General features: G+C 71.0%; 62 protein-coding genes, 1 pseudogene and 1 riboswitch (1 of these 64 cut by a window edge). Of the genes and pseudogenes, 30 read left to right on the forward strand and 33 right to left on the reverse strand.

The annotated features are described in order from the left end of the window. Positions 1-165: 165 nt before the first annotated feature. Both WH85_RS27065 and WH85_RS49055 read right to left on the reverse strand, forming a co-directional pair. Entirely contained in the window at positions 166-1,044 is an 879-nt protein-coding gene (locus WH85_RS27065) for a helix-turn-helix domain-containing protein (RefSeq protein WP_045744843.1), read from the reverse strand. 14 nt (positions 1,045-1,058) lie between these two features. Beyond that, positions 1,059-1,307: a hypothetical protein gene (locus tag WH85_RS49055; RefSeq protein WP_211275457.1), complete on the reverse strand. Its 249-nt coding sequence runs from the start codon at positions 1,305-1,307 to the stop codon at positions 1,059-1,061. A gap of 229 nt (positions 1,308-1,536) precedes the next feature. On the opposite strand from WH85_RS49055, the gene WH85_RS27070 reads away from it, so the two are divergent. Further along, complete coding sequence (locus tag WH85_RS27070) at positions 1,537-1,719, forward strand: hypothetical protein (protein ID WP_157411230.1); 183 nt, start codon at positions 1,537-1,539, stop codon at positions 1,717-1,719. Between the two features lie 68 nt (positions 1,720-1,787). Here the strand turns inward: WH85_RS27070 and WH85_RS27075 are convergent, their stop codons facing one another. Then, positions 1,788-2,327: a YbhB/YbcL family Raf kinase inhibitor-like protein gene (locus tag WH85_RS27075; RefSeq protein WP_045744845.1), complete on the reverse strand. Its 540-nt coding sequence runs from the start codon at positions 2,325-2,327 to the stop codon at positions 1,788-1,790. A gap of 82 nt (positions 2,328-2,409) precedes the next feature. Here WH85_RS27075 and WH85_RS27080 point away from each other — a divergent pair, with 82 nt between their 5' ends. Continuing rightward, positions 2,410-3,057: a GntR family transcriptional regulator gene (locus WH85_RS27080; RefSeq protein WP_045744846.1), complete on the forward strand. Its 648-nt coding sequence runs from the start codon at positions 2,410-2,412 to the stop codon at positions 3,055-3,057. 3 nt (positions 3,058-3,060) lie between these two features. Here the strand turns inward: WH85_RS27080 and WH85_RS27085 are convergent, their stop codons facing one another. Continuing rightward, positions 3,061-4,524 (reverse strand): GGDEF domain-containing protein, encoded by a 1,464-nt coding sequence (locus WH85_RS27085; protein WP_052720830.1) that lies wholly within the window; start codon positions 4,522-4,524, stop codon positions 3,061-3,063. Between the two features lie 18 nt (positions 4,525-4,542). After that, complete coding sequence (gene aztA, locus WH85_RS27090) at positions 4,543-5,211, reverse strand: zinc ABC transporter ATP-binding protein AztA (RefSeq protein ID WP_245674114.1); 669 nt, start codon at positions 5,209-5,211, stop codon at positions 4,543-4,545. 50 nt (positions 5,212-5,261) lie between these two features. Between aztA and aztB the strand changes: the two genes are divergently transcribed. The 4 genes from aztB (at position 5,262) to aztD (ending at position 9,440) form a co-directional block, all read left to right on the forward strand. After that, positions 5,262-6,122: a zinc ABC transporter permease AztB gene (aztB, locus tag WH85_RS27095; RefSeq protein WP_045744847.1), complete on the forward strand. Its 861-nt coding sequence runs from the start codon at positions 5,262-5,264 to the stop codon at positions 6,120-6,122. Next, entirely contained in the window at positions 6,119-7,297 is a 1,179-nt protein-coding gene (locus WH85_RS27100) for a WD40 repeat domain-containing protein (protein ID WP_045744848.1), read from the forward strand. The genes aztB and WH85_RS27100 overlap by 4 nt, the downstream gene beginning before the upstream one ends. Next, positions 7,294-8,202, forward strand: coding sequence for a zinc ABC transporter substrate-binding protein AztC (aztC, locus tag WH85_RS27105; RefSeq protein ID WP_052720831.1), 909 nt, complete (start codon positions 7,294-7,296; stop codon positions 8,200-8,202). The genes WH85_RS27100 and aztC overlap by 4 nt, the downstream gene beginning before the upstream one ends. A gap of 80 nt (positions 8,203-8,282) precedes the next feature. Then, positions 8,283-9,440, forward strand: a complete 1,158-nt coding sequence (aztD, locus tag WH85_RS27110; protein ID WP_157411231.1) for a zinc metallochaperone AztD — start codon at positions 8,283-8,285, stop codon at positions 9,438-9,440. A 258-nt stretch (positions 9,441-9,698) separates the two neighbouring features. On the opposite strand, the gene WH85_RS27115 is transcribed toward aztD, so the two are convergent. Together WH85_RS27115 and WH85_RS27120 are read right to left on the reverse strand one after the other, a co-directional pair. Next, a complete protein-coding gene (locus WH85_RS27115; RefSeq protein ID WP_045744850.1) occupies positions 9,699-10,274 on the reverse strand; it encodes an RICIN domain-containing protein in 576 nt (191 codons plus the stop codon). A gap of 501 nt (positions 10,275-10,775) precedes the next feature. After that, complete coding sequence (locus WH85_RS27120) at positions 10,776-12,236, reverse strand: SMI1/KNR4 family protein (protein ID WP_045744851.1); 1,461 nt, start codon at positions 12,234-12,236, stop codon at positions 10,776-10,778. A 246-nt stretch (positions 12,237-12,482) separates the two neighbouring features. On the opposite strand from WH85_RS27120, the gene WH85_RS27125 reads away from it, so the two are divergent. The 7 genes from WH85_RS27125 to WH85_RS27155 are packed head-to-tail and all read left to right on the forward strand — an operon-like array spanning position 12,483 to position 18,668. After that, positions 12,483-13,427 carry an ABC transporter substrate-binding protein gene (locus WH85_RS27125; protein WP_052720832.1) on the forward strand — a complete coding sequence of 315 codons (945 nt, stop codon included), beginning with the start codon at positions 12,483-12,485 and terminating at the stop codon, positions 13,425-13,427. Continuing rightward, positions 13,428-14,417: a FecCD family ABC transporter permease gene (locus WH85_RS27130; RefSeq protein WP_045744853.1), complete on the forward strand. Its 990-nt coding sequence runs from the start codon at positions 13,428-13,430 to the stop codon at positions 14,415-14,417. Next, complete coding sequence (locus tag WH85_RS27135; RefSeq protein WP_045744854.1) at positions 14,414-15,430, forward strand: FecCD family ABC transporter permease; 1,017 nt, start codon at positions 14,414-14,416, stop codon at positions 15,428-15,430. Before WH85_RS27130 ends, WH85_RS27135 begins: the two co-directional genes overlap by 4 nt. Beyond that, a complete protein-coding gene (locus WH85_RS27140; RefSeq protein ID WP_045744855.1) occupies positions 15,430-16,233 on the forward strand; it encodes an ABC transporter ATP-binding protein in 804 nt (267 codons plus the stop codon). Before WH85_RS27135 ends, WH85_RS27140 begins: the two co-directional genes overlap by 1 nt. Before the next feature lie 30 nt (positions 16,234-16,263). Beyond that, positions 16,264-16,986: a GntR family transcriptional regulator gene (locus WH85_RS27145; protein ID WP_045744856.1), complete on the forward strand. Its 723-nt coding sequence runs from the start codon at positions 16,264-16,266 to the stop codon at positions 16,984-16,986. A 9-nt stretch (positions 16,987-16,995) separates the two neighbouring features. Further along, positions 16,996-18,198, forward strand: coding sequence for an ABC transporter substrate-binding protein (locus WH85_RS27150; RefSeq protein ID WP_045744857.1), 1,203 nt, complete (start codon positions 16,996-16,998; stop codon positions 18,196-18,198). A gap of 8 nt (positions 18,199-18,206) precedes the next feature. Next, positions 18,207-18,668, forward strand: coding sequence for a hypothetical protein (locus WH85_RS27155; protein WP_245674115.1), 462 nt, complete (start codon positions 18,207-18,209; stop codon positions 18,666-18,668). Between the two features lie 106 nt (positions 18,669-18,774). On the opposite strand, the gene WH85_RS27160 is transcribed toward WH85_RS27155, so the two are convergent. From WH85_RS27160 to WH85_RS27190, 7 genes are all read right to left on the reverse strand, one after another. After that, positions 18,775-19,173 carry a DnaJ family domain-containing protein gene (locus tag WH85_RS27160; protein ID WP_045744858.1) on the reverse strand — a complete coding sequence of 133 codons (399 nt, stop codon included), beginning with the start codon at positions 19,171-19,173 and terminating at the stop codon, positions 18,775-18,777. A gap of 42 nt (positions 19,174-19,215) precedes the next feature. Next, a complete protein-coding gene (locus tag WH85_RS27165; protein WP_045744859.1) occupies positions 19,216-19,773 on the reverse strand; it encodes a hypothetical protein in 558 nt (185 codons plus the stop codon). Further along, complete coding sequence (locus WH85_RS27170) at positions 19,770-20,615, reverse strand: carbohydrate ABC transporter permease (protein WP_045744860.1); 846 nt, start codon at positions 20,613-20,615, stop codon at positions 19,770-19,772. Before WH85_RS27170 ends, WH85_RS27165 begins: the two co-directional genes overlap by 4 nt. After that, positions 20,612-21,517 carry a carbohydrate ABC transporter permease gene (locus WH85_RS27175; protein ID WP_045744861.1) on the reverse strand — a complete coding sequence of 302 codons (906 nt, stop codon included), beginning with the start codon at positions 21,515-21,517 and terminating at the stop codon, positions 20,612-20,614. Before WH85_RS27175 ends, WH85_RS27170 begins: the two co-directional genes overlap by 4 nt. Further along, a complete protein-coding gene (locus WH85_RS27180; protein ID WP_045744913.1) occupies positions 21,514-22,791 on the reverse strand; it encodes an ABC transporter substrate-binding protein in 1,278 nt (425 codons plus the stop codon). The genes WH85_RS27175 and WH85_RS27180 overlap by 4 nt, the downstream gene beginning before the upstream one ends. A 77-nt stretch (positions 22,792-22,868) precedes the next feature. Next, positions 22,869-23,867 carry a LacI family DNA-binding transcriptional regulator gene (locus WH85_RS27185; protein WP_045744914.1) on the reverse strand — a complete coding sequence of 333 codons (999 nt, stop codon included), beginning with the start codon at positions 23,865-23,867 and terminating at the stop codon, positions 22,869-22,871. Positions 23,868-23,872: 5 nt separating this feature from the next. Continuing rightward, positions 23,873-24,820, reverse strand: coding sequence for a glycoside hydrolase family protein (locus tag WH85_RS27190; protein ID WP_211275458.1), 948 nt, complete (start codon positions 24,818-24,820; stop codon positions 23,873-23,875). Between the two features lie 245 nt (positions 24,821-25,065). Between WH85_RS27190 and WH85_RS27195 the strand changes: the two genes are divergently transcribed. Beyond that, positions 25,066-25,518 carry a hypothetical protein gene (locus WH85_RS27195; protein WP_045744862.1) on the forward strand — a complete coding sequence of 151 codons (453 nt, stop codon included), beginning with the start codon at positions 25,066-25,068 and terminating at the stop codon, positions 25,516-25,518. Positions 25,519-25,594: 76 nt separating this feature from the next. Next, positions 25,595-26,410 (forward strand): hypothetical protein, encoded by an 816-nt coding sequence (locus tag WH85_RS27200; RefSeq protein ID WP_045744863.1) that lies wholly within the window; start codon positions 25,595-25,597, stop codon positions 26,408-26,410. Here the strand turns inward: WH85_RS27200 and WH85_RS27205 are convergent. Continuing rightward, positions 26,376-27,107, reverse strand: a complete 732-nt coding sequence (locus WH85_RS27205) for a S16 family serine protease (protein WP_045744864.1) — start codon at positions 27,105-27,107, stop codon at positions 26,376-26,378. The genes WH85_RS27200 and WH85_RS27205 overlap by 35 nt on opposite strands. Before the next feature lie 218 nt (positions 27,108-27,325). Here WH85_RS27205 and WH85_RS27210 point away from each other — a divergent pair, with 218 nt between their 5' ends. Further along, entirely contained in the window at positions 27,326-30,031 is a 2,706-nt protein-coding gene (locus tag WH85_RS27210; RefSeq protein ID WP_045744865.1) for a toll/interleukin-1 receptor domain-containing protein, read from the forward strand. Here WH85_RS27210 and WH85_RS52395 read toward each other — a convergent pair. Continuing rightward, positions 29,994-30,566 carry an NAD(P)-binding domain-containing protein gene (locus tag WH85_RS52395; protein ID WP_211275459.1) on the reverse strand — a complete coding sequence of 191 codons (573 nt, stop codon included), beginning with the start codon at positions 30,564-30,566 and terminating at the stop codon, positions 29,994-29,996. The two genes, WH85_RS27210 and WH85_RS52395, sit on opposite strands and share 38 nt — an antisense overlap. Between WH85_RS52395 and WH85_RS47445 the strand changes: the two genes are divergently transcribed. Further along, positions 30,477-30,770, forward strand: a complete 294-nt coding sequence (locus WH85_RS47445) for an SbtR family transcriptional regulator (RefSeq protein WP_052720835.1) — start codon at positions 30,477-30,479, stop codon at positions 30,768-30,770. The two genes, WH85_RS52395 and WH85_RS47445, sit on opposite strands and share 90 nt — an antisense overlap. On the opposite strand, the gene WH85_RS27225 is transcribed toward WH85_RS47445, so the two are convergent. The 3 genes from WH85_RS27225 to WH85_RS27235 all read right to left on the reverse strand — a co-directional run bounded on the left by WH85_RS27225 (position 30,756) and on the right by WH85_RS27235 (position 34,885). Next, positions 30,756-31,283 carry a P-loop nucleotide/nucleoside kinase family protein gene (locus tag WH85_RS27225; RefSeq protein WP_045744866.1) on the reverse strand — a complete coding sequence of 176 codons (528 nt, stop codon included), beginning with the start codon at positions 31,281-31,283 and terminating at the stop codon, positions 30,756-30,758. The genes WH85_RS47445 and WH85_RS27225 overlap by 15 nt on opposite strands. A 150-nt stretch (positions 31,284-31,433) precedes the next feature. Continuing rightward, positions 31,434-32,876 carry a hypothetical protein gene (locus WH85_RS27230; RefSeq protein ID WP_157411233.1) on the reverse strand — a complete coding sequence of 481 codons (1,443 nt, stop codon included), beginning with the start codon at positions 32,874-32,876 and terminating at the stop codon, positions 31,434-31,436. 35 nt (positions 32,877-32,911) lie between these two features. Further along, complete coding sequence (locus WH85_RS27235) at positions 32,912-34,885, reverse strand: ATP-binding protein (protein ID WP_045744868.1); 1,974 nt, start codon at positions 34,883-34,885, stop codon at positions 32,912-32,914. 76 nt (positions 34,886-34,961) lie between these two features. Here WH85_RS27235 and WH85_RS27240 point away from each other — a divergent pair, with 76 nt between their 5' ends. Beyond that, positions 34,962-35,828 carry a cyclase family protein gene (locus tag WH85_RS27240; RefSeq protein ID WP_045744869.1) on the forward strand — a complete coding sequence of 289 codons (867 nt, stop codon included), beginning with the start codon at positions 34,962-34,964 and terminating at the stop codon, positions 35,826-35,828. A 24-nt stretch (positions 35,829-35,852) separates the two neighbouring features. Beyond that, entirely contained in the window at positions 35,853-36,089 is a 237-nt protein-coding gene (locus WH85_RS27245) for a hypothetical protein (RefSeq protein WP_052720836.1), read from the forward strand. Between the two features lie 235 nt (positions 36,090-36,324). On the opposite strand, the gene WH85_RS27250 is transcribed toward WH85_RS27245, so the two are convergent. The 4 genes from WH85_RS27250 to WH85_RS27265 all read right to left on the reverse strand — a co-directional run bounded on the left by WH85_RS27250 (position 36,325) and on the right by WH85_RS27265 (position 39,521). Beyond that, complete coding sequence (locus tag WH85_RS27250) at positions 36,325-37,188, reverse strand: AraC family transcriptional regulator (RefSeq protein ID WP_045744870.1); 864 nt, start codon at positions 37,186-37,188, stop codon at positions 36,325-36,327. 23 nt (positions 37,189-37,211) lie between these two features. Beyond that, positions 37,212-38,123 carry an MBL fold metallo-hydrolase gene (locus tag WH85_RS27255; RefSeq protein ID WP_045744871.1) on the reverse strand — a complete coding sequence of 304 codons (912 nt, stop codon included), beginning with the start codon at positions 38,121-38,123 and terminating at the stop codon, positions 37,212-37,214. A gap of 194 nt (positions 38,124-38,317) precedes the next feature. Next, positions 38,318-38,836, reverse strand: coding sequence for a hypothetical protein (locus tag WH85_RS27260; RefSeq protein ID WP_052720837.1), 519 nt, complete (start codon positions 38,834-38,836; stop codon positions 38,318-38,320). Between the two features lie 73 nt (positions 38,837-38,909). Next, positions 38,910-39,521 (reverse strand): TetR/AcrR family transcriptional regulator, encoded by a 612-nt coding sequence (locus WH85_RS27265; RefSeq protein ID WP_045744872.1) that lies wholly within the window; start codon positions 39,519-39,521, stop codon positions 38,910-38,912. Between the two features lie 171 nt (positions 39,522-39,692). Between WH85_RS27265 and WH85_RS27270 the strand changes: the two genes are divergently transcribed. Beyond that, a complete protein-coding gene (locus WH85_RS27270; RefSeq protein WP_045744873.1) occupies positions 39,693-40,460 on the forward strand; it encodes an NADPH-dependent F420 reductase in 768 nt (255 codons plus the stop codon). 260 nt (positions 40,461-40,720) lie between these two features. Here the strand turns inward: WH85_RS27270 and WH85_RS27275 are convergent, their stop codons facing one another. After that, complete coding sequence (locus tag WH85_RS27275; protein ID WP_045744874.1) at positions 40,721-41,104, reverse strand: RidA family protein; 384 nt, start codon at positions 41,102-41,104, stop codon at positions 40,721-40,723. 5 nt (positions 41,105-41,109) lie between these two features. After that, positions 41,110-41,676 (reverse strand): hypothetical protein, encoded by a 567-nt coding sequence (locus WH85_RS27280; protein WP_157411234.1) that lies wholly within the window; start codon positions 41,674-41,676, stop codon positions 41,110-41,112. A gap of 108 nt (positions 41,677-41,784) precedes the next feature. Here WH85_RS27280 and WH85_RS27285 point away from each other — a divergent pair, with 108 nt between their 5' ends. Then, positions 41,785-42,777 (forward strand): methyltransferase, encoded by a 993-nt coding sequence (locus WH85_RS27285; RefSeq protein WP_045744876.1) that lies wholly within the window; start codon positions 41,785-41,787, stop codon positions 42,775-42,777. A 3-nt stretch (positions 42,778-42,780) separates the two neighbouring features. Here WH85_RS27285 and WH85_RS27290 read toward each other — a convergent pair whose 3' ends face one another. Next, positions 42,781-43,626: an NmrA family NAD(P)-binding protein gene (locus WH85_RS27290; RefSeq protein ID WP_045744877.1), complete on the reverse strand. Its 846-nt coding sequence runs from the start codon at positions 43,624-43,626 to the stop codon at positions 42,781-42,783. A gap of 88 nt (positions 43,627-43,714) precedes the next feature. On the opposite strand from WH85_RS27290, the gene WH85_RS27295 reads away from it, so the two are divergent. The 3 genes from WH85_RS27295 (at position 43,715) to WH85_RS27305 (ending at position 45,054) form a co-directional block, all read left to right on the forward strand. Continuing rightward, positions 43,715-44,431 (forward strand): TetR/AcrR family transcriptional regulator, encoded by a 717-nt coding sequence (locus WH85_RS27295; RefSeq protein ID WP_045744878.1) that lies wholly within the window; start codon positions 43,715-43,717, stop codon positions 44,429-44,431. A 61-nt stretch (positions 44,432-44,492) separates the two neighbouring features. Further along, positions 44,493-44,801 (forward strand): STAS domain-containing protein, encoded by a 309-nt coding sequence (locus WH85_RS27300; protein WP_045744879.1) that lies wholly within the window; start codon positions 44,493-44,495, stop codon positions 44,799-44,801. 40 nt (positions 44,802-44,841) lie between these two features. Then, positions 44,842-45,054, forward strand: a complete 213-nt coding sequence (locus WH85_RS27305; protein WP_245674116.1) for a hypothetical protein — start codon at positions 44,842-44,844, stop codon at positions 45,052-45,054. A 6-nt stretch (positions 45,055-45,060) separates the two neighbouring features. Here the strand turns inward: WH85_RS27305 and WH85_RS27310 are convergent, their stop codons facing one another. From WH85_RS27310 to WH85_RS27325, 5 genes and pseudogenes are all read right to left on the reverse strand, one after another. After that, the gene (locus WH85_RS27310) at positions 45,061-45,534 is read right to left on the reverse strand and encodes a DUF2267 domain-containing protein (RefSeq protein ID WP_045744881.1); all 474 of its coding nucleotides are present in this window, start codon (positions 45,532-45,534) and stop codon (positions 45,061-45,063) included. 178 nt (positions 45,535-45,712) lie between these two features. Then, complete coding sequence (locus WH85_RS27315; protein WP_045744882.1) at positions 45,713-46,741, reverse strand: aldo/keto reductase family protein; 1,029 nt, start codon at positions 46,739-46,741, stop codon at positions 45,713-45,715. Positions 46,742-46,782: 41 nt separating this feature from the next. After that, a pseudogene (locus WH85_RS54190) lies at positions 46,783-46,890 on the reverse strand (IS982 family transposase); the annotation flags it as partial. 50 nt (positions 46,891-46,940) lie between these two features. Beyond that, positions 46,941-48,146 carry a pyridoxal phosphate-dependent aminotransferase gene (locus WH85_RS27320; RefSeq protein WP_045744883.1) on the reverse strand — a complete coding sequence of 402 codons (1,206 nt, stop codon included), beginning with the start codon at positions 48,144-48,146 and terminating at the stop codon, positions 46,941-46,943. Between the two features lie 88 nt (positions 48,147-48,234). Then, entirely contained in the window at positions 48,235-49,182 is a 948-nt protein-coding gene (locus tag WH85_RS27325) for a hypothetical protein (RefSeq protein WP_052720838.1), read from the reverse strand. A gap of 80 nt (positions 49,183-49,262) precedes the next feature. On the opposite strand from WH85_RS27325, the gene WH85_RS27330 reads away from it, so the two are divergent. The 4 genes from WH85_RS27330 to WH85_RS27345 all read left to right on the forward strand — a co-directional run bounded on the left by WH85_RS27330 (position 49,263) and on the right by WH85_RS27345 (position 52,084). Further along, positions 49,263-49,988, forward strand: a complete 726-nt coding sequence (locus WH85_RS27330; protein WP_045744884.1) for a hypothetical protein — start codon at positions 49,263-49,265, stop codon at positions 49,986-49,988. Positions 49,989-50,027: 39 nt separating this feature from the next. Next, the gene (locus WH85_RS27335; RefSeq protein ID WP_045744885.1) at positions 50,028-50,774 is read left to right on the forward strand and encodes a phosphotransferase family protein; all 747 of its coding nucleotides are present in this window, start codon (positions 50,028-50,030) and stop codon (positions 50,772-50,774) included. A gap of 76 nt (positions 50,775-50,850) precedes the next feature. After that, a complete protein-coding gene (locus WH85_RS27340) occupies positions 50,851-51,309 on the forward strand; it encodes a hypothetical protein (RefSeq protein ID WP_045744886.1) in 459 nt (152 codons plus the stop codon). A 112-nt stretch (positions 51,310-51,421) separates the two neighbouring features. After that, positions 51,422-52,084: a hypothetical protein gene (locus tag WH85_RS27345; protein ID WP_045744887.1), complete on the forward strand. Its 663-nt coding sequence runs from the start codon at positions 51,422-51,424 to the stop codon at positions 52,082-52,084. Here the strand turns inward: WH85_RS27345 and WH85_RS27350 are convergent. Then, positions 52,054-52,857: an alpha/beta fold hydrolase gene (locus WH85_RS27350; RefSeq protein ID WP_157411235.1), complete on the reverse strand. Its 804-nt coding sequence runs from the start codon at positions 52,855-52,857 to the stop codon at positions 52,054-52,056. The genes WH85_RS27345 and WH85_RS27350 overlap by 31 nt on opposite strands. Positions 52,858-52,988: 131 nt before the next feature. Then, a riboswitch (SAM riboswitch) is annotated at positions 52,989-53,098 on the forward strand. A gap of 11 nt (positions 53,099-53,109) precedes the next feature. On the opposite strand from WH85_RS27350, the gene WH85_RS27355 reads away from it, so the two are divergent. Together WH85_RS27355 and WH85_RS27360 are read left to right on the forward strand one after the other, a co-directional pair. After that, a complete protein-coding gene (locus tag WH85_RS27355; protein ID WP_045744889.1) occupies positions 53,110-53,733 on the forward strand; it encodes a GNAT family N-acetyltransferase in 624 nt (207 codons plus the stop codon). A 283-nt stretch (positions 53,734-54,016) separates the two neighbouring features. Then, complete coding sequence (locus WH85_RS27360) at positions 54,017-54,523, forward strand: GNAT family N-acetyltransferase (RefSeq protein WP_045744890.1); 507 nt, start codon at positions 54,017-54,019, stop codon at positions 54,521-54,523. 67 nt (positions 54,524-54,590) lie between these two features. Here WH85_RS27360 and WH85_RS27365 read toward each other — a convergent pair whose 3' ends face one another. Continuing rightward, positions 54,591-54,967 carry the 3' portion of a dihydrofolate reductase family protein gene (locus tag WH85_RS27365; protein ID WP_245674117.1) on the reverse strand. 277 nt of this gene lie beyond the right edge of the window, so 377 of the gene's 654 nt are visible here — the last part of the coding sequence; its start codon lies beyond the right edge, outside the window — the gene reads right to left on this strand; its stop codon occupies positions 54,591-54,593.

Genomic DNA, 54,967 nt, shown 5'->3' on the forward strand with positions numbered 1-54,967 from the left:
ACCGCTGAGCGTCGTGAAGCAGTACACCGAGCAGCAGAACCGTCCCGGTTAAGGCACTGCCCGGGCCTGGCGGCCCTCCCAGCGCGGGCCTTCACCCCCAGCCTGAAGGCCGGAGCACTGGCCCGCATCCCGGTAGCGGAACCCCGTTGACCGGGTGCCTCACCGTCAGTCGCCGATCTGCCCGCGGTAGTACGCCGCGTACTCGTCCAGCAACGCGTCCACGTCACCCGTGGCAGCCGTGTGCAAGCGCTCGAACAGATCCCGGTAGAGCCGGATGTTGGCCCGCCCCTGCGTGGTCATCGACGTGTTGAAGAGGTCGATGATGACAACCTGGTCGTCCACCATTTCGAACGAGTGCAGGGCGAAGTCCTTGACGAAGGCCCGAGCCGGCAGGATCCGGAGGCTGACATGGGGCAGGGCGTGCATCCGCCGCAGGTGCCGAATCTGGACGATCATGTCTTCCGGCGTGCCCACCCCGGCACCCAGCACCGATTCGGTGATGACGAAGAAGAACTTCTTGCCGGCGTCACCGAGCACCTCCTGCCGCGCCATCCGCCGGGACACCGCGGACAGCAGGTTGCCGTGGGTCTCCGGCGATGTGGGGTCAGCGGCGGTCAGTGAGCCCAGATTCGTGATCACCACTTGGGCGTAGCTGCTGGTCTGCAGAAGTCCCGGCACGAGGGACGGGTTGAAAACCCTGACCACGGCACTGTTCTGTTCGATCCGGTGGATCGACTCCTGAAGTTGCGGCAGGCCGCGCGGCTCGGTGCGGACATCGTTCATCCGCTGCTGGGCACGCCGCGCCAGAGCGACCAGGGCCTCGGTCTCGGCATCCGAGAGCTCCATGGCCCCGGCAAGCCGGTGAACCTCGGCCGGATCCGCGAGCGAGACACCTGTCTCCAGCCGGGAAACGGTCGGCTGGCTGATCCCCGCTCGCCGGGCGAGCTCGGCACCGGTCAGCCCGGCACGCCGCCGAGCCGCCCGCAGCGCGGACCCGACCGCTCGCGGGTCGTCCTCAGCGGACGGGCCGACCGGCTCAGCCATCGCCCGGCCACCGATCACGACATCCGATGGGCCGCGTCCAGCAACAACTCCAGCGGAATCTCAACGAACGTCTCCCCTTCCGGCAGTTCCACCCCGGCGACGCCACCCGGAACCACACCCCCCTGCACCACCAACGATCCATGTGCGGTCCGATAGACCGTGGGGCAGCTGCCTGTCGAGCACGCGCCGGAGATCATCTCTGCCTGGACGGGCCGCGGAACGGAAGAGTCAGTCATTTCGCCAAAATCCCTATTCATCAGCATGGCCAAAACCTAGTCAGTATTCCCAGCCGCCAGCCTGTATTCAAGGAAATTCAGCCCCCAGGGCGCCTCCCCGTACCCTACTGGCCAGCTATCTAGTTGCACTACGCCGGATTGCCACCTAGCAGATCGAATTCATATCGGTATTTCAAAAGACGAATATTCATTGATATTCAGCACATCCGTGCGCACATTCTTAGAGAAAGCGCAACGCGCCTCACCAGGAGTGGACATGAACGCATCCGGGCTGTACCTCGTCGTCGCGGGCCTCTGCATGGCGCTCGCCCTGGTCTCGCTCAAGAACGGCCTCGCCCCGATCGGCGAGATCGTCCGCGCAGCAGCGGCGCTCGCGCTCGTCGGCCTGGCGATCGGGGCCTCGCTGGTCTTCCTCATCGCCGCCGCCCTCGCCGGCTGATGCGGCCATCGCCGGAAGCAGATCACCCACCGCCCGTCCCGCTGGAAACGGGACGGGCGAGATCGATGTCAGGCCGGGATGTCGGCGGTGACGACGATGGTGGCGCGGCCGATGACGTGCGGGAACATCGTGAAGCCCAGCACCGCCGGCGTCGCCTCCGCCGCCACCTCGACGCTGTCGACGTCGAGGGCGTGCACCGTGATGAAGTAGCGGTGCGCGCCGTGGCCGGCCGGCGGGGCCGCGCCCAGGAAGCGGGCCGAGCGGGCGTCGTTGGGCAGCTGGAACGCGCCGGCGGGCAGGCCGGTGCCGGTGTCGTCGCCGGCGCCCTCGGGCAGGGTGGTCACGGTGGCGGGGATGTTCGCCACGGCCCAGTGCCAGAAGCCGGAGCCGGTCGGGGCGTCCGGGTCGTAGACGGTGACGGCGTAGCTCTTGGTGCCCTCGGGGGCGCCGCTCCACGTCAGCTGCGGGGAGATGTCCTGGCCGCCGGGGACGCCGAACAGGCCGGACATCTGTGCGGCCGGCCAGGCGTCGCCGTCGGCGACGGTGGTGCTGGTGACGGTGAAGTCCGCCGCCTCGGGGAGGCGGGCGAACGGGTTGTTGCCGGTCATGGGGTTCCTTCCGGAAGGGGTTCGACGGGATCGACCGTAGCACGGAAAATATATTTTCCTCGTGATGGTCTATGATCGCTGTATGAGTCAGTCGCCACAGCCCGACGGCAAGCAGATGCTCTCCGGGCGGATGTACACCGCGCTGCGCGAGGCGATCCTGCGGGGCGAGTTCGCGCCGGGTGCGGCCCTCAAACCGCAGGAACTGGCCACCCGGCACGGCGTCAGCCTGCCGATCGCCCGCGAGGCGCTCGTCCGCCTGGTCGGTGACGGCCTGGCCGACCGGCTGACCAACCGGGGTTTCGCGGTTCCCAGTCAGTCCGACGAGCGCTGGCAGCAGATCGGTGAGGCCCGTCGCATCGTCGAGCCGGCGATGCTGCGGCTGGCGATCGCCCGCGGTGACCTGGAGTGGGAGGGCCGGGTCCGCGCCGCGCACCACCGGCTGGCGCGGACGTCGTTCGACGACCCGGAGGCCTGGTCGGAGGTGCACCGGCTGTTCCACCGCACGCTGCTCGAGGGCAGCGGCAACGCCGTCCTGCTGGACACCTTCGACCGGTTGTGGCTGGCCAGCGAGCTGGCCCGGCGGTGGTCCGGTCGGCGCAACCCGGACCGGGACGCGGCCGGGGAGCACCGCCGCATCGAGGAGGCCACGCTGGCCCACGACGCCGATCTGGCGGCCCGCCTGCTGACCGAGCACCTGACTCTGACCACCGCGGGACTGGCCGGGAGCTGATCCTCAGGCCGGGGCGAACGCCGCCCGGTTGCGGCCCTCGTCCTTCGCCACGTACAGAGCGGCGTCCGCGCGCCCGAACAGGTCGGTCGCCGATTCCTCACCGTCCCAGACCGCGATGCCCGCGGAGAAGGTCTGACCGAACGGTGTCAGCGGGCGCAACCGGTCCAGGAGCGCCGCCATCTGCGGGCCGCTGCTGTCCGGGACCAGCAGGGCGAATTCCTCCCCGCCGTAGCGGGCGAGCAGGTCGTCGCCGCGGATCCCGCTCGTCCACGCCGCGGCGGCCTCCTTCAGCAGGCGGTCACCGGCCTGATGGCCGAACCGGTCGTTGTACCGCTTGAAATGGTCGAGGTCCATGACCGCTAGGACCAGGGGTCTCCCGTCGCGGCGGGCCCGTTCCAGGGCTTTCGGCAGCGCCTGTTCCCAGGCCCGCCGGTTCGCCAGGCCGGTCAGCGCGTCCCGCTGCGCGAGTTCGGTGAGTTCCTCGGTCTGGCGTTCCAGGACGTCCGCCTGCCGTTCCACCTGCCGGACCAGCACCGCCATCCGCGCCACCACCAGCAGGAACATCACGATGCAGCCGAACGCGATGGCCCCCGCGTCGGTGACCCGGTGGTGGCCCTGCCACGCCTGCCAGGCGAGCAGCAGCGGCGCGATCAGGGTGGCCCCGGCCAGCAGCGCCAGCCGCCAGCGGGAGAAGTGCCGGTCGCTGATCAGGATCGGCTTGGCCAGGTCGGCGATGCCGGGGTGCAGTCCGGCCACCCCGTACAGGCCGAAGGCGAGTAGGTAGCCCGCGTCCATCAGGTGGCTGGTGAAGGTGCCCGCGTCGAACTGGAAATGGTCGGTGAACGCCCAGGCGTAGTCGGCCGCGAGATAGCTGACCATCCCGGCGGCGAGCGGACGGAACGCGCCGTTGCGGGCGCCGCCGCCGACCAGCATCCGGGCCACGAGCGCCAACAGCAGCAGATCGATGACCGGGTACGAGATGGCGACCAGTCTCCCCACCGCGGTCAGGTCCGCGGCCTCGGTGACCGGCTTCATCAGGTACACCCAGGCGACCAGGGCGAACGCCCCGGCGAGGATCACCGCCTCGATGACCCCGGCCGGGTCGCGGGTCGGCAGACGGCGCAGTAGCACCAGGGTCAGGACGACCGCTTCGAGCAGCCCGGCCACCAGGTAGAAGGCGTCGGCGGGCGCGGGATAGGAGAAGTCGTGCAGGTGGCGTGCGTACCAGGCATAGGCGACGTCACCGCAGACCGCGAGCATCTGGCAGCCGGCGAAGGCCCGCCACAGCCCGGCGGCCGTCACGCCGTCGCGGCGTAGCCCGATCAGCATGGCGATGATGCCGGACAGCGCGATCGCGTTGTAGGAGATGGTCTGCACCCACGAATCGGGGGTGGCGAAGTAGGCCATCACCGCGACCGCCATCACGACCAGGTACCACTTCCAGAGCGGCCGCTCCTGTCGGCCCATACATGCTCCTCGCCGGTGTCACCGTCGGTGTTCTTCCCGTCCCATTCCACCAGGTATGGCCCCCGGGTGCAGGTCGATCGGCGCGGGCAGGCGCAGGGTCCGGCCGGCGAGGGCGGCCTCCTCGTCGTCGTGGGTGGCGACGATCACGGCGGCGCCGTCGCGGACCCGTGTGGTGAGCAGGTCCTGGACGCGACGGCGGCTGCCGGTGTCGAGGGCGGCGGTCGGTTCGTCCAGGACGAGGACGTCGGCGTCCTGGGCGAAGGCCTGGGCGATCAGGGTGCGCTGGCGCTGGCCGCCGGAGAGTTCGCGCAGGCGGCGCCGGGCCAGGTGGGCGATCCCGAGGTCCTCCATCAGGCCGGTGACCGTGGCACGGTCGTGGCGGGTGAGGCGGCGCAGCAGCCCGGACGGGGTGAAGCGGCCGATGCGGACGCATTCGGCGACGGTCAGCGGGAGGGCGTCGATGTCGCCGGTGCGCTGCGGGAGCAGGGCGACGCGGATGCCGGGGTCGCGGTGGACCGTGCCGGCGGCGGGTTTCTCGATGCCGGCGAGCAGGTGCAGCAGGGTGCTCTTGCCGCAGCCGTTGGGGCCGGTGACGGCGAGCATGGTCGCGCGTTCGGCGCGCAGGGTGACGTCGCGCAGGACGGGGACGCCGGCGTACCGGAAGTCCAGGTGTGTGGCGGTCAGCACCACTTCCCCCTTAATGACAACGATTTTCATTGCAGTATATTCGCCCGGTGATGTCGACCCTGACCGAGCCCTTCACCGTCTCCTTCGTCCTGCGCGCCCTGCTCGGCGGCGTGCTGCTGGCCGCCGTCTGCGCACTCACCGGGGTGTGGGTGATCGCCCGCGGCATGACCTTCCTCGGTGAGGCGATGAGCCACGGCATGCTGCCGGGCGTCGCGGTCGCGTCGCTGCTCGGCGGCAACCTCGCCCTCGGCGCCGGGCTCAGCGCGTTCGCGATGGCGGCCGGGGTCAACGCGCTGCGGCACAGCCGCGAGTTCGGCCGCGACACCAGCATCGGCCTGCTGTTCGTCGGCATGCTCTCGATCGGCGTGATCGTGGTGTCGCACTCCCGGTCGTTCGCCACCGACCTGACCGCGTTCCTCTTCGGCGACGTCCTCGCGATCCGCACCCCCGACCTGCTGCTGCTCGCCGGGGCCGGCACGGTGGTGGCGGTCGTCTCGGCGGTCTTCCACCGGCCGTTCCTGGCGCTGACGTTCGACCCGCGCAAGGCCCGCACGCTGGGGCTGCGCCCGGGACTGGCGAACGTCGTGATGATGATCCTGCTCACCGTCACGATGGCCGTCGCGTTCAGCGTCGTCGGCACCCTGCTGGCCTTCGGCATGCTGATCGCCCCCTCGGCGGCGGCGATGCTGGTCGCGCGGCGACTGCCCGCGGTGATGGCCACCAGCTTCCTGATCGGGTCCGCCGCCACCGTGCTCGGCCTCTGGATCTCCTGGTTCGCCGCGACGGCCGCGAGCGCCACCATCGCCGCCGTCGCCGTCCTGATCTTCTTCGCGATCCTCGGCGTCCGCGCCGCCCTCGCGGCCGCACGCCGGGTCCCGCGAAGCGTCCCCCCACTGGAAGGTTCTCTGTGATCAGAAGAAGTGTCGCCGCCCTCGGAGCGGCCATCGGCACGGCGCTCGTCCTGTCCGCCTGCGGCCCCCCGCAGAATCAGACCGAGGAGCAACCACACGGGTACGTCGCCGGCGCCGAAGAGCTGGCCGAGGCGCAGACCGCCCTGGCGTACGCCACCCGCGACTCCCGTGAGCTGCACCTGCTCGACCTGGCGAGCGAGGCGGAGAACCGGATCCCGCTGACCGTCACCGCCCGGGAGTTGTCCGAGGACGGCCGGTTCGTCTACGTCGGTGACGGCGACCGGACCCTGGAGATCGTCGACGCCGGGGTGTGGACGGTCGACCACACCGACCACGTCCACTACTACCGGTCGCAGGCCCGCACGCTGGGCACGGTCACCTTCGAGACCACCGTCCGGACGGTCGCCGGCTCCGGCCCGCACACCACGGTCGGCACCGCCGACGGCCGGATCCGGGTCTACGACCGGCGGCAGCTGGAGGAGGGCACCGTCGGCGAACCGGTGACGATCGACTCGCGGGGCAGTACGGCGCTTGCCGTCCCGTACGCCGAAGGACTCCTCGTCGCCATGGGTGACGATCCGGCGAAGCCCGCGAGCCGGATCGTGGCGATGGACGCCGACGGGAAGCCGACCGGCACGCTGGAGACACCGTGCGCGGCGCCGTCCGGGTGGGCGGTGCTGCGCGGCGGCGTGGTGATCGCCTGCGAGGACGCCCTGCTGCGGATCAAGCACACCGGCACGGCGCTGACCGCCGAACGGCTGGACTCCCCGGGTGGCCCGGTCCCGCCGGCCGATTTCGGTCACCGGCCGCGCAGCAATGAGGCCGCGCTGGCCGGAGCCGGCGGCATCTGGTCGGTCAACGCCTCCAAGGTCACCCTGAAACACCTGCCCGCGGACGGCCGCGAGCTGGTCGCGGCGGCCTCCCCCGCCGACGACCGGACCGTGCTGGCGCTCGACACCGACGGCACGCTGATCAGCTACGAGCTGGACACCGGGACGGTGATCGCGCAGGCGCCGCTGAGGGCGACGACGCTGACCCTCGACGTCAGCCGCGCCTACCTCGCGGTGCCGGCCGACCGGGTGATCCTCGAGATCGACTACGCCGACGAGCTGCGCACCGCGCGGACCCTGCGCACCGCTCAGCAGCCGGACCTGGCCGTGGAGGTGGGCCGGTGAGGCGGCTGGCGGCGATCGTCGCGGCAACGGCGGCCCTGCTCGGCGGCGCGACGGCCTGCACCACGGACGACGGCCCGCACATCGTGGTGACGACCAACATCCTCGGCGACGTGGTCCGCGAGATCACCGGCGACGCGGCGTTGGTGACCGTGCTGATGAAACCGAACGCCGACCCGCACTCGTTCGCGATCTCGGCCCGCGAGGCACACACCCTGCAGACCGCCGACCTGGTCGTCTACAACGGTCTCGGCCTCGAGGAGGGTGTGCTGCGGCACGTCGAGTCCGCGGCCGCGGAGGGGGTGCCGGTCGTCGAGGTCGGCGCGCAGGTCGCGCCGCTGGAGTACCGCGACGGCGACGCGGCGGGACTGCCGGACCCGCACTTCTGGACCGATCCGTCCCGGATGGCCACCGCCGCCGGACTGCTCGCCGAGCAGATCACCACCCACGTGACCGGGGTCGACGCCGCCGTGATCCGGGCGCGCGCGGCCGCGTACACCAGGAAATTGACCGACCTGGACACCGAGCTGACGGCGCGGTTCGCGGGCCTGGCGGCAGAACGCCGCGTGCTCGTCACGAACCACCACGTCTTCGGCTATCTCGCCGACCGCTACCACCTCGAGGTGGTCGGCACGATCCTGCCCAGCGGGACGACACTGGCGTCGCCGAGCGCCTCGGACCTGGCGTCGCTGGTCGGGGCGATCGAGAAGCACCGGGTTCCGGCGATCTTCGCGGACACCGCACAGCCGGACCGGCTGGCCGAGGTTCTGGCCGCGGAGGCGGGCCTGACGGTCCGGGTCGTCGGCCTGTACTCCGAATCGCTGAGCGATGTGGACGGTGAAGCGGCGAACTACCTGGCCATGATGCGGTTCAACGCCGACGCGATCATCGGCGGCCTGTCCGCCTGACCCCCGGCTTCGACGCCGTGACGGCCTCTGCTTAAGCTGTAGTTGAAAATGATTTTCGTTTTGAATTGGGAGAAGACACTGTGAACCGACGTGGCATCGCCGTCATCGCGGCCGCCTCGCTGGCCCTGGCCGCCTGTGGAAACGAGACGAGCGCCGCGCCGACACCGGCCTCGGCCGTGGTCAACGAACCGCTCACCGTCACCTACGACGGCGGCATCCAGATCCTCGACGGGGACACCCTGAAGGTCGCGCACACCGTCCCGCTCGCCGGCTTCAACCGGGTCAACCCGGCCGGCGACGACCGCAACGTCGTCGTCTCCACCGAGGCCGGCTTCCAGCTCCTCGACGCCGGCGCCGGCAAGCTCACCGACGTGACCTGGCCCGGCGCCAAACCCGGCCACGTGGTCCGGCACGCCGGCAAGACCATCCTGTTCACCGACGGCACCGGCGAGGTGAACAGCTTCGACCCGAAGGAACTGGCCACCGGCAAGCCGCAGGCCCGCCAGTACAAGACCGCGCAGGCACACCACGGCGTCGCCGTCGAACTCGCCGACGGCACGATGATCGTCACCGTCGGCACCGAGGAGAGCCGCACCGGCGCGCTCGCACTGGACAAGAACGGCACCGAGATCGCCCGCAACGAACAGTGCCCCGGCGTCCACGGCGAGGCCGTCGCCCAGGGAGACGTCGTCGCGCTCGGCTGCGAGGACGGCGTGCTGCTGTTCAAGAACGGCGCATTCACCAAGGTCGACAGCGGGCGCGCGTACAGCCGGATCGGCAACCAGGCCGGCAGCGACGCCTCGCCGGTCCTGCTCGGCGACTTCAAGATCGAACCGGACGCGGAACTGGAGCGGCCGACGAACTTCTCCCTGATCGACACCGTCACCGACAAGATCACTGTGGTGCCGATGCCCCAGGGCGTCAGCTACACGTTCCGCTCCCTCAACCGCGGACCGCAGGGCGAGGCGCTGATCCTCGGCACCGACGGCAACCTGCACGTCGCCGACCCGGCCACCGCGAAGATCACCCACTCGTGGCCGGTCGTCGCCGCCTGGACCGAGCCCCTCGACTGGCAGCAGCCGCGCCCGGCGCTGTTCGTCCGCGGCAACGACGCCTACATCACCGAGCCGGCCACCAAGAAGGTGCACCAGCTCGACCTCACCAGCGGCAAGGTGGTCAACTCGGTCACCCTGGACGCGGTGCCCAACGAGATCAGCGGCGCCGTCGCCGGCCACTGACCGTCACCGCCTGCTCAAAGCCCGGCCTCCGCCTCGATCACGGGGCAGAGGCCGGGCGTTCTGCTGTCCCAGCTCGGATCAGAATCGGAAGACCGATGTCGCAGCGGGGTCAGTGGTGCAGACCGTCGCTCCCACCGAGGACCCGGCGGTCTCCGCCGGCCGTGGCGGGCCGACGCCCAGGTGCTGGTCCGCGAGTCCACCCTCACCTGAGCAACAAGGACGGCTCCACGGAAGGTGACGCGTCGACGTGAGCGAGCCTTACTCCCAGCCGGCCGGGATCTGCCAGGTGAAGTCGTCGTTGAGGGCCGTGTCGCTGCAGGTCCACTGAATGATGTCCGCCCCGGGGCTCGACGAGCCGCCTCGAAGGTTGAGACATTTCCCGGTCTGCCGGTTGATGATGTGGTAGTAGTCGTGACCCCAGAACGTAATCAGGTAGACCATCCGCCACTGGTCGTTGTACGCGCTGGCTCCGCCGCAGGTGAACTGAATGATGGCGGTCCCGTTCGCGCTGCCGCCGCCCTGCACGTTCATGCATTTACCGCTCTTGACGTTCACCAGCCGGTAGTAGCCGTTGTCGAGGTATCGGAACTGCCAGGCCATGTGAAGGCCCAAACCGCAGGTGAACTGCTGGACGACGGCGCTGTTCGCAGTCGAGCCCCCCTGCACTTCCGCACAAAGGTTGTAATTGAAGGAGACCGGATAGATCCGGTACCACGAATTCGGTGCAGCGGCCGCCTGGGCCGGGGTGTCGGTATCGGCCTGGGCGGGCGACGGCATCATCGTCGTGGCGAGTGCCACGACGAAGGCGAGGGTGAACAGTTGCTTGAGGCGCAATTCAACTCCTTGAAGTTGATTCCGGACATGGCGATGCCGTGCCTGGGGGCCGCTTACTGGCGGCTTCGCCAGGAGAAGTCGTCGTGAGAGCCGGAGCTGCAGGTCCACTGGACGATGTCCGTCCCGGGGCCCGGCAAGCCGCCCCGCAGGTTTGAGGCACTTCCCGGTCCGAGACGCAATTCTTCTCCCCCGAGATCGACTCTTGTCGCTGCAGAGCAGCCGGATGCCGACACCGGCCGACGCTCCGTTGACCATCGATTGTGGACCAACTCGAGATATTGAGCAACGCTCATTTCTGGACGGCTCGCCGACGCTGGTCGAAGTTCCTGCTCGGAGGGGCTCAGGCGGCGCGCCCCGAGTGCGGCCAGTGCTGATCGCCCAGGTCACCGTGGACACGAGATCGAACGAGATCACGTCGTTCGCGCTGCTGCTCGAGACCCTGACCGGGGGTGCTGTTCATCGCCGACGCACTGCACACCAGGACCGGACCCGCGACCGTGGTCACGGCCGTGAGCCGTTCAGGGTGTAGGCGTCAGCGGGGCGGCCGAACGCCCGCGACCAGCGGACGGCGTCGGTCACGCCCGCGGTGCCGCCCAGCCCGGCGCCGGCCAGCCGGCCCGGTTGCCAGCCGGATGCCAGCAACTCCGCCCACTGACGGCCGTCGAGGGTCAGCACGCGCAGCGCCGGGAACGTGGCGAGCACCGGAATGTCGGACACCTTCGCCCCGGACAGGTCCAGGCGGACCAGGTTCGGCAGGGCGGCCAGTGCGGCCACCGGCACCGGCTCGTCGTTTCCGGCCAGGAGCAGATCGAAAACGGTCGGCGGCAGTCCGGTGAGGTCCCACCGGGCGGCCTCCACGTGCAGGTGCTCGAGCGGGAGGGCGGTCGGGGACGCCATGGTGAAGGAGGGGACTTTTTCGCGTACCCCCAAAGATCGAAGGTTGGTGAAAGGTTCCAGATCGGCGACGTCGACCGGGGCGTCCGTGCGCAGCTTCGCCCCCTGCACCGACGGCGGCAGGTCCGCGATGCTGTCCGCCCACACCTGGGGGTCCGGCGGTGACGCGCGTTCCTTGTCACCACCGGTGAGGGCCCGGCGCAGCAGGTCGGTGACCGAACCGATGACGTATTCGACGGGCGCCCACACGTCCCGCCCGTGCATGACGATCTGACCGGAACGGCCCAGCGGCCCCGGGTCCAGGTCGACGGCCGCGAAGTTCATCCCGTAGTCCCGGGCGAACGTCACCCAGCCGCTGCTCGCCGACGTCCGGCGCACATGCCCGGCCGGCACACAGTCGAAGATCACGGCGTCGTCGAACAGCTCGTCCTGATAACCGGGCAGGTCCTGCCGGCTCCAGGTGACAAGCTGGTCGAGGGGTACGAGCACAAACGGGTCCAGCAGCCCCGACTCGTCGTAGTCGTCGTGGATCAGCCGGTACAGGGCACGCAGATCCTCCGGCAGGCGCAGCCCGAGGACCCGCTCGGCGGCGAGGATCTCCTCCTCGGTGTGGCCCCGGGCGTACCCCTGCGGGTGATGTCCGGAAATGAACGCGCCGACCAGGCGCTCGACCTCGGCCAGCACCGCCGGGTCGGTGACCCTCGTGTCGGGGACGCCGGGTTCCCGGGCGGGCGGCGTCTCGTGGCCGGGAAGGCGGAAGTCCTCATCGAGGACGATCCGCGCGGGCAGCGACGGCACGTCCCGCGACCAGTGGATCGTGTACGTCCCGTCCGGATCGCCGATCATCTCGAACACCAGGCCGCGGCCGGCGACCTCGGTGAGCCCCCACGTGGCGTCGTCCAGATCCTTGTTGAGCCAGCGGCCCAGCAGGGACGGCTCGCCCGCCGTCGTGAAGGTCTGGCTCTGGATGCCGTGCCGGTGCACGGTGGACAGCTGGTAGCCGGGCTCCCGCAGGCCCGCGGTGAAGGCCCTGCCCAGCCGGTGCAACGCCTCATCGATCTCGGTCACGCCGGCATTGTGCCGGCCCGGGGCCGGGCGGTGAGTGCCCGTTTCAGTGCGGTGAGGCTGGTGGTGAGGGCGGCGGGGTCGTCGAGTTCGACGGTGATCGGCCCCCGGTAGGGGCTCTCCCGACGGCCAGGGCGATGCCGTCCTCGGCGCGGCCGGAGCCGCTGGAGACGCCGATCCGGCACCACATCTCGTGATCCAACACACGGGCACTGTATACCGTATACATAGTTAGGTTAGGCTAACTTCATGCGAAGAAGTGTGGCCGTCCTGGCATCCCTGTCCCTGCTCACCGGCTGTTCCGCCACGAACGAGACCGGCACCGCGGAGACCACCGCCGGGCGTACCGTCGCCACCGCCCTCGGCGACGTGACCGTGCCGGGCGCGATCGACTCGGTCGTCGTCCTGGAGGGACGCCGGGACCTGGACATCGTGCTCTCGCTCGGGCTGCCGCTGACCGGCTACCCCTACGAGGGCCCGGAGACCGGCATCGCCCTCGAACTCCCGATCGCCGCAGCGCTCACGGCCGCCAAGGCCCAGGGCGCCCGGCGGCTGTTCCTCGCCGACGAGATCAACATCGAGGCGATCGCCGCGGCCACCCCGGACCTGATCGTCGGCCGGCTGGAGGACGTCGAGCCGATCAAAGCCCAGCTGCAGGCGATCGCGCCGGTCATCCCGGTCGGCACGCACGACGACGGCCAGACCTGGCAGCAGGACCTGCGCCTGGTCGCCGACGCCACCGGCACCCAGACCCGCGCCGAGGAACTGATCAGCGCGTTCGACACCCGCCGGGACGAGATCGCCCGGACGTACGCGACGCAGATCGCCGCCACCCCGGTCGCCGCTCTCGGCTACGACCTGGAGGGCACCGAGGTCGAGTCCGGGCGCCTGCAGACGGTGATCCTCGAGAACCTGGGGGCCACCCTGTCCGCCGCCCACCGCACGGCCGGCGACGACGCCGCCGAGTTCAGCCCGGAACAGACCCTCGAGGCGTACCGCGACGCCGGCGCGCTGCTCGTGATGGCCGACACCGACGACGAGTGGGCCGCCGCGCAGAAGGACGCCCTGTTCGCCCAGCTGCCGGCGATGCGCGCGAACGCGGTGATCCGCACCGACAAGATGACCCACGAGGGCGGGCCGATCACCGCGACGCACGTCCTCGACCTGGTCGCCCAGCTCTACGACCGCGTCTAGGTGCGCCGGCTCGTCCCGGGCGTCCTCGTACTGGCCGTAGCCGCCGTGCTCAGTGTGCTGATCGGCTCCCGTACCCTCTCCCCCGCCACCGTCCTGGACGCCCTGACCGGCGGCGGGGACGCGGAGGCCGTAGCGGTGGTCCTGGAGTACCGGCTACCGCGTACCGTCGCCGGGCTCCTCGGCGGCGCCGCCCTCGCCGTCGCCGGCGTCGTCATGCAGGGGCACACCCGCAACCGGCTCGCCGACCCCGGCCTGCTCGGTGTCTCGGCGGGCAGTGCGGTCGCCGTGGTCCTCGCCATCACCGTGTTCGGAGTCGCCACCCCGGCGGGGTTCCTGCCGTTCGCGTTCACCGGCGCCGCCGCCGGTTGTGTCCTGGTCACCGTCGTCGGGATGGCCGCGTCCCGGCGGCGCGACGCGTCACCGGCGACCCTGGTGCTGGCCGGGGCGGCCGTGTCGGCCCTGCTCGGCGCGGCCACCGGGGTGCTGCTGCTGCTCGACTCGGCGGCGCTGAGCACGTACCGGTTCTGGACGGTCGGCTCGCTCGCCGCCCTCCGCGGGTACGACACCGTCGCCGTCGCCGCGCCGTTCGTCCTGGCCGGACTGATCCTGGCCGCCGGGCACGCCCGCGCCCTGGACGTCGTCGGCCTGGGCGACGACGTGAGCCGCGGACTGGGCCGCCATCCGCTGCGGACCCGGCTGACCGGACTGTGCACGGTGACCCTGCTGGTCGGTGGCGCGGTGGCCTGCTGCGGTTCGCTGGCCTTCGTCGGGCTGGTCGTGCCGAACGCGGTCCGCCTGGTCACCGGCGGCACCCACCTCCCGCTGCTCGGTCTCAGCGCGGTCCTCGGCGCGGCCCTCACGCTGTTCGCCGACGTCACCGGCCGTCTGCTGGTGCACCCGGCCGAACTGCCGGTCGGCGTGGTGCTGAGCCTGATCGGCGGGCCGGTCTTCATCGCCCTGGTGATCCGTACGAACCGGCGGCCGGCATGAGGCGCCGGGTGCTGCGTACCGGTCCGGTCAGTCTGCTGATCCGGCCACGAGTCATCGGGTACCTGCTGGCCGCCACCGTCGTCCTCGCCGCCCTGACGGTGGTGAGCATCGGCGCCGGGGACTTCCCCATCCCCCCGCGACGGGTCCTCGACGTCCTCGGCGGCACGGGCACCGCGGCCGAACGTCTGATCATCGGGTTGCGCGTGCCGCGGACCCTCCTCGCCGTCGTCGTCGGCGCCGCGCTGGGACTGGCGGGCGCGGTCGTCCAACGGACCGCCCGCAACGACCTGGCCAGCCCCGACCTGCTCGGGGTCACCGGCGGCGCCGGCGTCGGCGCCGTCACGGTGATCGTGCTGGCCGACACCACCGGGCAGGGTGCCATCGCGGTCGCCGCGACGCTCGGCGCCCTGGTGGCGGCCGCTGCGATGCTGGGGATCCTGCGGCACACCGGCATCGGCGGCAGCACCCCGATCCTCGTCGGCATCGGCGTGTCCACCCTGCTCAGCGGCATCGTGGCATGGCTGCTGACCGCCGCCGACGTCAACGACCTGGCCCGCGCGCAGATCTGGCTGACCGGTTCGCTCAACCTGCGCTCCACCGGCGAACTGATCGCGGTCACCGCGGTACTCGCCGTCGCCACCGTCGCCCTGGTGCCGCTGAGCTCACGGCTGGCGGCGCTGTCGCTGGGCACCGACGTGGCGCGTGCTCTCGGCGTACCCGTGAAAGGGCTCGGTCTTGCCCTGCTCCTGATCTGTGTGTTGCTCACCGCGGCGACCACCGCGGCGGCCGGCCCGATCGCGTTCGTCTCCCTGGTCGCGCCGCACCTTGCCCGGATGGCCACCGGCACGCCCGCCGCCGGGCTGCTGACCTCGGCGGTCACCGGCGCCACGCTGCTGCTCGCCGGTGACCTGATCGCGCGCACCGCGTTCGTGGTGCAGCTGCCGACGGGCGCGGTGACCGCACTGATCGGCGCCCCGTTCCTGATCTGGCTGCTCGTCCGGGCCCGGACCTGATGACTGTGGAGGAGAACACCGTGCTGCGGACCGAGGACCTGCGGGTCGCCTTCGGACCGATCGTCGCCGTCGACGGGGTCAGCACCACCGTCGAGAAGAACACGTTCACCGTGCTCATCGGCCCCAACGGCTGCGGCAAGTCCACCCTGCTGCGCACCGCGGGCCGCCTGCAGGACCCGGATCACGGCGTCGTGCTGCTCGACGGGCATCCGATCGGCGACCTCCCGGCCCGGCAGGTCGCCCGCCGGCTCGGGCTGCTCCCCCAGTCGCCGCAGGCCCCCGACGGGCTCACCGTGATCGACCTGGTGTCCCGCGGCCGAGACCCGCACCGCCGCTGGTACGAGCAATGGACCGACCATGACGAACAGGCCGTCGACGAGGCCCTGCGGGTGACCGGCCTGACCGATCTGGCCCACCGCCCGGTCGACCGACTCTCCGGCGGGCAGCGGCAACGCGCCTGGATCGCGATGGCCCTCGCCCAGCGGACCCCGTTGCTGCTGCTCGACGAACCCACCACGTACCTGGACGTGGTCCACCAGCTGGAGATCCTCGAGCTACTCGCCGGCCTGGTCCGTAGCGGCCGTGCCACGGTGCTGGCCGTCCTGCACGACCTGAACATGGCAGCCCGCTACGCCGACCGGCTCATCGCCGTCCGCGACGGCCGGATCGTGGCCACCGGCACCCCCGCCGAGGTGATCACCCCGCCCGTCCTGGCCCGGGTCTTCGACCTGGAGGCTGCGGTGGTGAACGACCCGGAGAACGGACGGCCGGTGGTGCTGCCGCGCCGCCGGGCGCCTCAATAGACTCGCCCTCATGACAAGGACGGCCGACCGTTGACGCAGGGACTCCCCCGGATCAGCGACACCCCCAGCCTCGCCCAGCGGGCCACCACCGAGATCCGGGCCATGATCCTCAACGGCGGGCTCGCACCCGGCGAACGCCTCGTCGAGACCAGCCTCGGTGCGGCTCTCGGCGTCAGCCGCCCGCCCCTGCGGGAGGCGCTGCGCGCCCTGGCCGGTGAGGGCCTGGTCCGGCTGGAGCCGCGGCTCGGCGCCTCGGTGGTCCGGCTGACCGTGCAGGACGCGTACGAGATCATGACCTTGCGGCACAGCCTGGAACGCACCGCCGTCGAACTGGGCGTGCCGGTCCACGACCCCTGGCGCCTGACCGGCCTGCGCGCGGCCACCGCGACGATGACCGCCAACGCCGAGGCCGGCGCCGAGGACCTGGCGATCGACGACAGCCTGCGCTTCCACCTGGCCCTGGTCGAACTGCCCGGGCATCGCCGGCTGGCCGACGCGTACCGCGCCCTGCAACTGCAACTGCGGCTGTGCATGGCGCTCAACCGCGGAGCGCGGGCCCACGCCGAGTCCCTCACCGCCCGCGCCGCCCGGCACGCCCGGCTGTTCGCCCACGTCGAAGCCGGTGACCGCGACGCCGTCCTGGCAGGCCTCGACGACGGCACCCCGCTGAGCTTCCTGCCGCTGCTCCCCGGCGCGGACGAGGCCGACGACGCCGCCCGCGCCTGGCTGCGCCACCGATCCGGATCCGGCTAGGCTCGCGCGGTGATCGCTGTCTCGTGGTGGCTCGGCCGGGGGCCCAGTCCACAGGAATTCCAGGACCTGTTCGTCGCGCCGTTCAACGCCGGCCAGGACCGGATCCGGATCGACCTGCGCGTGCTCACGGCCAACGCCCGCGAGCAGACCGTCGCGGCGCTGCGGGACGGCACCGGGCCCGACATCGTGATGGTGCCGCGCGCCGGGGACTTCCTGTCGGTGGTCCGGCAGGGACATTTGCTCGACCTCACCCCGCATTCCCGTTTGTACGGGTGGAACAAGCGCCTGCTCACCCCGGCCCTGCGGATGGCGGCCGTGGACGGCGGGCTCTACGGGGTGCCGCGCAGCACCGAGACGATGGCCCTGCTGTTCGACCCGGCCACCCTCGACGGCCTCAGCTGCCGGCCGCCGGTCACCGCCGCCGACCTGGAGACGGCCGCCGCGCGGGCGCTCGCCGCGGGACTGCTCCCCTTCGGGGGTGGCTGCGGCGACTTCCCCGCATCGTGCGAACTGCTGTGGACCCTGGCGGTCAACCACCACGCCGGGCCGGATGCCGTCCGGGCCGCCCTGCGCGGGGAGCTGCCGTGGACGTCGGCGGTCTTCGCGGACGCCGTCGCCGCGCTGTGCGGATGGTTCGAGCGGGGCTGGTTCGGCGACCACTACTTCACCGACACCATCGAACGGGGCGTCGGCCGGGTGCTGGACGGCACGGCCGCGATGGCGCCCGCGATGACGGGCATGCTGCCGGAGAACCCGGCTGGGCTCGACGTGGTGCCTTTTCCCGCCCTGCGCCCCGGGATCACCTCGCCGGTGTACGTGTTCGGCACCGCCAGCCTGCTCGGGATCAACGCCGCCTCGCGGGTGCCGCAGGAGGCCGCCGCGGTGCTCGACGCGCTGTTCACGCCGGCCGTCCGCAGCCGGTTCAGCGCGGCGATCCCCGGCGACTGGAACATTCCGCTCGCCGCCCCCGGCAGCCTGACCGGGATCGCGCCACGAATCTTCGCCCAGCCCGCGGACGGTGTCACCGAGGCCGTCGTGTCGGGGCGTCACGGGTACGCCACCTGGTCCTTCTTCCCGCCGAAGACCGAGGCGCTGATCGTGGACCAGGTCCGCCCGCTGGTCGAGGGCCGCCTGACGGTCGCCGAGCATCTGCGCGCGCTGCAGGACGTCTTCGCCGGGGAGTTGGCGGCCGGCGCCCGGCCCGGCCTTTGATGATCCGTGTGTGGATTCATATCGGGCGGTTCTGGAGCAACGGTGAACAGTTCCTCGCCGTCGACAGCGCCGGGCGCGCCGACTGGCGCGGGGACAGCGACGACGAGTTCGACCGGACCCTGGACCTGACACCGTCGGAGGTCGGCCTCACCGTCGGTCCGCGCACCGCGGCTCTCGTCGGCGGGGACGGCGTGGTCCGGGACGACAGCTGGGTCGAGATCTTCCGGGACGGATCCGGTGTGCTGGCGTTCGTGCAGGCCGCGGGTCCGGACTACCGGAAGGTGCTGGCCGCGGCGCTGGCCCATCCCGACGATGCGGACCTCGACGGCCGGTGGTCGGAGCCGACAGCGGCGAACTGGCCGTGTTCACCGCGGCCGTCGACGGCGACGGCATGTTCGAGCCGGCCAGCCCCGGCCCGGTGCCCGCCGAACACAGCCCGCCGTCACGAGGCGTCGACCCGGGACTGCTGATCAGCACCGACGGTGTGACTGCCTACCGCCTGAAGGTCCGCTGGTTCACACAACTCGACGAGTCGAACTGCTTCGCGCGCTGGCTGCTCATCCCGGCCGCAGCAGCCTAGGGCTTGTCCTGCCCCCGCCGCTCCCGCCACCCGGCGACCTCCGCGTCGACGTCCCGCGGCGGCAGCACCGTGGGCGGACCGTCCATCATGCCGAGCCGGGCCTTGCGCAGCCGCTCGTTCACCTCGGCGACGTAGCCCCGTACCTCGGACTCGGTCCGCAACCGGTCGACCCGCTCCGCCAGGTCCTCCACCTCACGCCGCAGCGCCAGGGTCGGCGGGATCACCCCGGCGGTGGCGCCCTCCCGCTCCAGCCACTCCTTCACCCACCAGTCGTCGTCGTACTCCCGGCCGTGGTCCGACAGGGGCTTCCCCAGCCCCGGCAGGTTGTCGAACTCGCCGCGCTCGGTGGCCTCCCGCAGTTGCCGGTCGATCGACGATTCGTACCAGTACGCCATGTCTCAAGCCTAACCACCCGATGCCCACCTTCAGGACGGTCTTCAGCGCGCTGTTGCGGGCATCCGGCGCCGGTTGACCGCGAGGGCGGCGAGCAGCAGCAGGCCGGGCGTCACCAGGGCCAGCGGCGGCAGCATCCAGCCGACCGCGACCGCGCCGAGCAGAGCGCCGGCGATCAGCGCGCTGCCGACCGGATCAGAAACGGTCTGACGCAACGCCGCCCGGACCGCGGAAGCCGAGCCGGCGGGCGGGTCGGCGGCAGACCGCCACGAACCGGCCAGCCGGACGACGGTGATCGCGCCGAGTGCGGCGACGAGCAGACTTGCCGTGAACGCGACCGGGCCGGCCTGCCGACCGGCCGTCAGGTTCCAGGTGAGCACCGCGGCCAGGAGCGGCAGCCCGGCGCTCAGCCCGGGCAGTCCGGCGAGGGCGGCGCGGAAGTCGGCGTACACCGTGGATCCGCCTTCGCCGTTGATGTGGCGGCGCAGGTGGCCGGCGCCGGCCATCGCCGCGGGCAGGGCCGTGATCAGGCCCAGCGACGCCAGCGTGACCAGCACGCCGGTGAGCAGCACCTCGCCGAACAGCGCGAATCTCGGGTTCATCCCTTCAGCCCCTGGGTGGAGACGCCCTCGATCAGGTAGCGCTGGAAGACGAAGAACATCAGCATGACGGGTACGAGTGCGAGCACGGCCATCGCGATCTGCGCCCCGTAATCCGAGGTGCTGGTCTGGTCGATGTACAGGCGCAGTGCCAGCGGCAGCGTGTACATGTCCGGTTTCTTCAGGTAAAGCAGTGGGCCGAGGAAGTCGTTCCAGCTCCAGATGAAGGCGAAGATCGAGGAGGTGACGATCGCGGGGCGCAGCAGCGGCAGGATGATCGACCAGAAGACGCGGCCGTGGCCGGCGCCGTCGACCTGGGCGGCCTCGTCGAGTTCGCGGGGCATGCCGCGGATGAACTGGACCATCAGGAAGACGAAGAACGCGTCGGTGGCGAGGACCTTGCCGATCAGCAGGGGGACGAACGTGTTCACCAGCTCGGCTTTCTGGAACACGATGTACTGCGGGATCAGCATCACGTGGGCGGGGACGAGCATCGTGCCGATCATCAGGGCGAACCACAGGTCGCGGCCGGGGAAGCGGATCCTTGCCAGCGCGTACGCGCTGACGGCGCTGGACACGACGACGGCGATCACCGACAGGACGGCCAGCAGCAGCGAGTTGCCGAAGAACTCCCAGAAGCTTATCCCGGCGATCCCGGACAGCGCGGTGCGGAAGTTGTCCAGGGTCGGCGTGGCGGTGAACGGGTTGGCGCTGCCGACGATCTGGCTGCGGTCCTTGAACGAGGAGGCGACGGTCCAGACGCCGGGATACAGCACGACCACGAGGACGGCCAGCGAGCCGAGGTGGAACCCGATGCTGCCGGCCCGGCCGCGTACGGTGCTCATGACGGGTCACCTCCGTAGTGGACCCACGACCGCGACGTGCGAAACATGATCAGTGTCAGGGCCGCCACGGCGAGGGCGAGCACCCAGGCCATCGCCGACGCGTACCCCATCCGCAGGTCGGCGAAGCCGCGCATGTAGAGGTAGAGCGTGTAGAACAGGGTCGAACCGGCCGGGGAGCCGTTGCCGCCGGAGATGACGTACGCCGAGTTGAAGATCTGGAACGCGTGGATCGTCTCCAGGATCAGGTTGAAGAAGACCACCGGGGAGATCATCGGCAGGGTGATGCTCAGGAACCGGCGGATCCGGCCGGCGCCGTCGACCAGGGCCGCTTCGTACAGTTCGGCGGGGACCTGTTTCAGACCGGCCAGGAAGATGACCATCGGGGCGCCGAACTGCCAGACCGACAGCAGCACGAGCATCGGCATCGACAGGGACGGGTTGCCGACCCAGCCGCCGGAGTTCCAGCCGAAGAACCGGCCGATCTCGTCGACCGCGCCCTCCGCGCCGAACAGGGCTTTCCAGACGATGGCGATGGAGACGCTGGCGCCGATCAGCGACGGGGCGTAGAAAGCCGACCGGTAGAAGCCCTGGCCCCGGCGCCGGCCGTTGAGCAGCAGGGCGACCGCGAGGGCGGCGGCCAGTTTCAGCGGGGTGGCCAGGACGACGTACCCGAGGGTCACGGTGACCGAGTGCCGGAACCGTTCGTCGGCGAACAGTCTGGTGTAGTTCTGCGTGCCGATCCAGGACGGGCTGCTGAACAGGTCGTAGCTGGTGAACGACAGGTACAGCGAGGCGATCATCGGACCGGCGGTGAGCAGGACGAAACCCAGCAGCCACGGGGACAGGAAGAGGTAGCCGGCGGCGATGTCGCGCCGCCGGCGCACGTCGACGGTCGCGGTCACTGGGTCAGGGCGTCGGTGGCGTCGGCGAACCAGCGTTTGGCGGCGTCCGCCGGGGTCGTCTTGCCGTAGGCGATCTCTTCGGCGATGGTGAGGAAGTCGGTCTCGATGGTGCCGAAGCCTTCCGGCAGGGCGCCCTGGGAGGCGCCGACCGAGGATTTCACGCTCTCCTCGTACGCCAGCACCTGCGCGTCGACGCCACTGGCCTGCACCGCGTCGCGTTGCGCCTGTGTGACCGGGACGCCTTTGGACGTACCGAAGATCTTGCCGACCTCGGGGTTGTTGATCAGGAAGTCGACCAGCTTGATCGACTGCTGGGGGTGTTCGGAGTTCTGCGCGACGGCGAGCAGCATCGACGCCTTGTAGAACAGGCCGCTGGTGCCGCTGTCGGTCGGCAGGGTGAGCTGCTTGAACTCGCCCTTGCCGCCGGAGTCGCCGAGGTATCCGGCGAGCTGGTTGTCCCAGGCGAATTCGCTGGCGGTGCGGCTCTTGGCGAACGGCGAGACCGGTTTGAGCGCGGTGACGTCCTTGGCCGGGAGCAGGGCGGTGGGACGCAGCGCGGCGGTCGACTCCCACCACGCGGTCAGGTCGGCCTCGGTGAAGTTGAGCTTGTTGCCGGTGAACGGGTCCTTGCCGGACTGGCGGATGTGGTGCAGGAAGATCCAGAAGACGCCGGTGTAGTCGACCGACCCGTAGACCCTCTCCGGGCGTCCGGCGCCCTTGGCCGAGACGTCGGTGATGAACTGCTGGTACTGCGCCCAGGTCAGCGGGGTGGTCGGCGCCGGGATGCCGAGGTCCGCGAGCAGGGTGGCGTTGTAGAACATCGCGAACGCGTTGGTGCCGGTGGGAACGGCGTACGTGCCGTCGTCGTACCTACCGGACGGCAGGATGTTCGGGTCGATGCCGTTGACGGTCAGGCCGTCGCCGAGGTCGTCGTCGAGCCGGCGCAGCTGCCGGGTCCGGGCGTATTTGGCGAGATAGGCGAGATCCATCTGGAGTACGTCGGGGAGGCTGGAACTGGCGGCCTCGGTGGACCGCTGCTGCCAGTAGACGTCCCACGCGGCGAACGAGGTCTGCACCTTGATCGCCGGGTTCTGCTGCTGGAACAGGTCGATGGCCTGCTGGTATTTGGTGGCGCGGTCGTCGTTGCCCCAGAAGGCGAAGTTCAGCGTCGCCGCGCCGGAGCCGTCGTCCGCGTCCCCTCCCCCGCAGGCGGCCAGGGTGGTGGAGGCGGCACTCAGCGCACCGAGCACGAGTAGCTGACGTCGATCGACCATCATGGTTTTGTATCGTTACATGAGAGTGGCGTGGGACACAATACGCGCTCGGCAACGCCGCGGAAACGGTGCCGTCATCAGTCCCCGGTGGACTCGCGCGCCACCAGGGAGAAGCCGCTGACGAACTCCTCGTGGCCACGATCGCCCTCGATCCGGCGGACCAGCAGGTCGACGGCCCGGTCGGCCATCGCGGTGTGATCCGGGTCGATGGTGGACAGCGACGGGACGGTGAACCGGCCCTCCTCGATGCTGTCGAACCCGATCACCTTCACCTGCGCCGGGACGCGTACCCCCAGGTCGGCGAAGGCCCGCAGCGCGCCGATCGCGGCCGTGTCGGTCAGGCAGAACAGGCCGTCGAAGTCCAGGCCGGCGGCGACCATCGTGTGCACCCGCTCGGCGGCGGCGGCCATCGACATGGCGTCCATCCGCTGCACCAGGGCCGGGTCGTACGCCAGGCCGGCACTCTCCAGCGCCAGCCGGTAGCCGGTCAGGCGCAGCCGGGACACGTTGACGTCGCGGGTCTCGGCGCCGGTCAGCATCGCGATCCGCCGGCACCCCCGGTCGACCAGATGCCGCACCGCCGCCCGGGCGCCGTCGACGTTGGGCATCGCCACATGGTCCACCGGCGCCTGGAAGATCCGCTCGCCGAGGATGACCACCGGGTACGGCACCCTGAGATGCTCGACGTCGGCGGCACCCATGCCGACCGTGCTCAGGATCAGCCCGTCGTAGAGGCGGTTGCGCGACACCGCCAGCACCGCCAGCTCGTTCTCCCGCGACGCGCCGGTCTGCTCGATACTCACCCGCAGGTCACGGCGCTGCGCGGCGGCGATGATCGCGGCCGCGAACTGTCCGTAGTAGGGCCGGTGGATCTCCGGCACGGCCAGGCCGATCACCCCCGTGCGGCCGCGGCGCAGGTTGCGGGCGGCGACGTTGACCCGGTAATCCAGCGCGGTCATCGCGCTGAGAACCTTGACCCGGGTCGACTCGCGCACGTGCGGATGGCCGTTGATCACATTCGACACCGTCATCGGCGACACCCCGGCCGCCCGGGCCACGTCCGCAATCGTCGCCATGACGGTCACGCGCCGACCACGGGAGGCAGGAGCGGACCGTACAACACCTCGTCGCGGTCACAGACCAGCGTCCCGCCGGCCACGGTCAGCCGGGCCACCTGGATCGACGAGCGCCGCGATTCGTGGGTGTCCTGCGGCCCGCCCGGCCGATGACCCGGGTGCGTGAAGTAGAAGACGAGCGCGTCCTCCCCGCGGACGACCACGTCGGCGTGCAGTCCGGCCGTACCGTCATCCTCTGCACTTCCGGGTTCGCCGAGAAGGAGACCCTGCGGCTGCCAGTGCTCGTGATCGTCGGAGCGCAGCACCCGCTGACCCCGCCACTCGTCGACCAGCATCCAATGACATCCGCCGAGACTGAACACATTCGGACCCTCGTGCGGGCGGCCGGCCACCGCCATCCCCCGCACCCGCCAGTCGTGCAGGTCGTCGCTGTCCGCGGCCCAGGTGTGACAGTCGTCGGCCTCGTCCTTGTACCACATCCGGTAGCCGCCGCCCGGCAGCGCGACCACACACGCATCGATGACGTAGCGTGAGGACAGATCGAGAGTGGACCGGTATGTCCAATGCAGCAGATCCGGGCTGGTGTAGTGCCGGATGGTCCGCTCGTGACCGGGCCAGCGGTCGGGCACGCCGCGGACCACCGACAGGTACATGTGATAGGTCCCGCCGTCGTCGACGATCTCCGGCGCCCAGTAGGTGTGCCGCCCCCACTCGGTGTCCAGCCCTTGCAGGACACCCCGGTAGAGCCAGGTCACGCCGCCGTCGGTGGACGACGCGACCCCCAGGTCGGTGCCGTGCACCCAGCTGAACCGGGGCAGGCCCGGCACGTTCGCCCGCCGGTTCGTGTAGATCATCCACCAGGCGCCCTCACCCCGGTGCCACACCAGCACCGGGTCGGCGGCGCCGTCGAGGATCGGGTCACGGTAGAGCGGTCGCGGCACCACGATCGTCACCGGCTGTCGTCCTCCTCAGCAGTCGTCGCCGTTCACCGGCGATCAACGGAACCGGCTTTTCGCGTACGCGAGAAAGGTCATGTCAATGGTGTCCGGCCATCGCAGCGCCGTCATCCGGCACCCCGATATTGTATCGATACAAGCGCTGCTGGCAATCGCCCTCCGAGCAGGCGCTACACACGTTCCACGGTCAGCATGCGAAGCCCGTCCGCATGGCGATTTCGAAACGTGTCTAGCATCGTGGTGTGGAGGCGACGGCAGCAGGAGCATTTCGTCGGACACCGCTCGAACGCGCCGATCAGAGAGTGGCCTGGGAGCGATCTGACCAGGCGTTCTTCGCGGCTGGAGCCTGCCACATCCTGGCCTGGGTCTGCCGCGCAGCATACCCGGAGAGATCGATCGGCATCACAGGCATTCGCGCGGTCGGCGAGCACCACGTCGGCCATGTCTACGCGACGTGGGACGACTGGGCGTTCGACCACTCCGGATGGCACCGCGAGTCGCAGCTGTTCACGGCCAATCAGGACTTCGAGGGCCGCCCGCTCGAGCGGATCACGATCACCTCCGATCTCCCCACCTTCTGCGCCGACCACGTCCATCGCATGCCGCATCAGTACTGGCGTGATCCGCTCCCCCGCGCTCACGAGTACCTCGCCCGCCATTCACCGCCCTGGGAGCCCCGCCCCCGGCAGAGTTGATCGCCTCGCCTCGCCTCGCCTTGCCGAAGGCGGAGACGCGAACGGAACCTGGTCGCCTGTTGTGCGACGCTGCACTGTGCTCAAGATCAGTCGCCGGCCGGGAACGCCGACCCGTTGGGGCGGTCTTCTCCGCAATGTCCTGCTGGCGGTCGTTCTCGGTGCCGCGTGCGGTTCGACGGCGGCCGCCGTCTCCTGGCAGGCGACCGCGGCGGAGATCCCCGGCGAGGCGTGGGGCCGGCAACTCGCCGCGGATCTCTTCCCGGAGGCCCGCACGGTGCGGATCGACCTGATTCCGGGGATCGCCGGATACGAGGACGCCGAGGTGCAGAGCCGACGGTTCGGATTCCTGCTCTTCGGCGGCGACGACTACTTTCCCGGCCAGCTGATCGTCACGGCTCAGGTGGCGTCGCCACGCGACGTCATCGCGCATGTCGGCCCGGGCCTGCGGGCGGCGGGGTGGACGGTCGACAGGCACGATCCCGGCGAGGACGTGACGGCGACCATGCCGGGCCGGACCCTGTGGGTGACGCAGCTGTATCCGGACGAGGTCGAGGTGTCGGTCTACCGGCAGACTCCCCGGGCCGTCCTCCGGGCGACCGGGACGGCGTGGCTGCTCGGGGCGCTCGCCGGTTTCCTGCTGGGCTCCCGCATCCGCGGGGCCGAGCCGCTCTTCCTCCTCGGGCTGGCCCTGTCGGCGCCCGCGGCGTTCGTCGCCTCCGCCGGTATCGGGGCGCAGGTTTTCACGGCCGGCGACCGGTACCCGTTCATCCCCTGGGACATCTACATGTACGCGCTGTTCCGTCCCGCGGCGATCCTCGGCTGCTGCGCCCTCGGCATCTCGGCCCTGGTAAGCGGCTTCAGCACGGCGGTGGGGTGCCGCCCGCGGCGATGACGTCCAGCGCGTCCAGCGCGTCGTCGACGGTGGCGACCCGGACCGTCGTCAGGCCGGGCACCGTGATGCCCGCGGCCTCGTCGCAGTTGCCGGCCGGGACCAGGAACCAGCGAGCACCGGCCCGCCCGGCGCCGTGCAGTTTCTGGGCTATGCCGCCGATCGGGCCGACCGCGCCGCCCGGGTCGAGTTCGCCGGTGCCCGCGATCGTCGTGCCGCCGGTCAGGTCGGCGGGGGTGAGGGTGTCGACGATGCCGAGCAGGATCATCAGGCCGGCGCTGGAGCCGCCGATACCGTCCAGGTTGATCCGCACCTGCGCCCCGCCGGACTTGCCGAGCCGGGTGAGGGCACCGGCGACCGCCGCCGCCGAGGACTGCTGGAACAACGCCTGGTTGGCCCGCCGTGCCTGGTCGCCGGGGTAGGAGGCGGCCCGGGGAACCAGGGCCTCGTCCTCGTCGAACCAGGCTCGCAGCGCCCCGGCCAGGTCGGTGTCGCCGTCCACCGCGACGGTGGTGAGCAACAGCCTGCCGGTGGACGGGTAGGTCGCCGCCCCGGCCACCGTGATGACGTCGTCGCCGAGCACGTCGATGGCCGGTCCGGGCTGCCACACGACGTACGGCAGGGGCGTGAACCAGGCACCGGCGGCGAGGAGAGCCGTCACCAGGACGCCGGCGGCGACCAGGCTCCCGCGTTTCGTCATCAGCGCACCCTAGTGCCGGCACCTGTGCGACCGGCGGGCGCGGGATGCGCCGTCGTCGCCGCCGGGCCACCGCGGTGCTCGGCGTGCTTCTGGCGGTCACGGCCGTCGGTTCCTCGGTGGTACGCCCTGACGACGCGACGAGCATCTACCGCAGGCCCTGAGGGTCGGATCTCGGACACGGTCTGGCGCCGGGGACTCGCGGGCTGTCCCATCGGAGCGTGCCGGACTACGACTGCTTCCTCTCCTACAGCCACGCGGCGGACAGCAGGCTGGCCACCGCCCTGCGCGGCGGCCTGCACAGCTTCGCCAAACCGTGGTACCGGCTGCGGGCGCTGCGCGTGTTCCGCGACGACTCCAGCCTGTCCGCGAGCCCGCACCTGTGGGCCGGGATCGAGCAGGCGCTGCAGTCGTCGCGCTGGCTGGTCCTGCTGGCCTCGCCCCGGGCGGCGGCATCCGCGTGGGTGGGCCGCGAACTGGACACCTGGTGCGCGGCCGGGCGGTCCGACCGGCTGCTGATCGTGCTCACCGACGGCGACCTGGTGTGGGACCACGCCGCGAACGACGTCGACTGGGGACGGACGACCGCCCTGCCGCCGGTGCTGCGCGGCCGGCTCACCGACGAACCCCGGCACGTCGACGCCCGCTGGGTGGCGACGGAGACCGACATCTCGCTGCGCAACCCGCGGTTCCGGGACCTCGTCGCCGAACTCTCCGCGAGCGTCCACCAACGCCCCAAGGACGAGTTGATCGGCGAGGACGTCCGGCAGTTCCGGCGTACCCGGCGATGGTTCGGCTCGCTCGTCGCCGGTCTCGCCGTGTTCGCCGTGGCGGTGTCGCTGACCGCCTGGGCCGCCGTCGACCAGCGCGACCGGGCCCGGACGGAACGCGACACCGCCACCTCCCGCATGCTCGCCGCCCAGGCGGTGACCGGCCGGCCCACCCGGCTGGACCGGTCGCTGCTGCTCAGCCTGGCCGCGCTGGACGTCCGCGACACCGCCGAAGCGCGCAGTGCCCTGCTCGGCAGCGTCGAGTACCTGCCGCAGCTGACCCGGTTCCTCGACGGCAGCGGCGGCCCGGCCGGCGCCGTCGCGGTGTCGGCGCGCGCGAACCTGGTCGCGACCGCGCGCAACCGGGACGTGGTGCTGTCGGACGCGACGACCCTGCAACCCACGGCCACCCTGACCGGGACCGGCGCCACCGTGATCGGTATCGGACTGAACGCGGACGCCACCGTCGTCACCACGGTCGACGCGCAGGGGGCGGTCACCCGGTGGCGGACCCGGGACCGGACGGTCCTCGGGAAACCCGCCACCGCCGGGAAACCGGTAGAGGCCGCCGCGTTCAGCCGCGACGGCAACCGGATGGCCCTGCTCGGCGACGGTGCCGTGACGGTCTGGGACGGCACGGCGTTCACCCCCGTCGCCGCACCCGAACCGGTGGCCTCGATCGCGGTCAGCCCCGACGGGCGCACCCTCGCCTACGGGCTGGAAGCCGGCATCCGCTTCTACGACCTGCGCGGCCGTCGACCCCGCGGGCCGGACATCACCATCGCCGTCGGCGACTACAGCCAGCGGGTGAGCGCGCTGGCGTACAGCCCGGACGGCACGCTGCTCGCCTCCGGTGGCGGAGGAGGAGGCGTCATCACCCTGTGGCGGACGGGCGACCACCAGCGAGACGGGGAGTTCGGCTACATCGCCGGGGAGCGGGCGCCGATGACCGCGATGGCCTTCGACACCGCCGGCACCGAGCTGCTCGCCGCCGACCGCGAGGGCCTGCTGACCCGGTGGGACGTCGCCGAGCAGCAGCAGATCGGCGAACCGCTGCCGAGCCAGGGCGTGGTCGCCGGCCTGGCGGCCGGGCCGGTGGACGCCGCGTTCATCGCCACCACCACCGAAGGCGCCGCGATCCGCTGGGACCTGAACCGGACCATGCGCCTCGGCCAGGGCCTGCTCGGCGGGGCGAGCGACATGGTGTCGACGGTCGTTTTCACCCCGGACGGACGGCACCTGGCGGTGGTCACCCTCGACCAGATCACGGTGTTCGACGCGGCCACCCGCAAGGCCGTCACCGAGCCGCTCGACGGGACCTACACCAGCGTGGCCTTCAACCCGGCCGCAACGGTGCTCGCGGCGGGGACCACCGATGGCCGGGTCCGGCTCTGGGACACCCGGACCTGGCGTCGGCTGCCGGCCGACCCGGCCGGGCACGACGGCGACGTCACCGGGGTGGCCTTCACACCCGACGGGAAGCTGCTCGTCGCGGTGGGCGCCGACGGCACGATCCTGAGCTGGGACGCCCGGACGTGGCAGCGGACCGGGGCGCCGTCGGACACCGGGGCCGGCGAGACACGCACGGTGGCGTTCCAGCCGGGCGGACGACTGATCGCCGCCGCTGGGGCGGACGGACGGATCGTCCTGCACGACGCCGACGGCGGTGTCGTGACGGGGGCGGGGCATCACGGAGGCGTACACGGCATGGGTTTCAGCCCGGACGCCGAAACGCTGGTCTCCACCGGCGGGGACGGCCGCCTGATGCTGTGGGACGCCGGCACCGGCCTGCCACGGGGCGAACCGCTGGTCCAGGAGGAGACCGACCTGGGCGCGGTGGCGTTCTCCCCGGACGGCACGATGCTGGCGGTGGCCGTGGGCCGGCGGATCGTCCTGTGGGACGTGCCGGGCCGGCAGCGCCTCGGCGACGTGCTGACCGGGACGCTCGACGCGGTGCAGAGCCTCACGTTCAGCCGGGACGGCCTGCTCGCCTGGGGAAGCTACGCGATCGCGCCGACGGAGGAACTCGCCGCGATCGCCGACGCCCGCCCGTCGTCGTGGCGGGCGGTGGCCTGCACGATGGCCCACCGTGAGCTCACCGGCCAGGAACGTTCCCGCTTCACCGGGCCGAGCAGGCCGCTGTGCGGTCCGAAGTGACCGCGTCAGAAAGCACGGGCGGCGACGTCGACCCGCTCGGACAGCTGTCCAGCTCGGATATCCGGCCGTCCCTCGACGGATAGTAGTTGCCGGTGTCCAGCACGATCCGCCCGTCCAACAGCCCGGCCGGCAGAGCGGAGTAGACGCCGATCGGGATGCTGAGCAGGGTGGCCGCACCGGCCGTCGCGGCCTGCTCGACGGTTCCGGCGGCGGCGCGGGGGCCGAGTTCGGCGACGAGGCCGGTAAGGCTCTGCGGGCCGCGGGAGTTGGCGACGACCACGGCGACGGCGTCGGATCGGCCACCGTCCGCCGGCACTTCCCGAGCAAGCGGGACCTGCTCGACGCCGCCTTCCGCAAGCGCGTCGACGCCCTCGAAGCCCGGGCCCGCGACCTCGCCGACACCCGGGACGCGCGGGCCGCCCTGCTCGGCCGGCTCGCGGCCCTCGTGGAGTACGCCACCTCCTCCCGGGGGCTGGCGGCGGCGTGGATGCGCGAAGAGGGCGAGACGGCCGCCCAGGGATACACCGGCGTGCACGTCACCGACGCCGGTGAGCCGCTGGTGCAACGGGCGATCGCCGCCGGTGCCGTAGCCGTGGAGGTGACGTCAGCGGACCTGCTGACCCCGGTCACCGGCATCGTCCTGGCCACCGAGCAGCACCGCGACCCTGCCGGGGAGGCGGACCGTCTGGTGGCTCTGGCCTTCCACGGCATCAGCCCTCACGGATCACTCGAGGCGTAGACCCCAACGGTCGGCGGCCCATTCGCGCCAGCCCGGCCATCCCGGTGGCGGGCCGGGAATGTCGGCGCCACCGAGTTCGGCTAGGTCGGGGGCCTGGAACAAGCGACGCCACGTTTCCAGGTCCGCCTCGCTCATCGGGACGGTCGTGTGCGGCGCGGTCGCCTGACGGTGGGCGATGCGGGCGCGTTGCACACCGGGATCGACGGGGAGGTAGACCACCTGGCAGGTGGCCCCGGCGGCGGCTGCCAACCAGCGCAGGGCCGACCGTTCGTCGCGGCTCCAGAGTCCGAAGTCGAGAACGACGGGGGTGCCCAGGCGCAGCGCTCGTAATGCCAGCGCGATGAGCCGACCCTCGAGGAGGTCGCGTTTGCGGTCGACCTCCAACTCACCGAACAGGGTGAGCATCCACTCGTCGGGGGTCAGCCGCAGCGCACGATGAGCCGTGGCGAGCTTTTCGGCCCGGGTGGACTTCCCGGCGCCGGGAAGCCCGACCATGAGTAAGAGCAGGGACATGGGTCTGCTTTCCGGATCACCAGACGATCGGGGACACTGATCCGGCGGTGCGCCAAAGGCACGCGGTGAGGCCGCGGGACCGCCGTCAAGCGGCGGCGCGGATGTGCATGGCGGCGAAGCAACCCATGCCGTCACCCTATCCGGCGTGGTTCAGAAGTCCAGGTGTTCGTAGTCGACGCCGTCCAGCCAGCCGGTCAGTTCCGCCAGATCGTCGGAGGTGAAGTCGTAGTAGGCGCGCCACTCGTCCTGCCGGTCGAGCCGCAGGAAACCCTTTCCGGCGAAGGCGTGCCGCAGGTAGTCGGTGAAGGTCAGGCCGTGCTCCTCGTCGCGTACCAGAGGATCGGCGCCGGTGTCGGGCAGCCGGACCGAGTACGGCGCGCCGCCACTGATGTTGGCCTTGTGCAGGTGGTCGGCGGCGATGGCGATCTTCATCGGCCCGGTGAGTTCGGGGTGCAGGTTCTTCGTCTTGTCCTGCCACCTCTCGACCGCGAAAGCCAAACCGCGGTCGACGATCTCCAGCGGGTCGGCGATCGTCAGCTCTTCGGGGACACCGGCCGGGAACGGGCCGTCCCACGTGTCGCGCGGGACGAGGTCGATCGTTCCGACGATGCGCCAGTAGGCGGCCAGCGCCGGCGGCACCGCCGACCCGGTGATCTGTTCCAGCTCGAGCAGCCGGTCCTCGACATCCGCGGCAGGGCCGGGCAGCGCCTTCGCGACGGTGACCGGCCAGCCGCGGGCCTGGAGAGCGGCGGTCAGGTTGACCGCGTTCTGCCGGACCCGTTCCATGGTCAGCGCGGCCACCTGTTCGGCCTCCGCACGCCACCGGTCGTCGAGGTGGGCGACGGCCCCGAGGTCGCGCCACACCCCGCGATGGTCCCCGTCCCGGTAGCGGGTGACGAGGTCCCCCGGCCGCAGGTGCGGGGGTCGCGCCGGTGCCGGCCGGGCGGCCCGGGCGGCGTCCAGCGCCGGAGCGATGACGGCAGGATCGGCCTGCTGGAGCACCTCGCGGGCCGGGCCGCCCAGGATTTCGTGGTCGCGCAGCCGGACACACAGGTCGAGCCAGCGGCGGTCCTGCGATACCGGCGGCAGGTGGCCGAGAGCATCGTAAGCGGCCGCCACCCCCGCCGCGGTCGCCAGGGACGCGTCGGAGAACAGGTGCCCGACGTTGTCCCAGGGCGTGCCGTCGTCGGTGAACATGACCTTCAGGGCCAGGAAACGGCCGAGGTGGTCGTGGTCATGGATCCCGCTCCGCAGGGCGTCGCGGGCCTCGACGGTCCCGATCGCGAACAGCGCATGACCGGCGGCCACCATGACCGGGTTGACGGGACACTCCTGCCACAGCCGGATCAAGGTCGGCACGGCCGGCTCGTGCCGCAACCGGCCGACCTCGCGGATCTGGTCGGTCAGCGGCCACAGGTCGTCGACAGCACGGACGGCGGCGATGCTTTTGTCCTGGTAGGCCTTCACCTCACTCACGGTGAGAGCGTTCCACTGCTCGAGGTTCATGCGGGGCTGGCTCCCGACGTCCGGCCACCGGCCCAGAGCCGCGAGCAGAGCCTCCAGGACACGCGCACCATCACTGTCACCCGTCACGCGCAACAGCATAGGGTCAAGATCAAAGACGCATCTCAGGTGTACGCGGAAGCTGCAGTCTCCCGGTCCCACAGCCAAGCGGCCATCCTCGTGACCGCCTTGTCCCGGTGCCGCCGATACGTGTTGAACGACAGGTGCAACTCCACGGCGACCCGCTCCTGGGTGGACACCGGCTGCAGGAACGTCCGCTCGACCAGCCGGTGCAGGTCCGGTGTCAGCGACGACGCGGCCTCGCCCAGCAGCTCGCGCAACGCCTCCGTGGGCGGACGACCGTTCGTCGACTGCCGACGGACCAGGCGGGTGCCCGTCAGCGGGCTGGACCGCAGCAGCTCCGGCGCGTGCAGGTCACGCAGCGCGGACCGGACCGCCTCGGTGTAGTCGTTCTCGGACAGCACCGGGTCGTGGTCATCCGCGTCGGCGAGCCGGGCCGGTGCGCCGAACTGCTGGGCGTGCAACCTGTCCACCCACGCGGTGAAGCCGGCGCGGCGCCAATCGTGGGCGTACACCGGATAGGTCGTGTCGCCGATCGTGTACGCCCCGGCCTCCCGGAAGTCGAGCAGCGTCATCACCGGCGTCCATCGCTGCACGTCCTCGAACGCGCCGACCAGCGTCCACGCCGTGTCGTCGTCGAGCAGCATGATGTCGAGCATCTGGCAGGCGACGAACAGGGTCAGCGACGGCGACGGTCCCTGCCCGTGCTCGGCGTCGAGGAAGAACCGCCACGCGCGCACCCGTTCGCCGGGGCGGGCGGGACTGTGCTGTGACGCGTACCCCCAAAGGGTGTCGGCGCCGGGATCCGCACCTAGATCCCTCTCGGTCAGATCCAGACGTGCGGCGAAGCCGCGGACGTCGCCGCGCCGGTCGCGGAAGACCCGGAAGGCCGTCGGGCATTTTCTCATCCAGTACGCGCAGAGCCCGGCCTGCTGCTCGCCCTGCCATCGGCGGGTCATCGCGACGATCGGATCCTGGTCGCCGTCGCGGAGCCCGTCCGGGTATGCGCCCATCGCCGGCGGCAGCGACCGCAGCGCGTCGTGCGGGGAGCGCCGGCCGTTGAGGACGACCGCCAGCACGACCAGCTGCACCCGCTCGCGCTCGTCGGCGGTGGCCAGGATCCGGTCCCGGACCGCGACGAGTTTCCGGCGGTAGAGTTCCGCGAACCGGTCCGGATCGCGCCAGCGCAGGTCGGCGTTGAGCGCGTCCCGGACCACGTCGTGCGGGTGCAGGCCGTAGGGGCTCTCGTCGACGAACGGCCGGGCGCGCAACCAGGCGAACACCGCGCCGGTGTCGTCGCCGATCACCGGCCGCAGCACGTCCTCGGTGGTGACCGGCATCTGCGCGCACAATTCCAGGGCGGTGCGGTGCCGGGGCGTCGGCGCCTCGTCGATCACCTGGCCGAGCAGCGCGCCCACCACGTCGGGCAGGTCGTCGAGGGTGTCCGGGACGGTGCCACGGCGGACCGCGTCGACGATCATCGACAGGGTGAGCGGATGACCGCGACTGATCGTCAGCAGCCGCTCGTGCAGCGCCTCCGGCACGTCCTGCGTGTCCAGGTAGGCGCGGCCGTCCGCATCCGGCAGGTTGCCGAGCGCCACCACCCGGGTCAGCACCCGCCAGGCCGGATCCGCCCGCCATCGCGGTCCCGGCGGCTGCCGTCCGGCGATCACCACCAGGCAGTGGTCCGGCATGGACGGCAGATAGTGGTCCCGGATCCAGTCGTCGACCGGTTCCAGCAGCTCGTACGTGTCGAGGAGCAGCACCGGGCACGGACCGGCGGACGGCACCGGCAGCGTCTCCGGAGCGTGCCCGAAATGCCGGGCGTCGCCGCGGACGGCCTCCGGGGCGACCTGCGCGAACGCGTCCAGCAGGGTGCTCTTGCCGACGCCGCCGGGACCGTGCACGAACAGCACCCCGGTGGTGCCGAGCGCCGCCCGGAACACCGCGACCTCGTGGCCGCGCCCGGTGAAGGACCGCCGTCGCAGGTCACGCAGAGAATCCCGGAGCGATGTCACGCCCGCACTGTATCGGGCACCGGATGGGCACCGGGTGGGCTGTCGGGCCGGGCCCGCAACCACCACGATTCTCGGCATGACAGATTTTCCCGACAACTGGGGCCGGTGGGGTGACACCGACCAGCTCGGCGCGGTCAACCTCATCACCGACGAGGCACGGGCACGAGGGGCGGCCGAGGCACGCACCGGACGGACCGTGTCCCTGGCCCGGGTAACGACGCCGTTCCCGCTGACCGGCGGACCGACGGCACCGGCCACCGCACCGACCACCGCCGTGCAGACGATGATGCTGTTCACCGGGTTCGGCGCGCCCGCGATGGCCGAGGTGATGGTGGTGACCACCCATCACCCCGAGGTGACCCATCTGGACGGTCTGGGGCACTGGGCCGAGGGCGGCCGGGTCTACCCGGGCGTCGACGTCGCCGACAGCTCAGGTCCCACCGGGGTACGCCACGGCGCCGCCGACGTCTACGGCGGCGGGATCCTCACCCGTGGCGTGCTGCTCGACCTGGCCCCCGGTGGACGCCTCGCCCCGGCGCACCCGGTGACCGCCAGGGATCTGGACGAGGCGGCGGCCCGCGCGGGCGTCGACGTGCTGCCGGGTGACGCCCTGACGGTGCGGGGCGGCTGGGACCGGGCAACCGCCGCACCGCCGTACCCCGGGATGACGGCCGGCGCGGTCCGCTGGCTGCACGAGAAAGGTGTGGCGGTGTTCGCCGGCGACGTCGGCGACGCGATGCCGCCGCTGCCCGGGGAGGTGCCGGGGGCGCTGCACCGGCTCGGCCTGGGCAGACTCGCCATCCCGCTGATCGACGGCCCGGACCTGTCGGAGCTGGCGGTGACGTGCGCGGAGCTGGGACGCTGGACGTTCCAGTTCGTGATGGCGGCGCCCCGGATCGCCGGCACCACCGGCCTGCCGGTCAACCCGCTGGCGGTCTTCTGACCTTCGTCACCCCGCGCCGGGATCGTGATCAGATCCGCCCGTCTCGACAACGAACTCGCCGACCTGGCCACCACCCGCACCACCCTCCGCGACCTGGCAGCCGACCAGTTCACCGACGACGACCCCACCATCGCCAGCGCCCCCTACCAGCAGATCCTCGCCGTCCTCACCGCGAATCCGGCCGGGATGAGAGCCAAGGACGTCTGCCTCACCGTCGGCGTCGACCCGACACCGAAACACGTCGAAGGCGCCCGAGCATGACTCAAACGCCTGGTCAACCACAAGATCCTGACCGAAACGAACCGGGCGTATTCGCCCTCATCCCGAAACGGACCTAACGTTTCCTACCGCCCTCTCAGGGCGGCCGAAATCACCACGCCCCACAACAGTGTGGTGATTTCGGGTAATCAGCGCGCCCGAAGTCACCACGCAAACCTTGATCGCGAAACGTGTATAGCCGATGACAGTGCGTCGGCATATCGACGGGGATGGCGTGCTATCTGCGGTTCTGCTCCAGGTCCGCGCGACGTTGTTGCCGGTATCGACCGGCAGAGATGCCGTATTCGCGTTTGAACGCGACGGCGAAAGCATAGGGCGAACCGTAGCCGCTGCGTTGCGCCACGGCGGAAAGCGGAACATCGGTCGTCTTCAGCAGGCGCGCTGCCGTCGTGAGCCGCCACCACGTCAGGTAAGTGAGCGGCGGTTGCCCCACCGCGGCGGTGAAACGGCGGGCGAAGGCGGCGCGAGAAAGGCCCGCGCGCATGGCCAGCGATTCCACGGTCCATGGATGGGCGGGACTCTCATGCACAGCGCGTAGCGAACGGCCGATCACCTCGTCGGCGAGCGCGACGCACCAGCCGGTGACCTGCGTTCCGGCACGTTCGGCAAGGCAGGCACGAATCAGGTGAATGAGGATCACGTCGAGTAAGGCCGGCAGAGCCAGGTCTTTGCCGTACATGTTCCCATCGAATTCGCTACGTGCCAGGTCGATCGATGCCTGGAGACCCGGATGGCGGTCCGCATTCATGGGAAGATGGACCAGATCGGGGAGGTCCTGGAATAACGGGTGTGGCCGCGCCCGGTCCATCCGGTAGGTGCCGTACAGCATATGGGTGACTTCGGCGGAGTCGTTTGCGATTGAATGTGCGTTCCCATGCGGAAACAGCGCGGCGTCTCCCGTTCTCAGGATCGTGACCGATTCGCGGGGCCCGGACACTCGGAGCCTTCCGGTGGTGACTACGTAGAAGTGGGCGCCCTGGAAGGTCTCGTAGTCAGCCGCCCACGAGGGTTCCGCCGCGATCAGCGTCATGGAAGGGTGGCCCACCCGCATGGCGCTGACCGCGTCGCTCAGTACGTCCATGGCCTGATTGTGTCCCAGACGGATCAAGCGCCCGTTCGTGGTCCCCAGTCCTTGATCGAGAAGTTCCCGTGCGACCCCGCGACTTCCATGATGCCTGTTCCGCGCAGGTGCGCCGGGATCACCAGGCTGTTGGTCGCGGCTGCCTGGCTCAGGACGCGGCGGCGGGATCGCGAAGCCTCGGCCTGGTCCTCACTCAGACAGGTGTCGTGATCAGGTTCGAGCACCTGAAGGGGAGTATGGATGACATCGCCGACGAACAGTGCCCGGTCCGTGCCGGAATCGAGCCGCAGCACAGCCGAACCGGGTGTATGACCGGGCGTCGACTCCAGCACGAGATGCTCGTCGATGCGATACTCGTTGCCCTCCCACAGCACTGCCTGGCCGGCCTGATGAACGGGAAGAATGCTGTCCTCGAAGGTGATGCCTGTGTCGGCCGCGGATTGAAACGGAGATGCCGGGATGTGGCCGTTGACCGGATTCCAGTAGTCGAAGTCGGCGCGGCTGATCAGATACTGCGCATTGGGAAACGTCGGTACCGAATCACCGTCCACCAGGCGGGTGTTCCAACCGACGTGGTCGTTATGAATATGGGTGTTGATAACCACATCCACATCCTCCGGCCGCACCCCTGCCGTTTCCAGGCGGTCGAGGAAATCACCGTTACGCTTATTGAACACATCGACCGCACGGGTCTTGTCGTTACCTATACCGGTATCGATCAGAATGGTGCGCCCCTCGCTGCGCAGCACCCATGTCTGTACGTTCGCCTGCCAGTCACGCGTTTCATCGTCGATGAATTCGGGCGCCAGCCAGGAGGCATTCCGGCGCCATCTCTCGTCGGGCATGGACGGAAACAGGACATCGATGGTCGAGAACGCACCCTGCCATTCGACAACTCGGAAGAACTGAACATTGCCGAAAACGAATCCTTGCATCTCTTCACGGTAGGCGGTGCCCGATCGATGGGAAATGCGCCGTCGTCTCTCCTGATTGAGGCAACGTCTCGAACGCGGCTCCCCGGGAAGCAGCGAACTGGCCCAGCATCACTCGCTGTAGTGGCCGTTGACGACGCAGCGGGCTGCTCCGCCGTAGCACCGGTGAGGGGTCCGAGGGTGAACAGCAAGCTGATCTACTGGGACAGGGCGGCGCACAGGTCCTTGGCGATGTGGTAGTCACCGGAGACGGTGCGGTAGTTGGTGGCGGAGATGTCGAGGCGCCAGTTCGGGCCGTCGAGCTGGTAGTAGCCGGGCGGCAGGTTGCCCTGGCCCACCCGGAAGGCGACCAGCAGCGGACCGTGGTTGCGCATCGTCACCGCGCCGTCCTCGTGGTGGGTCGCCGTGCCGCTCGCGCTCGCGTTGCCGCGGACGGTGGCGCCGGTGCTGACGTTGGTCAGGCGGTAGACGAGGGGGCCGGTGGCGGCCTCGGTGTGCACCGAGCCGTCCGGGTACGTGGTCAGCGTCTTGTAGTAGACCGCGTCCACGACCGGGTCGGCGTGGACGGCGAAGGCGCAGGGCACTCCGGCCGGATAGTCGAAGGGTGGGCTGGGGATGCGCTCCCAGCCCTCGCCCTGCGCGTCGGCCCGGGCGGGCGTCGTGAACGAGAGTGCCAGCAGGGTTCCCGCAACGATGGCGGTCGATGGTCCGCGCATGCCCGGAATCTAGCAGGCCCCGGGTGGGGACGACACGACCGACGTGTGCCACCGGCCGCGGCGGCCGGGGTCGCTATGCGAGGGGCGGGAGGGGCCCGGTGTTGCGGCTGCTGAGGCCGTCGAGGGAGATGCGCAGCAGGCGGCGCCACTGGCCCGGGTGACTCTCGGCGGTGGTCAGCACGGCCTGGCTCAGGGAGCCGCTGAGCTGGAACAGGTCGTCGGTGGTGACGCCGGGACGCAGAACGCCCGCGTCCGCGCAGCGGGCGCGCAGCTGGTCGATGCAGGAGTAGCAGCGCTGGATGCAGGCGGCGCTCGGACCGCCGGTGGCGGCGAAGCTCTCGACGGCGGCACGGTTGCCGGCCTGGTTGGTGAGCAGCCGGTCGAAGAAGCCGTCGAGCGCCTGCCACGGATCCTCGGTGGCCATGGCCTGCTCGTGGGCGTCGGTGAGCCACCCGTCGAACTGCCGCTCGAGGACGGTGGCGAGCAGCTCGTCCTTGGTCGGGAAGTGCCGGTAGAGCGTGCCCATGCCGACACCGCTGCGCCGGGCGATCTCCCGGACATCGACGCCGCCGCCGTGTTCGGCGAAGACCTTGCCGGCCGCCTCGATGATGGCGGCCCGGTTGCGCTCGGCGTCGGCGCGGCGGCCGGGCCGGGGTGCGGGAGTGGCGTGGTCGGCGAGCGTCACGGGTTCAGCCTACGACACGGCGCCCGTTTCGGAGCGCTCGCTCCGCTTGTGACCCGAACAACAGGAGCAGGCGCTCCGCTTGGTGTTAGCTTGAAGCGGAGCGGCCGCTCCGATTAGTCGGCGGCACCACCCGGCGGACGCGATCCGTCCGCGAACTGAGGAGACTCCCCCATGGCAACACTTGGCTTCATCGGCGCCGGAGCCATCGGCACCACACTCGCCCGGCTGGCGATCGCGGCGGACTTCGACGTCGTCCTGGCGAACTCCCGCGGCCCGCAGACCCTCGCCGCGACAGTGGAGCGGCTCGGCGCGCGGGCCCGGGCCGCGACCCCCGAGGAAGCCGCCCGCGCCGGCGATCAGGTGGTGGTGAGCATCCCGCTCGCCGCGTACCGGCAACTCCCCGCCGCCGCGCTGGAGGGAAAGGTCGTGCTCGACGCGAGCAACTACTACGCGTCGCGGGACGGCCACCTCCCCGCCCTCGACGCGGGGGAACTCACCACCAGCGAACTCGTCCAGCAGCATCTGGGCGGCGCCACACTCGTCAAGGCGTTCAACAACCTCAGCGCGCACCACATCACGGCACTGGCCCGCCCGGCCGGCGCGGCCGACCGCACCGCGCTGCCCATCGCCGGCGACGACCCGCAGGCCAAGGCCGCCGCCGATGAGCTGATCAGCCGGCTCGGTTTCGACACCGTCGATGCCGGCCCCCTTGCCGAGAGCTGGCGCTTCGAACCCGAGACCGACGCCTACACCGCGCCGTACTGCGCCGACCCCGACGCCCTCTGGGCCGCGTGGACGCAGCTTGCGGAAGCCCTGCGCACCGGCACTCCCCCGCAGGCGTACGCGCCCGACCCGGGTGCCCCGCTCCCCGCGGACCGACTGCGCACGCTGCTCGCCGGTGCGTCCCGCAAGCTCACCGCCGACCGCGTGATCGCCTGACGAACGACGCCGGCCACTCACGCGGCCCGCCACGACAACAGCCCGCCGCGAAAACGCCAGCAGAACACCGCGAGAGCAGGCCGTCGTGAGAGGGCAGATCGCCCCGGAAACTCCAGCCCGGCCATCGCGGAGGACTCACGCAGGCCGCCTCGGAGGGCTTCGCGTTCCGGACGCGTAGCGGCCGGCGAAGCTCTCCGAGGCCCTCGGCGGGAGCAGCGGTCTGTACCCACCACCCAGCTACGACATCGGTTTCATGGGTGTCAGGCCGTGTACGCCCATGCGTCGATCTCCACGACGAGCGCTGGATCGGCGAGCGCCGACACATGGAGGAGCGTGGTGCACGGCTCGTGACCGCCGAGCCATGTGGTGACAGCGGCCCGGCGACCTGCCGCATCAACCGCCCCCACCAGGTAGAACGTGAGCTTGACCAGGTCGCGGACGGTCATCCCGGCGGCCTCGAGGTTGCGGCTGATGTTGGCCAGCGCCTCGGTGATCTGCTCGACCGGGTCGCCGGGAACGGTGCCGTCGGGCGTCATGCCGATCTGCCCGGACAGGACCAGCCAGCGACCGCCGGCGGGCACCTCGATCTGGTGGCTGTAGTCGGCGACCGGGGCATGCACGCCGGTCGGATTGCGCAGAATCACCGGATCTATCCCCCGTTCGAGCGAGAAGCCGGGTGGATGGCCGCATGGACGGCGGGGAAATCGGCCTTGCGCTCCTCGAGCCCCCAGATCCGGACCATGCCGACGGTGTCCGGTCCGGCCCAGTGGCAGACCGTGTCCACCGACGGGTCGTTCGCGTGGGAGATGCCGCAGGTCGCGACGGCTCCCTCGACGCCCAGGTCGACCGGTGCGACGTCGTCCAGGTCGGCGGCGTTCTGCGTCATCAGCCGCAGGGTGACCTGCGGGGCGGCGACTCGGCCGGCGGCGGCGCTGACCTCGATGCCGTCGAGCGGTTTCTTCGTGTCGAGGTACGCCGCGGCGACCGTGTCCGTCGGGTTGAGGACCTTGCCCTTCAGGAACGCCGCCGAACTCTCCGCCTCCTTGAGCCACTTCGGGCTCGCCGTCCGCGGCAGGCCCTCGATCTTCTCGGGGACCTCGAACCGGAACGGGGCCGCGGCGGCGCTCGACGGCGCGGCCTCCGGCGAGGGCGCATCCGGGGCGGACGAACAACCGGCCAGCAACAGGACGGCGGTCACGATGACGGGTGGGCGCATGTGTCTCTTTCGATAGTCTTCGATTGACGACGCCCACCGTACAGCGGCGAATTCGCAGGGTCTGAGGCCGGGCTGACGGGCGGGGCGCGCGGCGTTACGTTCCGGGGCATGACGGTGAGTCCTTACGAGACGGTCATGGGTTTCCTCGTCGGCCCGTGGCTGGCGCAGACCGTGCGCGCGGCTGTCGACCTGTCGCTCGCCGAGCATCTGGCCGACGGGCCACGGACCGCCGCGGAGATCGCCGAGGCGGAGAATTCCGACCCGGACGCCACGGCACGCCTGCTGCGTGCTTGCGCTGCGATCGGGCTTGTCGCGTACGCGGAGAAAGGCTTCGCCACCACCCCGGCCCTGGCCGTGCTTCACCGCGACGCGCCGATGTCGCTGCGGGACATGGCGGCCGCGCAGTCCAGCCCGTGCATGTGGCTGAGCTGGGCGCGGATCCCGGAGGCGATCCGCAGTGGCGAGGAGCAGACCCGGCAGGCCCTGGGCATGCCGTTCTTCGACTATCTGGCCGCGCACCCGGACGAGGGGGCGCTGTTCGGCGCCGCGATGACGAGCATGTCCGCGCCGGTGATCAGCGAGGCGGTGGCCGTGCTCGACGTGACCGGCGCGCGCACGGTGGTCGACGTCGGCGGGGCGCACGGGTCGTTCGCGCTGGCCCTGCTGGCCCGGCACCCCGATCTGCGCGCGACCGTGCTGGATCTGCCGCACGCGATGGCGGGCGCCCGGGCGGCCGCCGACGAGGCGGGCCTGAGCAGCCGGTTCACCGCGGTGGCCGGCGACTTCTTCACCGCGGTCCCGGACGGCGACATCCTGCTGCTGAAGACCGTCCTGCACGACTGGTCCGACGACGACTGTGTCCGCATCCTGACGACGTGCCGGGACGCCCTGCGCCCGGGCGGCCGCATCGTCATCACCGAGATCGTGATCGCCGACCGGCCGTCCGGGATCGCGCCGCTGATGGACATCGCCATGCTCGCCATGACCGGCAGCCGGGAGCGCACCCTGGCCGAGTTCGACGACCTGCTCTCCCGGGCCGGCCTGCGCCGGTCCGCGGTCCTCGACCTGCAGCCGCCGTACGCGGTGATCGTGGCGTCCTGACCGTCAGCGGCTGAGGAAGTCGCGGACCGTGGCCGGCTCACCGTCGAGGAGTGTGCCGAGCAGCGGGTCCGTACCGGCGAAGTCGCCACGCCGGGCCGCCTGGTAGAAGCCGAGGACGAAGCGCGCCATGAACTCCTGGGTGCCGCCGGCGATCTGGGCGGCGAGCCAGTCCTGCTCGTCCCGGATGTCGAGGGTGATCGTTCGGCCGGTGACCTCGGACGCGATCCCGGCGATCTCCGCGAACGTCGGGGCGCTGGTCGCGGTGATCGTGGTGGGGCCGTCGTACTTGCCGTTCGAGGCCAGAATCTGGGCGGCGGCCGCGGCGGCGTCGTCGCGGGAGGTCCACGACACCGGGCCGTCGCCGGGCACGCTGATCACGCCGGTCTCCCGCCATGGTCCGGCCAGCCAGGCGAGGCTGTGCAGGTAGAACCCGTTGCGCAGGGACGTCCAGGGCAGGCCGGACTCGGCGAGCAGCCGTTCGGTGGCGGCGTGGTCGCGCCCGGGCTTGAAGGGTGTGTCGAGGACCGCGTTCTGGTGGCTGGTGTAGAGGATCCGGCCGGCCCCGGCGGCGACGGCCGCGTCGATCGCGGTGCGGTGCAGGGCCACGGCGTCGGCGCCCGGGTCGCTCGACGACACGAGCAGCAGTTGGTCGGCGCCGTCGAACGCGCCGGGGAGCGAGGCCGGGTCGGCGTAGTCGCCGTGGCGCACGGTCACGCCCAGGTCGGCGAACCGCCGGGCCTTCGTCACGTCGCGGGCGACGACGGCGACGTCCGTGGCGGGGACGAGGTCGAGGAGGCGGTCGACGGTGGCGCCGTTCAGGGCGCCGGTGGCTCCGGTGATGACGATCATGCGGCACTCCCTGGTTGTTATCGCTGATATCAACAAAACGCTAACACTGGAAACTCAGCGATAGCAAGGAGCCGCTAACGTTGGAAACGTGAAGGAGCCCACCGCACCGCCGGCCCGTGATCTCGTACGCTCCCGGCTGGTCGACGTCGCCGCGCATCTGCTCGCCACCGAAGGCCCCGAGGCGGTGACCACCCGCTCGGTCGCGCTCGCGGCCGGCGTCCAGGCGCCGTCGATCTACCGTCTCTTCGGGGACAAGAACGGGCTGCTCGAGGCGGTCGCCGAGCACGGCTTCGCGAGCTACGTCGCGCAGAAGCCCGTCGTCGACGCCGGCGGTGAACCGGTCACGGACCTGCGCGCCGGCTGGGACCTGCACGTCGGGTTCGGCCTGGCCAACCCGGCCCTGTTCCGGCTCATGCACACGACCCGGCGCACCCCGGCCGGGCAGGCCACCGTGGACGCCGGCACGTCCGTGCTGCGGCAGCGGGTGCGGCGCGTCGCCCGGGCCGGCCGCCTACGGGTACCCGAGCAGCGCGCCGTCGACCTGATCCACGCGGCCGGCACCGGAGTCGTGTTCGCCCTCATCGACCAGCCCGAGGACCAGCGCGACGAAACCCTCGCCGAGCTTGCCTGGGAGGCGGTCTGCGGCACGATCCTGCTGGACGCACAGCCGGCCGGACCGTCCGGTCCGGCCACCGCGGCCGTCACGATGCGGGCCGCGCTCCCCGACGTCACGGTCCTCAGCCCGGCGGAGATCGCCCTGCTCGCCGACTGGCTGGACCGGATCACGGACTCCGCCGCCGGGTGACACTATTGTCAGCTCTCGAACAGATGTTCAGAGTTGAAGACCGTGAGGTTGTGGTCCCCCGATGATCGTCACTACTGATCCCGTCGCCGGCGGCACCGTCCGGATACGCGTGTCGGGCGAGATCGACATGGCGACCGCGGACGACGTGCAGCGGGCCGTCCGGCAAGCCCTCGACACCCCCGGGGTCACCGAGATCGCCGTGGACCTCGCGGGCGTGACGTTCTGCGACTCGTCGGGCATCGCCGTCCTCGACGAGGGATTCGGCGTGGCCGCCCAGCACGGGATCCGGTTCCGCGCCGTCGACCCGCAACCGGTCGTCCGGCGGGTCCTCGAGATCGTGGGCATGCTGGACATCCTGGCGCAGCCCTGAGCCGCCGGAGCCCCCCGCCCGGGATGGCACCATGATCAGCATGACTCCCGAGGAGCACGCCGCCCGTGCCGCCGAACTCACCGCCGAAGCCGAACGTCTCTACCAGATCTGCCTCGTCGACTACCACACCAACATCAACGAGGACGATCACTCCGAGGAGCCGTACGTTCCCGGCGCCGACCTGGCGATGCTCACCGCCACCACCCAGCTCGCCCAGGTGCACGCCACCCTCGCCCTGCGGGCCGAACCCTGAACCGCGTCAGGCCGGCTGCTTGCGGGGCGCCGGCACCAGAGCGGGCACCCGGATCCGGCCGGTCAGCGCCCCGGCGGCGGGCTGGTTGCGGACCACGGCGGGCCGCCCGGCCAGCAGCAGCGGGCGCAGATCGGCGGCGACCAGGTGGGCGAACGCCGCCGGGCTGATCACCGGAAGCGCCGCGTTCAGGTGTTCCAGCACCACGCGGGCCAGGAACGCGTTGTCCGGCTGCTCCACGTACAGGATCGCGGTGACCCGGTCGAGAAAAGCGCGGCAGGACGCCGGGGTCTCGACCCGGGCCCGCCCGGACAGCCCGGCACGGAGCTCGGCGGGCAGGTGCGGGCTGAGCAGCTCCGACGCCCGCTCCGGAAGGACGTCGGCGAGTGCACCCAGCACCCCGGTGACCATCCGCAGGCTGTGGCGGCGTCCGTGGAGCCGGGCCCGGCCCTCAACACCGACAAGAAGAGCATCAATATCCACCGGGGATCCTTCCCAAACCTGACAAGGACCCGGCAGTTCCCCGGCATTAAGGGCCCAAACCGCAATGAGGCGGACGTCACCAGCGCGCGCTGATCCCGGATCCCGGTCGGCGGGGCCTCCCTGCTGGTGCTGCTCTCGCCGCGTCCCGGCCGGGACGCGGACGCTGACCGGCGGTGTCCTACTTGTCGCCGCGGCTCCAGGACGCCTTCACCGACATCATCCGGGCGGTCTTGGCGGGATCACGGTCCACCAGGTCACCGAGCACCTCGTCGATCGCGGCGAGCGCGTCGTCGGTGAGGCGGACACCGGACGCGGCGGCGTTCTCGGTGACCTGCTCCGGGCGGGTCGCCCCGATGATCGCCGAGGTGACGCCGTCCTGCCGCAGCGTCCAGGCGATCGCGAGCTGGGCCATGGACAGCCCGGCGTCGTCGGCGATCGGCCGGAGCAGCCGCACCCGGTCGAGGAGTTCGTCGCCGAGCACCCGGCCGATGAACCGCGGCGCCCGGCCGGCGCCGGCGGCCCGCGACCCCTGCGGCGGCGGCCGGCCGGGCAGGTACTTACCGGTCAGCACCCCCTGGGCGAGCGGCTGGAACACCACCTGGCCGATGCCCGCCTCCCGGCACAGCGGCAGCACCTCCGGTTCGATGACCCGCCACAGCATGTTGTACTGCGGCTGGTTCGCGACGATCCGGCTGCGCAACCCCATCCCCTCGGCGAGGTCGAGCGCCTCCCGGATCTGCGGGGCGGTCCACTCGGAGACGCCGAGATAGAGGACCTTGCCCTGGCGTACGAGATCGTCGAAGGCGATCAGTGTCTCGTCCAGCGGAGTCCGGTCGTCGAAGCGGTGCGCCTGGTACACGTCGACGTAGTCGGTGCCGAGCCGCCGCAGCGAGGCGTGACACGACTCCATGACATGTTTGCGGGACAGTCCCCGGTCGTTCGGCCCGTCGCCGGTCGGCAGGCACACCTTCGTCGCGATCTCCACCGAGGACCGGCGCACCGGGCGCAGCGCCTCGCCGAGCACCTCCTCGGCGGCGCCCTGCGCGTAGACGTCGGCGGTGTCGAACGTCGAGATCCCGGCGTCCAGTGCGGCCCGGATGCAGGCCAGCGCCGCCTCCCTGCCGACGAGTTCGCCGTGGGTCAGCCAGTTGCCGTAGGTGATCTCACTGACGTACAGGCCGCTGCGTCCCAGGCGCCGATGATCCATGGACGACGATCCTAGATGATCGAGTCTTGAATCGTTGCCGGTCAATGGTCGTGGGCGATGAGTGATCGTGGGTGGGGTGCGCCGATGTCGGTGTCGTGCCGGATCACGGCGGCGAGGGCGAGGAGGCGCTGACCGATGCGGGCGGACAGGGCGTGCATCGGACCGGGGGAAGCTCCGTTCCTTCAGGGCGGAGAGGACGTCACTGCTGATAACCGGCGAGGAACACGCCGAGACGGCTGATGGCCTCGCTGAGCACCTCGGGGTCCGCCAGGAACACCAGGCGCAGGTGGTGCGGCTTGTCGATGTTGAAGCCGGTGCCGTGCGAGAGCAGCACATGTTGCTGTTCCAGCAGGTCGAAGACCAGCTGCTCGTCGTCGTGGATCTTGTAGATCGCCGGGTCGAGGCGGGGGAACAGGTAGAGCGCGCCGTCGGGCCGGACGCAGTCGATACCCGGGATCGCCGTCAGCTCCCGCCAGGCCAGGTCGCGCTGCTCGTGGAGGCGGCCGCCGGGCTTGATCAGCGCCTCGATGCTCTGGTAGCCGCCGAGGGCCGTCTGGATCGCGTGCTGCGCCGGGACGTTCGGGCACAGTCGCATGTTGGCCAGCAGCTGCAGCCCGTCGAAGTAGTCGTTGTCACCGGCGGCGAACCCGCTCAGCGCCAGCCAGCCGGAGCGGAATCCGGCGGCGCGGTAGGTCTTGGACAGTCCGCCGAGGCTGACGATCGGGACGTCGTCGGCGAGGGCGGCGAGGGTGTGGTGGCGGGCACCGTCGTACACGATCTTGTCGTAGATCTCGTCGACGAAGATCAGCAGACCGTGCCGGCGGGCGATCTCGATCATGCCGAGCAGCGTCTCCCGGTCGTACACCGCACCGGTCGGGTTGTTCGGGTTGATGATGACCATGGCCCGGGTGTGCTCGGTGACCTGCGCCGCGAGGTGTTCCAGGTCGGGCATCCACCCGGCGCTCTCGTCGCAGCGGTAGTGCACGGCCCGGCCACCGGAGAGCGTCACCGCGGCACTCCAGAGCGGGTAGTCCGGGCTCGGCACCAGGACCTCGTCACCGTTGTCGAGCAGCGCCTGCAGACCCATCGTGATCAGCTCGGAGACCCCGTTGCCGAGCATCACGTCATCCGGCTGGATGTCGGTCGCGCCCTGACTCTGGTAGTACTGCGCCACCGCGACCCGGGCCGAGTAGATGCCCCGCGCGTCGCTGTAACCCTGCGCGGCGCCGAGGTTGTGCACCACGTGCGCCACGATCGGTTCCGGAGTGCTCAGCCCCCAGGGCGCCGGGTTGCCCAGGTTCAGCTTGATGATCCGGTTCCCGACGGCTTCGAGTTCCTGCGCCCGCCGCAGGACGGGACCGCGAAGGTCGTACCGGATGCTCTTCAGACGTCGTGCCTGCCTCATGGTGATGCTCCCTCTCGCCGACTCTCGTCATGATGATCAACCGTCGGGCGACCCCGGCCAACGACTTTCTCAAAGCCCGCCGACCGGCTCAGCGGAACCGGCGCCATAGCAGCCAGCCGCCGAGCAGTCCGAGAACGATCACGCCGCCGGCGATCGGGACGGCCGGGAGCGAGGAGCCCACCGGGAGCGAGGAGCCGGCCGCCGGGGTCGGGGCGAGCTTCGACGCGTACCGCAGGATCTCGGGATCCTCGTTGTCGTCGCTCCACTCCGAGACCGTGAGCAGGTACGTCCCGTCCCGCGAGTAGGCGATCGACTCGCCCTGCGGCTCGTCCGGCAGCGCGGTGACCTGCGGCGTGCCGGTGGTCAGCGCCGCCAGCACGTCACCGTTGGCCACCGGGTACTCGAAGGCGTCGGCGTAGGTCCGGATCGCCACCTTGGCGCCGTCCGGCGAGTTCGTGCCGCCGGTCAGCACGAGCCGGCCGTCGGCACCGCGCGGGTTGCTCGTCGTCGTGACCGGAATCGACAACTCCCCCGCCGCCCGCAGGCGACCGTCGGCGAGCGCGCCGTCCACCGTGTAGACCCGCGCCCCGGCCTTGTCCTTGGTGACGATGATCGGTGTCCCGTCGCCGTTCAGCACCAGCGTCTCCGCGTCGTGCGCCCCGTCCGGGTACCGCATCGCGAACAGCTCCGGCTCCTCGGCGCCCGGTGCCAGCCGCCACAGCCCGACGGTCGCGCGGGCCGCGTCGTTGTCGCCGATGTCAGCCACCCACAGGGTGCCGTCCGGCGCCACCGCCAGGTCCTCGGTGTCGACCGGCTTCGACGGGTACGCCACCGTCCGCTCCACCGCGCAGTCGGCGTCCAGGAAGAAGATGTCCCGGCGCTTGTTCTTGGTCGTGCTGTCGTTGACCGTCACATAGCCGTCGGCGATCGTGACCAGCCCGGACATCTCCCGCAACCGGTCGTCGCCGACCCCGCAGACGGAGTCCGGCGACGCCAGTGCCGACAACAGGAGACCCGCCGCTATCGTCGTGATCATCGCGCAAGTGTTCCAGCCGTACACCGCGACATGCACGCCGGTCAGAACGGTCGTCGCGAACGCGTACCCGTGGAGGCCCGATGTCCTATCGCCTGAATGCGGCAGTAGGCCCGTTCGACCTGCTCCGGAGCGTCGTCCCGGACGAGGTCCGGCCGTCGGTCGTCCCGCTCCGGCAGCGGATGGGCTTCGTCCCGTTCCCCTCCTGGCTGGTGTCGCAGAGCCGCGGGGCGTACCCGGAAGAGGCGATGGCCGAGTGGTCGCACGCCGTGCTGATCGGTCAGGTCGAGGTGGACTTCTCCGGGGGCGACGGGGACCAGACCGCGTCGCTGTGGCGCGACGGACGGCGGATCTGGGGTCCGTCATACGCCCGGGACTTCACCGGTCCCCGGCACGAGTGGCCGGTCAACGCCGTGCTGGCCCGGCTCGGTGTCGTCGTGGAATCCGGCCATCTCGACCTGTTCGACGAGGTGGGGTTCGGCGACGAACGCGAGCACGAGGACTGGCGGCCGTACTCTCTGGAGGCCCGGCAGTACGCGACGTGGGACGACTGGAACACGGCGCGGGAGGCCGAACGGGCTGCCGAACGGGCTGCTGCCGAACGCGTGGCAGCCGAACGCGCCGTGTACAGCCGGCTGCCCGGCGTTCCGGTGCCCCTCACCGGGGCGGACGTCATGCGGATCCTCGGCATCCCGCCCGGGCGTGAGGTCGGCGCCGCGATCCGGTTCCTGCAGAACCTCCACGTCGCACAGGGTGACCTCTCCCCCGAGGACGCGGCCACCGCTCTGCGCTCCTGGCACCGCCGATAACGGCGTGCGGCCGGCGGACGGCCCGGCCATCATGGCGGTATGGACGAGGTGGAAGTCGTCGTCGCCCACCGGCAACGGGCCACGCTGCGCGTCGGCGACGTGTTCCTGAAGGTCGACGGCGATCCGGCGCACGCCGCCGTCGAGGTCCGCGCGATGGCCATGGCGCCGATCCCGACCCCGCCGGTCCTCTGGCACCAGCCACCCGTACTCGCCGTCGCCGCCGTCCCCGGCACCGCGCTCGGCGTCCTCGGCGAACCGTCCCCCGCCTCACCGGCGGCGTGGGCCGCCACGGGCGCCGCCGTCCGCACACTGCACGACGCGCCCCTGCCGCCCTGGCCGGGCACCCGGCTCGACGACGTGGCGGCGGAACTCGACACCGAATGCGCGTGGCTGCTCGCCAACGCCGTGCTGCCCACCGAGGTGATCCGGCACAACCGGGCGATCGCCGAGGCCGCGCTCCGGCCGTGGCAGCCGGTGTTCGTCCACGGCGACCTGCAGATCACCCACGTGTTCGTCGACGGCGACCAGGTCACCGGGGTCATCGACTGGTCCGAGGCGGCCCCCGGCGACGCCATGTTCGACCTCGCCATCCTCACCCTCGGCCACGAGGAACGCCTGGACGACCTGCTCGCCGGGTACGGCCCCGGCGCCGACCGGGAGGTGATCCGCGCCTGGTGGGCCCTGCGCAGCCTGACCGCGTCGCGCTGGCTGATCGAACACGGCTTCGACCCGGACGCGCCCGGCTGCGAATTCGACGTGCTCCGTCACAATATGTCACTCACATGACGTTTCCGCTGCTCCCGATGGCGATGGCCGCGAATCCGGGTACGAATGGACACTCAGGCAGCCGGAAGGAGTGCTCATGAACCACGACACCGACGGCCCGCGCCGCGTCGTCGCCACCGCGGCCGACTTCTCCACCGCCGCGCGGGCGTCCGCCCGGCTCACCGAGGGCGGCATCCCGCAGGACAGCGCCACCATCGTCGCCTGCGGCAGCCACGAGGCGCCCGCCGTCACCGCCCGCCGGCCGGCCGTGCGGGGCGGACTGCTCGGGCTGCTCGTCGGCATCCTGGTCGGGCACCTGCTGACCTCCTTCGAGCTGGTGGTGCCGAACCACGACGACGACACCCGGATCGCCCTGGCCGCCGCCGCCACCGGCACCGCCTCGGGTGCTGCGATCGGCCTGATCGGGTACGGCATGGCGCTGGGCCGCCGCCCCGCCGGTGTGCCGGGCCGGCTCCGCCCGGACCACTACGACCTGGTCGTCGACGCGACCGTGGCCGACCGCGCCACCCAGGTTTTGGCGGCCTCGTCCCGCTGACGTTTCGGGACCGTGCCATCCGCAGCTGGCCGTTCCCGAACTACCCGAAAGGGACGATGCCATCCTCGGGGACCGGACGACACCCGTCACGAGGTGACGCGTTGGGGATGGCATGCAACGTCGTGTCACGACCACCGTGGCGGGAGCCGTGCTCGTGCTCTGCGCGGTACCGGCCGCCGCCGTCCTGTTCCTGGCTCCCGAGCCGTACTGGTCGTCCGTACTCTGGCTCGGTGTTCTGGGCCTGATCGGCGGCGGCCTGACGGTGGCGCTGTTCCCCGGCTTGCGACGGCCCACGGCGGCGGCGGTCACGGTGTGCGCCGCGCACCTGGCCGGACACGGCACGGTGGGCATCCGCGACGTGTTCAACGCCGCCGGCGCGGACGCCATCACCCCGACCCAGACCGAGATGGCGGACTGGGTGGCGCAGTCGGCCATCCTCGCTCTGGTCGGCACCGTCGCCACGTGTGTGGCCCTCGCCCTGCTCTGGCGGGAACCGCGGCGGGGGTGGCAAGCCTGGCGCCCTCTCCGCGCCCGGTTGCTGGTCGGCGGCCTGGCCGTCATGGCAGTGTCGATCGGCCTCGGCGCTCTGGAGGCGCTCACCATGGCGGGCGAGCTTCTCCTGAAGTTCGGGCTGCCGTTCGGCGGTGGGCTGGTCATGGCCGCCTGGCTCGGCAAACGGGCCCGGCGCGCGGCCACCACCGCGGTGGGCGTGTCGTTCCTGGTAGCCGCGGCCTCCGTCGGCGGCTACGTCGTCCGGCAGCTGCTCGAGACGTGACCCCTCATGCGGCGCAGCCAGTCGGCGATCAGGGCCGAGCACAGGCCGCCCTGTTCGGAGACGAGGTTGTGACCGGCGGCGTCCAGGGTCGCGAACGACGCCCGCGGATAGTGCTCGACGCGGCGCCACGCGTCGGCGTAACCGACCACGTCGTCCTGCCGGCCGGTGACGTGCAGGGCCGGCTGCGTGAAAGGCTCGGGGTGGGCGTCCTCGGGTTCCCGGTCCAGGGTGTAGTCGTGCGCGATCCGTGCCAGCGCCTCCTGGTCGGCGCCGTCGATGCCCGGCAGCAGGTACTTCAGGAACGTCTCCGCGTCGTCCGTGGACTCCACCACGGCGTCCTCCCGGTAGAGGCCGATGGACGCACCGAGCAGCGGTTCGATCTCCGGATCGGTTCGCAGCACCGTCCGGGGTGGCAGGGTCCGTTCGCTGCGCCGGGCGACGAAGACGCCGACCAGGGTGGCGAGCCCGAGGACCTGCGGGCGGAGCTCGTGCGCGACGTGGCGGGCGATCATCGCGCCGAACGAGCAGCCCAGCACGGCGAACGGCTCGTCGCCGAGACGCGCGCGGATCTCGTCCACGACCGCGTCGGCGACCTGCTGCGAGCTGGTCACATCCCCTGCCGGGGTTCCGGTCGCGCCGGGCAGGTCGAGGTAGACGCGCCGCCACCCCGAACCCGTGAACGTCGGCTCCAGCGGCAGCAGGCTGCGATGGTCCAGGCCGAATCCGTGCAGCAGCACCAGCGGCGTACCCGAACCTGTTTCATAAGCGAACACGGTGCCAGCGTAGGCGTACTCGATGCCGACCTTATTTCCGGCCATTGCCCGAAATATCAGACCGAATCATTAAAATCTCGTTCGGGTGTACGCGCTGAACACGCCCCATCCCCGTCCGGTAGGGTCTGGCGGGTCACGAGTGCCAGCGTCAAGCCCCGGCTTGCTGGCCGGCAACCCCTGTCGTGGGTGGGTGCTCCGGGTGATGACCAGGTCCGGCAGCCCCGCCGGACAAGCGACGACCCTGGAGTTCGCGTGATCCTGCCCGGCCCTGCCCTCGACGGCGCCCTCGTCCGCCTCGAACCGCTCGCCCACCGGCACGCCCCCGACCTGCGGGCCGCCGTCGCCGAGAACCGCGACTCCTACGGGTGGACCTGGGTGCCCACCCCCGCCCAGGTGTACGCCTACATCGACGAACAACTCGGACGCGCCGCGACCGGGCGGCTCGCCCCGTACGCGCAGATCTCCGCGGCGACCGGCCGGGCCGTCGGTGCCACCGCCTACTGGGATCCGCGCTACCAGCCGGACACCGGCGACCTGGTCGCCGTCGAGGTCGGCTTCACCTGGCTGTCCGCCTCCGCGCAGGGCACCGGCATCAACGCCGAGGCCAAACTGCTGCTGTTCACGAACGCCTTCGAACAGTGGAACGTGCAACGCGTCGACCTGAAGACGGACGCCCGTAACGCCCGGGCCCGGGCCGCCCTGGCCGCGACCGGCGCCACCTTCGAGGGCGTCCTGCGGCGCTGGTCCCGCTCGTGGGCGCCGGGCGAGGAGGGCCTGCTCCGCGACTCCGCGATGTTCTCGATCATCGCGGCGGAGTGGCCGACCTGCCGCGCCCATCTGCGTCACCGTCTGGCAGCCCACCTCGTGTCGTGTTGACCCGGCAGGTGGGCGGCCGGAGGACACACCCGGTGCTGGTGCCCGCACGCCCGGCGGTGCTGCCCGCACGCACGGTGCTGCCCGCACACCCGGCCGAGCCACTGTCCCCCGGTGGCGCCACGATCGGTGTCGACCGGCCCGGCGGCGGCCCGTCACCGCATCCGGCGGCCATCCTGGAAGCTGTGGAACCCGACCGGCAACTCCCGTCCCCGCGCCGCAGCCACGGTACGCGTCGGCGTCTCGTACCATCATGGACTGCTCTTGATCTGCCTCGAGATCTTCGGTGAACCGCTACCGGCATGCGACCGCCGACGACCTCCCGGCCGTGGCCGCACTGCTGGCCGAGGTGGAACGCTTCTACGGCGCCGACGAACTCCCACCCCGCGACGAGTGGGAACGCCAGATCGCCTCCCTGCTGTTCAGCGACGGACCCGCCGCCCGGGTGCTGCTGGCCGCCGACGGTGACGGCGTGGTCCGCGGCTTCGCCAGTTACAGCTTCCTGTGGCCGGCCGCCGGCATCACCAAGTCGCTGTTCCTGAAGGAGTTGTACGTCCGCGAGCCGTTCCGCAGACACGGCGTCGGCACCGCCCTGATGGCCCGGCTGGGCGCCATAGCGGTCGGCACCGGCTGCAGCCGCATGGAATGGTCGACCGACGCCGACAACGTCGAGGCGCGCCGCTTCTATCGCCGCCTGGGCGACCTGCACATGCCGTCGAAGCTGATGTACCGCGCCGAGGGCGACGACCTGCTGCGCCTGGCCCAACCGCCTCAGGCAAGGCCGGCCGGGTAGGGCGGTCGGGTAGGGCGGTCGGGTAGGGGCGGCCGGTCACGAAACCGTTCATCACCAGGGTCCCCGGTCAGCGGTAATGCACGCGATACCGCAGGTGTGTGACGCCGTCACCTTCGACGACCTCGACGCGTTCGAGTTCGGCGCCGTCGTTGTCGATGTTCGCGAAGTAAGGGATCCCCTCGCCGAGGAACACCGGCACCAGGTCGATGCGGATCTCGTCCAACAGCCCGGCGTTGAGGCACTGCTGGGCGACCGCGGGGCCGGACACGCTGACGTTGCCGTCTCCGGCAGCCTTGGCCTGGTTGATCGCGCTCTCGACACCGTCGGGGACGAAAGTGAACGGTGCGAGCCGCTCAGCCGGCCAGTCCGCGGGAGGTTCGCGGTGGGTCACCACGAACGCGCGGCCGTTGCCGGGCGGGTTGCCACCCCACCCGCCCGTGTGGT

The sequence above is a fragment of the Actinoplanes rectilineatus genome (assembly GCF_000962825.1).
Classification (GTDB): domain Bacteria; phylum Actinomycetota; class Actinomycetes; order Mycobacteriales; family Micromonosporaceae; genus Actinoplanes; species Actinoplanes rectilineatus.

What these genes read in the sequence shown, in the direction of transcription:
- WH85_RS27065 (WP_045744843.1), bottom strand. Translation starts at nt 1,044, where the DNA reads ATGGCTGAGCCGGTCGGCCCGTCCGCTGAGGACGACCCGCGAGCGGTC.
- WH85_RS49055 (WP_211275457.1), bottom strand. Translation starts at nt 1,307, where the DNA reads ATGCTGATGAATAGGGATTTTGGCGAAATGACTGACTCTTCCGTTCCG.
- WH85_RS27070 (WP_157411230.1), top strand. Translation starts at nt 1,537, where the DNA reads ATGAACGCATCCGGGCTGTACCTCGTCGTCGCGGGCCTCTGCATGGCG.
- WH85_RS27075 (WP_045744845.1), bottom strand. Translation starts at nt 2,327, where the DNA reads ATGACCGGCAACAACCCGTTCGCCCGCCTCCCCGAGGCGGCGGACTTC.
- WH85_RS27080 (WP_045744846.1), top strand. Translation starts at nt 2,410, where the DNA reads ATGAGTCAGTCGCCACAGCCCGACGGCAAGCAGATGCTCTCCGGGCGG.
- WH85_RS27085 (WP_052720830.1), bottom strand. Translation starts at nt 4,524, where the DNA reads ATGGGCCGACAGGAGCGGCCGCTCTGGAAGTGGTACCTGGTCGTGATG.
- aztB (WP_045744847.1), top strand. Translation starts at nt 5,262, where the DNA reads ATGTCGACCCTGACCGAGCCCTTCACCGTCTCCTTCGTCCTGCGCGCC.
- WH85_RS27125 (WP_052720832.1), top strand. Translation starts at nt 12,483, where the DNA reads ATGCGAAGAAGTGTGGCCGTCCTGGCATCCCTGTCCCTGCTCACCGGC.
- WH85_RS27135 (WP_045744854.1), top strand. Translation starts at nt 14,414, where the DNA reads ATGAGGCGCCGGGTGCTGCGTACCGGTCCGGTCAGTCTGCTGATCCGG.
- WH85_RS27140 (WP_045744855.1), top strand. Translation starts at nt 15,430, where the DNA reads ATGACTGTGGAGGAGAACACCGTGCTGCGGACCGAGGACCTGCGGGTC.
- WH85_RS27160 (WP_045744858.1), bottom strand. Translation starts at nt 19,173, where the DNA reads ATGGCGTACTGGTACGAATCGTCGATCGACCGGCAACTGCGGGAGGCC.
- WH85_RS27165 (WP_045744859.1), bottom strand. Translation starts at nt 19,773, where the DNA reads ATGAACCCGAGATTCGCGCTGTTCGGCGAGGTGCTGCTCACCGGCGTG.
- WH85_RS27170 (WP_045744860.1), bottom strand. Translation starts at nt 20,615, where the DNA reads ATGAGCACCGTACGCGGCCGGGCCGGCAGCATCGGGTTCCACCTCGGC.
- WH85_RS27180 (WP_045744913.1), bottom strand. Translation starts at nt 22,791, where the DNA reads ATGGTCGATCGACGTCAGCTACTCGTGCTCGGTGCGCTGAGTGCCGCC.
- WH85_RS27185 (WP_045744914.1), bottom strand. Translation starts at nt 23,867, where the DNA reads ATGGCGACGATTGCGGACGTGGCCCGGGCGGCCGGGGTGTCGCCGATG.
- WH85_RS27205 (WP_045744864.1), bottom strand. Translation starts at nt 27,107, where the DNA reads ATGACGAAACGCGGGAGCCTGGTCGCCGCCGGCGTCCTGGTGACGGCT.
- WH85_RS27225 (WP_045744866.1), bottom strand. Translation starts at nt 31,283, where the DNA reads ATGTCCCTGCTCTTACTCATGGTCGGGCTTCCCGGCGCCGGGAAGTCC.
- WH85_RS27240 (WP_045744869.1), top strand. Translation starts at nt 34,962, where the DNA reads ATGACAGATTTTCCCGACAACTGGGGCCGGTGGGGTGACACCGACCAG.
- WH85_RS27250 (WP_045744870.1), bottom strand. Translation starts at nt 37,188, where the DNA reads ATGGACGTACTGAGCGACGCGGTCAGCGCCATGCGGGTGGGCCACCCT.
- WH85_RS27255 (WP_045744871.1), bottom strand. Translation starts at nt 38,123, where the DNA reads ATGCAAGGATTCGTTTTCGGCAATGTTCAGTTCTTCCGAGTTGTCGAA.
- WH85_RS27260 (WP_052720837.1), bottom strand. Translation starts at nt 38,836, where the DNA reads ATGCGCGGACCATCGACCGCCATCGTTGCGGGAACCCTGCTGGCACTC.
- WH85_RS27270 (WP_045744873.1), top strand. Translation starts at nt 39,693, where the DNA reads ATGGCAACACTTGGCTTCATCGGCGCCGGAGCCATCGGCACCACACTC.
- WH85_RS27280 (WP_157411234.1), bottom strand. Translation starts at nt 41,676, where the DNA reads ATGCGCCCACCCGTCATCGTGACCGCCGTCCTGTTGCTGGCCGGTTGT.
- WH85_RS27285 (WP_045744876.1), top strand. Translation starts at nt 41,785, where the DNA reads ATGACGGTGAGTCCTTACGAGACGGTCATGGGTTTCCTCGTCGGCCCG.
- WH85_RS27290 (WP_045744877.1), bottom strand. Translation starts at nt 43,626, where the DNA reads ATGATCGTCATCACCGGAGCCACCGGCGCCCTGAACGGCGCCACCGTC.
- WH85_RS27300 (WP_045744879.1), top strand. Translation starts at nt 44,493, where the DNA reads ATGATCGTCACTACTGATCCCGTCGCCGGCGGCACCGTCCGGATACGC.
- WH85_RS27305 (WP_245674116.1), top strand. Translation starts at nt 44,842, where the DNA reads ATGACTCCCGAGGAGCACGCCGCCCGTGCCGCCGAACTCACCGCCGAA.
- WH85_RS27315 (WP_045744882.1), bottom strand. Translation starts at nt 46,741, where the DNA reads ATGGATCATCGGCGCCTGGGACGCAGCGGCCTGTACGTCAGTGAGATC.
- WH85_RS27320 (WP_045744883.1), bottom strand. Translation starts at nt 48,146, where the DNA reads ATGAGGCAGGCACGACGTCTGAAGAGCATCCGGTACGACCTTCGCGGT.
- WH85_RS27325 (WP_052720838.1), bottom strand. Translation starts at nt 49,182, where the DNA reads ATGATCACGACGATAGCGGCGGGTCTCCTGTTGTCGGCACTGGCGTCG.
- WH85_RS27330 (WP_045744884.1), top strand. Translation starts at nt 49,263, where the DNA reads ATGTCCTATCGCCTGAATGCGGCAGTAGGCCCGTTCGACCTGCTCCGG.
- WH85_RS27335 (WP_045744885.1), top strand. Translation starts at nt 50,028, where the DNA reads ATGGACGAGGTGGAAGTCGTCGTCGCCCACCGGCAACGGGCCACGCTG.
- WH85_RS27340 (WP_045744886.1), top strand. Translation starts at nt 50,851, where the DNA reads ATGAACCACGACACCGACGGCCCGCGCCGCGTCGTCGCCACCGCGGCC.
- WH85_RS27345 (WP_045744887.1), top strand. Translation starts at nt 51,422, where the DNA reads ATGCAACGTCGTGTCACGACCACCGTGGCGGGAGCCGTGCTCGTGCTC.